This window comes from Marinobacter piscis (genome assembly GCF_007671655.1).
In the GTDB taxonomy this organism is placed as follows: Bacteria; Pseudomonadota; Gammaproteobacteria; order Pseudomonadales; family Oleiphilaceae; genus Marinobacter; species Marinobacter piscensis.
This window is the reverse complement of record NZ_VCGX01000003.1, coordinates 344,961-402,631: the sequence shown is the minus strand read 5'-3', so window position 1 is coordinate 402,631 and position 57,671 is coordinate 344,961. Positions and strand designations below refer to the sequence as shown.

Sequence of the window (57,671 nt, the reverse complement as noted above, 5' to 3'; positions counted from 1 at the left end):
GGTTACGGCCGTGGCGAACTGCATCCGCACTCTGATATTGACCTGCTGATTCTGACACGCAATGGTGTCGAACCGGGCTGGCAGGACGATCTCGGGGCCTTTATCACTCTACTCTGGGATCTGAAACTCGACATAGGCCACAGCGTTCGCAGCATTGAACAAAGCAAGGATGCCGCAAAACGTAATATCGCCACCCTCACCAATCTGCTGGAAACCCGGACAATTGCAGGCCCGGATGAGTTGCGCAGCGAGCTCAGCGAGCAGGCCTATTCGGATAATATCATTACCGACCGCGACTACTTTATTGCCAAGCGCGAAGAACAGAAGCGGCGCCACAAAAAGTTCAGTGATACTGAGTACAACCTGGAGCCCAATGTAAAAGGCTCTCCCGGAGCACTGCGGGATATACAAACCATCGGCTGGATCACCAAACGCCACTTCGGCCTTCAGAGCCTTGCTGACCTGACCCGCTTCAGCATTCTTACCGACGAAGAACACGACATTCTGGTTCAGGGGGAAACGCTTCTGTGGCGGCTGAGGTACGGGCTTCAGCTCATTGCCGATCGTAATGAAAACCGCCTGCTGTTCGACCACCAGCGGGCGCTGGCGCAAATGCTCGGCTACAAAGACGAAGGCAAACGCCTGGACGTTGAGCTGATGATGCAGGCCTACTATCGCGCCGTTCTGGCGCTGGCCGAACTCACGGATGTGATTCTGCAGTTTTATGATGAAGCGATACTCGGCGCAGGTACAGACGATAACATCCAGCCTATCAATAAGCGCTTCCAGATTCGCAACCACTATATAGAGGCCGTAAACAATCAGGTCTTTGCCTACTCGCCCTACGCAATCATGGAAATCTTTGCGCTGATGGCACAGCATCCGGAGATTAAAGGCATTCGAGCCACCACAATCCGGTCTTTGCGTGCTCACAGACACCTGATTGATGACGCCTTCCGGTCTGACCTTGCGGTTACCTCCCTGTTTATGGAGCTGCTGCGCACCCCCCATGCGCTGGATGACACTCTCTCGGCAATGAAAAAATACAGCATTCTGGGGCGCTATCTGCCGGAATTCGGCCAGATTATAGGCCAGATGCAGCACGACCTTTTCCATATTTATACGGTTGATGCCCACACCATGCGGGTAATCCACAACATGGTACGCCTGAACAAGCCGGATGCCCGCCAGGATTTTCCACTGGCCGCCAGGCTGATTCACGGGCTCCCCAAACGGGAAGTGCTCTACATTGCCGGCCTGTACCATGACATTGCCAAAGGCCGGGGCGGTGATCACTCAGAGCTTGGCGCCAGCGATGCGGAAGCCTTCTGTCGGCGCCATCATCTGAGTGACCGTGATACCAAACTGGCCTCCTGGCTTGTGCAGAACCATCTGCTGATGTCCATGACAGCCCAGCGCAAGGATATCTCCGACCCGGATATTATCCGCTCGTTTGCCCGTGCCGTTCCCAGCCAGGCACACCTCGACTACCTGTACATCCTCACGGTGTGTGACATCAGCGCAACCAATCCCAAACTCTGGAACACCTGGCGCGCTTCTCTGCTCCGGCAACTGTATACAGAAGCCAAGCGGGCTCTGATTCGTGGCACAGAGATCCCTGTAGACAGGCAGGAGTGGGTACAGGCAACCCAGTCAGAAGCCCGGGAAATGCTTCATGCCCAGCACATCAGTGATGAACAGATAGATGCAGTCTGGGATACGGTTGATGAAGACTACTTTCTGCAGGATTCCACGGTAGATATTGCCTGGCAGACCGCCGCCATCATTAACCATGGCGACACTCCGGGGCCACTGGTACTGATCCGCGACACCCATGGCGGCCCGACGGACGGCTACTCCCAGATTATTATCTATATGAATGACCGGGCCACCCTGTTTGCGGCCACCACGGCTGTTCTGGAGCAGCTGAATCTCAACATTGTTGATGCCCGGATCAGCTCAAGTGAAGGCCCTTATACTCTCAGTTCTTATGTGGTTCTGGATGAAAAAGGCCAGCCGCTGGGCACAGATCCAGCCCGGAAGGAGAGAGTACGCAGGCGCCTGATTGAAGAACTGAACGATCCCGAGGATTACCCCAACATTATCCTCCGCCGCACACCCAGGCAAATCCGGCATTTTGCCTTCCCTACGGAAGTCTTATTCTCCAACGACACGGTTAACGACCGCACCGTTATCGAACTGTTTACCCCGGACCGCCCGGGGCTTCTGGCCAGAATCGGGCAAATCTTTCTTGATCACCGTATCCGCCTGAGTAATGCCAAAATCGTCACCCTGGGCGAGCGGGTTGAAGATGTGTTCTTTGTTACCGATGAGCACGGCGACCCCATCAGCGATCCGGCCACTTGTCTGGCGCTGAAACAGGACTTGTGCCAGACTCTGGACGAGATTCAGTAATGCGGTGGCGGCGTCTCTTCCTCTGCCCGTTTGATATTGCTTTGCGATACATCCTTGAGCTGGCTGTGAAGTAACCGCTTGGCATCCCAGAGTTCGCGAATGTCCATCTCCTGTTTTGCCAACTGCTCACTGAGGGTGTTAATCAGGTCGTCCTGAAAGGCAAGCCGGGTTTCAAGCTCATCAAGCCTGGCTTGCAGATTGTTCTGGCTCATCTCTGGCCCTCTCCTCGAATAAAATTTTTCGCATCCCACAATCCGGCTGCTTGGTAAGCAATCTGCATAATCTGTTATGATGCCGCCTTTGCCCGTCCGTGCTTCCGCTTTCCGGAAAATCAGGCGGTTTTCACCAGCCGGATGCGTAATTTTACCCGATATCCGGTGTTTTATCGTCAGCGTTAATAAAAAATGGAGATTTTTCAGTCAATGCGTAATCCATCCAAAGCGATCCTTGTAGCTCTCCTGATCGCTATTCCAGCACCGTTGGCTCTTGCCCTTCTGCTGTCATTTACCCCGGAACCTCTTTTGCTGATCGCCAGAGGGGAATTTATCGAAGCCCTGGGTAGCAACCGTGGCATTACCGCCTACATCGTCACCTTTATTGTTTTCGGTATTGCCGGCTTTGCGGCCATTGCTATTAGTGCTATGCAGCAGACGACACAGAGCAGTCCGGGGCGCGAGAGCGCTCCTGCTGCACGAAACCAGGGGTCTGCTCAAAGCCATGACGACCATGATGACAATGGTCCCGAGGGCGATGAAGAAGGCACAGTGAAATGGTTTAACGTTAAAAAAGGCTTCGGCTTCATTGTCCGTGACAAAGGAGACGAGGTGTTTGTTCACTTCCGTGCCATTCGTGGAAGCGGCCGCCGGGTTCTTCGCCAGGGTCAGCTGGTACGCTTCAGCGTGGTTGAGGCAGAGAAAGGCCTGCAGGCAGATAACGTGTCTATCCTGAGCGACTGAATCACCTGCTGCTTCATAAAAGGCAGCCCACTGTTATCAGGGGCTGCCTTTTTTAATTCCAGACCACCAACTGCTCGCCTCTGCTGTCCAGTCGCCACCACTTTTCATCAGCAATCGGCTCGCCCTCCTTCCACGCACCGGGGCTGCAGCGGATCTCGGTTTCCAGTGCCTTCCAGGCGCTACGTGCACACGCCAGATCTGAGTCCCAAGGTAATTGCCCACCTTCCAGAATCAGGCATGTGAACCGCTTGCCAAAAGCCCGGGGGTAGAGCGTGATGTTCAGGTGCTCGTTATTGAAACTGGCCGTGCCTTTAATAACGGAGGCCACATCACTGTCGTCAAGTTGCAGCTGCTCAACGTTACTTTCAAGCCAACGGCTTACCGTGCCTGCTTCCAGATCACGAATGTAGATTTCCAGATCCTGCACTCGCAGATTCTCCATGCTGTTAATTATAATGCTGCACATAGTGAACCGGCCCCGGCCGCGCTGCAAGCCAGCGTTCCAGCTCCTGCTGAAGATCCTCCACCGTAAGCACGTGCAGCGTACCGTCGGCCTGACGCTCGTACCAGTTTATCTCAGTGGCGGCACGCGACAGCTGTATCTCTGCAAGTGACTGCTCAATAGCGACGACAGACTCCTGCCGTGCCATGGCAACCAGACTCTGACGCAACAGTGTATCTTCCTGCCCGGAAAGGGCGGCAGAGCCTATCGGCCCGCACCGGGCAAAGCGCTCCAGCCTGGCCGCAGCACGTTTTACCCATTGCAGCATGCCGCCCGGGGTACACACACTCCGGCTGCGCCGGGAAACCGCGAACTGTATGGCAGTCCGGGACAACTGAAGGTTCCAGCGGCGTTCAATCGCTGCCTGATGTGCCACCAGAACAGCCTTGCGCTGAACCTCACTTGCTAGCGGCATCTCATACACCTCAAGCCCACGGCCCAGCCTCTGCTCAAGCAAGCCCGGAGAATCACGGCAATGCTCCGGGACGTCCGGCCCGATAAGCAGCACAGGGCCAGGCCACTCCCGGACCGATTGATACGCCGGGCCTGACGGTTTTTCTATCAGCAGCAAATCAGCGGGGGTTATGTTATCCAGCACCAGCACAGACCCGGGGGCGCCGGGCACCAATTCAGACTCACGGCGAAGGTCAGCTTCAACCCAGGGCTGGGTGAGAGTATCCAGTAGCGAACGCAGCCAGGCAGTCTTACCGGCTCCCCGCTCTCCCCTTACCCACACCAGGGCGTCCGGCGTGGCCACAAGTGTTATGGCAACGTCGTCTGCCAATTCCGCCCATGCGGGATCGGTAATCACAACCGGCGCAGGATCCGGATCAGAACCACACGGTTCACCCGGAACTTCTTCGCTGCCGGATTCCGGCCAGCGGGAGACCTGCTCCATAACCGCCACATAAGCCTTTTCCTGCAACCGCTCCGAATGCTTCGCGAGCACCTCCAGAAGCTGTGGCCAGTCAAGCCACGCGGGTGTGCCAGACATTTCCCGTGCCGTCGCCAGCCAGTACACCAGTTGTGACGAAAGCAGGCTTTCGCCACCCACCTCCGTCACAATCGGCTGCTCACACTGAATGGTGCGTACCAGCTCATCCATATCGACGCCGGAGCCACGCAAAAAGTGACTTACTGAGGGGCTGGAGTCCAGCAGCGCCAACAGAAAATCTTCAACGGTGATCGCCGCACCGCCACGAAGGTAAACATCATCGCGGGCTTGCAGCAGTGCTGTCTGACACTGGGGGGCCAGGCATCCTTGCCAGTCTTCCATTTAACGTCTCCCTGTTTTATCGCATCTTCCTGATGCCTTAACTTATTCCTGAGGCTTTATTACCAGGTGCCGGTGTTTTCCATGCTGGCCCAGGGCTCTTTGGGCGCCTGCGCCTCACCTTTTTGCAATAACTCTATCGAGATATTGTCGGGCGTCCGGATGAAGGCCATTCGGCCATCACGAGGTGGACGGTTAATGGTTACTCCGTTGGCCTGTAAGGATTCACACAGGGCATAAATATCATCCACCTCATACGCCAGGTGCCCGAAATTACGCCCGCCAGAGTACTCTTCGGGGTCCCAGTTGTAGGTGAGTTCAACCATCGGGGCCCGATCTTTACGTGCTCGCTCTTCATCCTCTGGCGCCGCCAGAAACACCAGGGTGAACCGGCCCTTATCACTATCTTTTCGATCAATTTCTATCATGCCAAGTAAGTCGCAGAAAAAGTGCAGAGTCTGTTCAAGATTGCTTACACGGATCATTGTATGCAGGTATCTCATTCTTGCTCCCTCTTCGGTCGGTAATCTTAAGCGGAGAGTGTTCGCAATTCAGCGACCCCCCGCACCTTTATTAACGGACAGTTTACGGTATTCTTGGCGAATGACGGCAACCCATGGCTCTGAGCTGATTAATACGTACCAGACACCCGCGATACGACACCTCGCCTGGTTGTGTCAGGCACCACAACTCGTCCACTCGCCCATCACCTTTGAACCCACGCAATATCTGCCTCCGGACTACCCCGAGCAACTTAAAGCTTGGGACAAGAACATGGAAACGGCGCCCGCATTACTCAGCGAGCCGCCACAGCGCAGACTGGGGTTCTATTTTGAACAACTGTATCAGGTTTTGCTGGAGGACTTGCTTGGCTGGCCTGTACTACTGAAAAACCAGCAAATTCAGTCCCACGGACGCACCATCGGAGAGCTGGATTTTGTGGTGCATAATCGTATGGAAGATCGTGTTGAGCACCACGAAATTGCGATTAAATTTTACCTGGGCCTGCCCGGTCCTACAGGCACCACACGTTGGTACGGCCCTAACGCCCGCGACCGGCTGGACCTGAAAGTATCCAGCTTACTGGAACAGCAAAGCCGCCGGACACTGCTTCCCGAGACCGTTGCGCTGCTTGCGGAGGATAACATTACCGGGCCACTGACACCGCGCATATTCATGCCGGGTTACCTCTTCTACCCCGACAAAATGCAAGCGCTGACGCCTGACTATGTACCCGCCAGCCACCTCCATGGACGCTGGATGTACGTTCAGGATGCCAGGGCCGGGAACACATCCCACTGGGTTGTCCTCAACAAACCGCACTGGATTGGCCACTGGTTCCAGAGCGAGCCGCCGGAACCGGAGCAAGCGCAGGAAGCTCTTGCACGCGTGGAGAACGGAGCAACCCCACAGCTTTTTGCTGCGATGGAAAAACACTGCCAGACAGGGCGATGGTTCGAAGCAGACCGGGTATTTGTGGTGCCAGACTCCTGGCCGTAAAGACGGCATGACGCTCTGGTCAGGCTCAGACACTAATAGCTCAAATAGGCCAGGAACCCGCAGGGCGTTTCTGCCGGTAGGCTTCCATCGAGATCTTGCCTAATTGGGGCCTGAGTTTGCACTTGCGCTTGTTCCAGGGATACTCAGCTTGCCGCTTCAGCCACTCGGCCCCATCTCCCTGCTTCCAGGCGTCTAAATCCAGATCGCGCCAGAAGCGGGGGTTACGGCCGGTTTGCTTATCATGTTCGGCCGTTACCGGATCCAGGTGCCGGAAGGGTTCCAGCCTGGGTACATCGGGCAAGGGCTGGGACACATCCATGTAGCGCTGAAGCATGTCCCACAGCGCCATCACCTCTTCCTTCACCGGTTCCACCCGGCTTAGAGAAGTCTGGCTGAACTGCTTGCCGGTATAACGGTGCACGAACATGAGGCGGTAGAAGATACCCCCCGCTTCGATCACGCGCTCCACATAGGCATCAAACTCTTCAAAAGGAGCCGTCAGCTTCTTGCCTCCTGATACAGCGAAGCTCACTTCGCCTGTTTCCCGATTGAAGTAGCTTTCACCCGCCTCCAGGCCTCGGTCCAGAAGCTTGGCGAGGAGTTTGTCAAAGGGCCTAAGTAAAAGGGCAAAGGCACCCATGATCCAGGGCAGGGTTTTTATTAGGACATAAAAAGAGAGAGGCATCCAAACTATCAGCGAGATGAGAATCGCTATTACCCGAACAATATGTGGGACGTCTCCCGTTATGATAAGCAGATAGTAGATCCAACCAACCCCACCACCCCCAACCAAAACCGTGCCCCAAAGGTACGGAACGAGCAGTATCAAAGCCGAAAGACCAAGAAAGGCTTTACCGTTGAGAAAACGAATCTGCTGATGACTCCACCACCAGTCGTCAGAAGTGAATGCTTCGGGTTCGCTTTGCTCCTGATGCTGGACGTCACCAGTATCCACACAAACCCGATAATAGGGTTCGACCCCAGCGTAATCACCCAAGGGTTGAAGATCTTGGCCCAGTTGTTTTCTGCTTTTTTTGGGCTCCGGAAGAAAAGGGATCTGATCTGCCCAAAACCCTATCTTTTCACTGCCAGCTGCTTGGTTACTCTCAGTCACAACTCAACCTCTTTCACGAGCCAATATGGAGCAGGATCGTTTTTGAATGGATTGAATTGGTGGAACGCCTTATCTGGCAATACCTCATGATGCTTCTCATCAAATGGCTGGTAATCATCAAGTACGGGCATGGGAAATCTTAAGGCTCCAGTTTCACTTTCAATACAGGCCTGCAATACAACCCTCATGCTAATGGCTCGCTGTTCTTTGCGACCAAATATATGGGCTACCAACAACGCTCCGGTGAGCTTGCCGGCTAGAGAATCTGTCCATAAACAAATGCCTTTTTAAATTGGCCAAGAGCCATCAGGGCGCTTCTGGCGATACGCTTCCATGGAGATCTTGCCGAGTTGAGGCGTGAGCTTGCATTTGCGCTTTCCCCAAGGATACTCAGCTTGCCGCTTCAGCCACTCGGCCCCATCTCCCTGCTTCCAGGCGTCTATATCCAGGTCCCGCCAGAAGCGGGGGTTACGACCGGCTTTCTTGTCGTGCTCCGCTGTGATCGGGTCCAGGTGTCGGAAGGGTTCCAGTCTTGGTACATCGGGCAAAGGTTGGGACACATCCATGTAGGTCTGAAGCACATCCCAGAGAGCCATCACCTCAGACTTGCTGGATTCGATGGTGCTGAAAGCCGTGTTGTGGAACGATTTTTGAGTATAACGATGCACAAAAATGAGCCGATAAAACACACCACTTTGCTGGATCACACGATCCACGTAGGCATCGAACTCCACGAACGGGGCCTCGAAATGCCGCCCTCTTCCCAGAGCCAGGCGAACCTGGCCGGTGACTCGGTTAAACTCACTGCAGCCGTCTTCCAGGGTATCGTCCAGTTTTTTGTTGATGATATTTTCGAAGGGTTTCAGAACGAACCCCATGCCGGTACTCATGAGCCAGTTGGTGGTGACTGGAGTTACCGTGATTGCAAACGCAAACCAGGCTAAAACAAAAATAATAATAAAAATTCCCACTATCAAAGGGGGGAGTTCCGCTACTAAATCTATCTCGGCGGAGACCCAGATCATAAGGGCCGGCCCCCCAACCCAAAGGGTAAGCACCCAAGTCATTGGAATAAGCAGTATCAAAAATTTGAGGCCCAATTTTTCATTCAGAAATCGAATCCTCTGGTGATCCCACCACCAATCTTTCGATTTAAATTCCGGGTCAGTCTTTTCATGACCCTGAAGTACTTCAGCGTCTTGAAGTGTAGCCTGATAGGGGATAACGCCCGCAAAGCTGCCAGTTGGCTGAAGTTCCTCGCCGATACGCAAGCGTTTTTTTGGCGATTTCGGTAGAGGGCTAATCTCCATGGCCCGAAATGCCTTATCCGTGATGTCGGGCGTCGGTTTTAGATCACTCATACACTGACCTCAGTAAAGTACCAATATGGAGAATCTGGCTGGCCATAGGGGTTCACGAGTAGCCGTTCCTTGGGTGGAGGCTGGTTGTGCCGCGTCACATCAAATGTTTCATAGTCCTCAAACACAGGTGCAGGAAAAACCAGTGGCCCGAACTCTGTATTCAAAGTCACTTGCAGTCCTACTCTTACACGGGTTTTTACAGACTCCTGATAATAAGAACTTTGATATTCACTGTCTTGAATCTCGCGCCTGACCAAAAAACGCACCGCTGACTGGTGAGGCATCGACTGCCGGGCAGTCACTTTGGTGAGAGGGGTGGTTTTGAGCATTCGAGTACTCGTGGTTGATTCCATAAGCCCCTTGGTGGGAACACTGGTAGTCGAGGAAAGATAGGCAACCTCCTGCACAACCAATTTGAACGGGCTGGCAGGTGAGCCTTCCACACATTCCTGATGTAAGTTAATGCGGCTAACCAACGGCAGCTGTAAGGTGATGACGTAGTCGTCTGGCTTGGGTCGATAATCAGGGTGATTTAGCTCCGGGTCGGGCTCTACGTCTGCATATCGCTGAGCGGTCACCTGAATTGGCGAGAGGAGTGCAAGCAACTGGCTGTAGTAGGCTTTATCATCCCCGCCCGGCAACGAATCGTCGGGGTGAGTCCCCCAGGGGCCACGCTTAAGAAGTTGTTCAAACGTATCATCCGTGGCTGAGCCAGCGTAAAGACCGCCGCCAACGGCCATCGAAAGACCAAAGATGGCCCAGCCCCAACCTGGAATCATCAACAGGGTATGCATCAGGGGGGATGCCAGAACAACCAAACTGCCTGTCATTGCGATGCCATGGCCAGTAGCAGCGTCAAAGTCCTTGTTGGAGAGACTTATACGCATTTCCCAAAAGCTCAACCCCACGCCAGCCGCTCCAGCAATGAAAGTCGCCAAGCCCGCTACCTTCACCACAGTTGCAGCCCTCACGGCTTTTAATCGATTGCCAATCAGTAACCAGTTTTTCATGTCAAACAAAGGGCGGGTAGCTAACTGATGAAGTCTACCGTTAGCAGCGTTGCGCGCGAACGCAGGTTGACCCAACACTTCACTCAGTTTTAAGGATGCGGCAACCAAATCAGCAGTAGCCCCAGCCAGTTTACTCCTAGCGAGAAGCGGTGTGTCCTCTTCTTGTCGGGATGCGCGCATTAAGTTATTTAGTTCCAAGAACACGTTAAACGCAGCCAAAGCTACGAGTCCCCGGGAGATCACCGGCCCGTCAACCACCTTGCCAACACGCTTCGCCAGATCAACTCTAATCAAGCTCAACTTACGTACTTCTGGATGACTATCCGGAGCAACGAACACCATGGTCGTACCTGCGGCCTTTTGGATCGCTCCTTCCACAGCATCTGACATACGTGCGGGGCTGGTAGAGGCTATTACCCGATTGGAATCATCCAGCAGGTCTGCGTACAGATAATCCTTTGCTCGGCTAAGAACGCCCTTTGTGCGGTCAAAGTCGGTCAGGCCACGCTCGATCCCATTGCCATATACGCCGACGATGGAACCGGATGCCCTAGCCCCTGCCCTGTTCATTATGTCAATGCGCCTTAGTTCAGGATCTGCCAACGCAAAATTGGACAAGGCTGCTTGCATGATGCGGGGCAGCTCGGCCTGTAGGATAAGATCCTCTTCAACTAAACGTTTGCCTACTGCGAGGATTGCGGAGCTCCACTCATTAAGTGAGCTGATGATCATACCGCTTACTTTACCTGCATTGGCAACACCCTTAATACCGGACGCAGCGCCATCATTTTGCTCGCTTAACTGCTTTTCCAGATAAATCAGTGACTGAACACTGAGCCGTTTCAACAGCGCATCATCAATCTCAGTGTTGTCTTGAGCCAACTTTTCGAGACTCTTGAGAAAAGGCTCTGCACCACCTTCTGCCATTTCCGGTGCCCAGTTACTCAAAAACGAACTGTCAACAATCCAGCGACGAAGCTCTGGCAGAATCCGGTCACCACCGCTGACCCCTTGAGCCTGAAGTACACCGGGGATCTGCTGAAGCAAATTAAGGCTATCCGCCACCAACAAATAGGCTTCACAAATCGCATAATCACTGCATGTCCGGTAATCTTCAAAAACTGGATCAAGCCCCCCACTCTTGATCATGACTATCAGGTCTTCGGCGTGCTCCTCAATGACGCGGATAGCATGATTCTTTTCAGACGTGTGCAACACTTCATCCAACTTCTCCCGGTCTATGGCTTCTGCATACTTTGCCAATGATGGTTTTTTACCACCTGCTTGCGGGTCAAAAACCGCCTGCCGGATCAGCATTGCAGAATGAACCATTGGTTTTTTCTGGATAGAAACGTCAATCGCATCAAGATAATGCAAAGCCAAGTGCAACTGAGCAAGCGAATGCCGCAGTTTGAAAAGTGGGTCCGGGAGGGCAATACAAGCTAACCCTTTCTGCCCTCTCAAGTGGGCCAGCCGGTCTTTATCGGAATCACAGCTGATATCAAGCTCTACGGGTTGCTCACCTTCTTCCTGGGCCTCACGCAAACGGGTGGCCAGTTTTACACAGAGTTCGGAACCAGATGGAGTTTCGAAGGCTGGCGTAAAATCTCGCGGATTTTCCAGCATTAGCTCAATGCCGAGATCCCTTTCCCGCAGCTCCGGCAGATCCTCAATCCTGGAAGCCGGAAACCCGGTCTTGAAGCTGATGCCCGCTGCGGTAGTTACAGCCCATGCATGGCCAATGCCTGTTGTGCGGGCATTCCTGGCGTTATCGTCGGCCTCCAATTTCTGGATATAGCTCCAGTCCCATTGGATCTCACTGTAAGCCATTCGGAAGTCGTGCATGACTGCTTGCCCTTGCAGGAATACGGGTACGAGTACATCGTCGAACCATTCACCTTCCGCTGGGCGCTCAATCCGTAATTTACTCTCCGGGTTATCAATTTCATTCCGGGCTGCAGTGAGATCAACATCACTCACTTTTGAATCTGGCCCGATCTCCAGCTCACGCCACAGCCTGCCTCGGCGAAACACATACAAGTAGCCTGGCCGGAGCAACGCAACAGCTTTAGCTTGATAAATTGGGGCCCCATAACCTGTAGACACAGGAAGTGCGCTTTCGATTTCTGCAAGGGGTTTAATTCTTAACAGGGTGTTTTCCTGATGGTCTTCCCGTTCAATATTCGAACGGGCATTTTTCAGAAGCGGAATCGTAATCTGACCCCCTTCCCGCTTGTTGATTGTGAGCACCAGGTCATGGGGATGACTGTCGTCGTATTCCGCTTTGCGACGAACTGAACGTTCCCTGGATTCATCGGTAAAAGTTACAGAACCTGTCACGCTTTGCCCCCTTCTGAAGAACCCTTAACAATGCGAATAGCCTCCCCGTTTGTGCTCTCTCCAATCACATCAAGGATCAACTTTCGATCGGTACCAGGCAGTCTTTCGGTTTGAAGTGAATCCGTAGATGCATTTTGTCGCGTACCTACCTTCGCAAGGGAGGTTGCAGGCGGGGAAACCGGCTTATCGGCCTCAAGTTTTTCTGGCATGGTGGTACTTTGTGGGTTTGCGCCACTCCCACTCCCCGGCGCCCCACCAGAGTTAACCTCAATCCCCGGCCCACTCAGCGTTACCCCACTGGGATCCAGCTTGATAAAACTACCACCACCAGCGATGGTGATTTCCGCACCTGCATCCATTACCACTTTGGCACCGGCTTTATGGTGGGCTTCACTGCCCGCTTCGCACAGGGTGGCGCTGCCGGATTTCTGGTGCAGGGTGCCGCCGATGGTCTGGCTGCAGTCGGCTCCGATGCTCTGGCGCTTTTCGCCGTCCACGGTGAGGTGGTCATTGCTCTTTACGTGGCTGAAGCGGTCGTTCTCAACCGTCAGATGGCTGTCGTTTTTGATGACTTCGGTGCGGTTGTTTTCAGTGAGCAAGTCCAGGTCTTTCTGGGCGTGGAGGTAGATCTGTTCTTTATCAGCCTCGTCCTCAAACCGCAGTTCGTTACTGCCCTCGCCTTTGTGAGTCTGGGTTTTCAGGGTGGTGCGGGTTTTGTGTTCCGGCAACGCGTAGGGCGGTGTGTTGGTGGCGTGATAGGTTCTGCCAGTAATGATGGGCTGATCCGGGTCGCCGTCGAGGAAAGAGACAATCACTTCGTTGCCAATTCTGGGCAGGGCCATGAATCCGTATTGGCCGCCAGCCCAGCCCTGGCTTACTCGCAACCAGGCACTGCTGTGTTCATCACTTTTCGAGTATCTGTCCCACGGAAACCGGACCTTTACACGGCCGTGTTCATCGCAGTGAATTTCTTCACCTTCCGGACCGGTTACGATCGCAATTTGTGGGCCATCCATCCGAGGACGGTGGCTAACCTTTGGCCGCCAGGTTTTATCGGCGGGTACGGCAGTGAAGGTGTTATGGTAGCTCGTGGGTTCGGAGCCGCCCTCTTCTTCCAGCGCCTGAGGCTGCTTGCCGGTGTGAGTAACCGCCGTCAGCAGCCAGTCGCGGTTTAAACCGGGGTTGTCGTGCTCAGTGAGTTCCGTTTTGGCGCCGCAGGTGAAGTCCGCACGGTTACTTTCGCCGCTGGCCGTACTGGCGTCGTTTCTGAGGGCGTCCAGCCGGGCTTCAGTAAACGGTCGGCCGCTGGCGTCGGCTTTGAAGCGGCCCGGGTAGTCGAAGTGTTGATAGTCTGGCCGCTGACTAGTACTCGCTGCACTGTGTTCGTGCATCAGGGCGTAGGCGGGATTTTTGAAGGTGTAATCCTTGGTAGCGACAGATGCTACACGAACCCGCTCTTCGTAACGGAAACGGAAGACCGCAGGCTTTCTGGTGCTGCCACCGGCCCTGCCATTGTATTCAGCTGCGTTCAGTCTTGGCGCATTGCCGTGGTGATCGGCAAACATCAGGCCCGGCTGCTCGCTTCCGTCTGTGCTGCCGTGCTGATAACGGTAGTGCCAGCCTTCCTCGGCGGCCAGTCGCTCCACAAACTGCAGGTCACTTTCGCGGTGTTGTACGCAGTACTCCCGTTCTTCCGGCGAGCGTTTAAGATCGAATACCGAGCCCACAATACCCCGCTCTTCCAGCAAGGTTCGCACAATGGTTTCAGTGTTTTGAGTCTGAAACATGCGGCTGTTGTGCATCAGGCCCAGGCGCCACAGAGGCGGCTGGATTACAATTTCATAGCGGGTGCGGCGGTGGCCGGTATCACGACGAACCATCTCATTAACCACGCCGGTAAAGCGCCGAACGGGCTGTCCATCGCGCCAGATTACCAGGTCTACCGCCTGCTCCAGAACCTCGCCGGCACCAAGGTTCGGGTCGGTACTGGCCAGTTCAAGGTGGCCATAAAACAGTTCGGATAGCCGTTCAGTCAGCGTAAAGCCAACCACGGAAAATAGATCAGAGGGGAGTTCGCCAACACGGGCGGTAAACTGCAGTCCGCTTGCCTGGGGCATGTCTTCTGTCCCTGAAGATTAGTGTATTACACAGGCCCATCCTGAGCCGGGGGCTGATTATAACCTTCAGACTTTAGAATGTAACCCTGATACGCCCGGCGGAATAAAACTTGAGGAGTTGACCACAGCCTCATTCTGCGCCACGCTAATCTGGTTTCATAATGCAACCCAAGGAGCCAGCGTGCTCCGTTTACCTCAAGACAGGTAAGGAGAAATACCATGAGCGAATATAAAAACCGTGCCATTGTACTTAAGCAGCGCCCTGATGGAGAAATCCAGGAAGGCGATCTGGTTATGGAAGAGCGCCCCGTACGTGAACCCCAGGAAGGCGAGGTTGTTGCACAGGTGCTGTGGCTGTCGCTGGACCCGTACATGCGCCCACGTATGAACGATGCCAAAGGCTATATGGACCCCATCAAGATTGGTGACCCCATCGTTGGTGAGAGTGTCGCGCGCATTGTGGAGTCCCGTTCCGACAAGCTGAAGGTTGGCGATCTGGTTACCTGCTATTCCGGCTGGCAGGAGTATGTAACCTTCCCGGCAGACGCCCCGATGGTCTACAAGATCGAGCAGAAAGAAGGCGTACCACTACAAACCTACCTTGGCGTTGCAGGCATGCCCGGGCGTACCGGCTACTGCGGTTTAACCTACGTGGGCAAGCCACAAAAAGGTGAAACAGTAGTGGTGTCAGCGGCCTCGGGGCCTGTAGGCACTGTCGTCGGACAAACCGCTAAAACAGAAGGATGCCACGTAGTCGGCGTTGCCGGAGGCCCCGAAAAGTGCAGTTATGTGGTTGACGAGCTGGGCTTCGATGCCTGCGTTGATTACAAGGCCGGCAACCTGGAAGCCCACCTGAAAGCAGCCTGCCCGAATGGCATCGACATCTACTATGAAAACGTCGGTGGCGATGTAACCCGGGCGGTTGCTCCCTTGTTAAACCCGGGCGCACGCGTGCCTATTTGCGGTTATGTATCGGCCTACAACGCCAAGAGCACAGACAAGGTGGAAACACCGTTCGATATTCTCAAACGTCTGGATCCGGTGCCGGAACACCGCTTCTTCCTGGTCACCGAATGGCAGGACAGGCACCAGGAAATCACCAACATCCTCACCGACCGCATCGCCTCAGGTGAGATTAAATACCGCGAAACCGTGGCCGAAGGCCTCGAAAACGCCGTTGAGGCCTTCAAAGGAATGCTGAAGGGCAAGAACTTCGGTAAGCAACTGGTGCACATCGCCGACTGATGCACACCAGTGCCCACGCCCGGGAAGGTTACTCTGCTACTTTCAACAGCACCTTCCCGGTGTTTTTGTTAGCCGCCACATGTGCCATAGCCTCTTCGGCTTCCTGGATAGGCCAGGAGCTGTCGATCAGGGGCTCAATCTGCCCGGCCACCAGCAGCGGCCAGACATGACGATACAGCGCCTCCATAACTCGTCCCTTATCCGCAACTGAACGTGAGCGCAGGGTCGAACCAATCAGCCTTTGGCGCTTAACCAGCATCAGGCCCAGATCCACGTCGGCTGAGCGCCCACCCAACAGGCCTATCAGAATGATTCTGCCTTCGGCACTCAGCACCTTCTGATCATCCTTGATATAGCTGCCGCCCACAGGATCCAGCACCATATCCACACCGCCCCAGCTCTTCACGGCGTCCACAAACGAGCCGTCTCTGCGGTTCCAGGTGCCGGTTGCTCCCAGCTTTCGGCAAACTTCCAGTTTGTCTTCATCACCGGCGGTGGCAAACACCGGGTTACCAAAGGCGGTAGCCAGCTGGATAACCGTGGTCCCCAGACCACTGCCCGCTGCATGCAGAAGCACCCGCTCACCGGGCTGCAGATCAGCCTCCTGGTACAGGTTCAGCCAGGCCGTGGCAAACACCTCCGGAACGGCCGCGGCTTTTTTCAGCGAAAAGCCTTTGGGAATCGGCAACACCTGAGCGGCCGGGGCCACCACTCGCGTGGCATACCCACCACCGGTCAGCAGAGCGCACACCTCATCGCCCACCTCAAAACCCGTGACGGCCTCGCCAACAGCCGCAATGCGGCCACTTACCTCCAGCCCCAGAATATCCGAGGCCCCGGGAGGCGGTGGGTAAGCCCCTGCCCGTTGCATCAGGTCGGCGCGGTTAACGGCAGTCCAGACAACTTCGATTTCCACGTGATCAACAGGCAACTCGGTATAGCTTTCACAGTCTTCCCATGTAAGGGAGCCATCGGTTATCTTGATTGCTTTCATCATGATTTAAATCCCGGCACTCTGAATATTCTCTAAGGATACCCCAACTGCCCTCAGGGTTGTAATGAGCAGGTTTTCACGGGAGCGCAATGATTTTATGAACAATAACGGTTTTCGTATAGAACATCGCTACCAGGAACTCCCCGGGAACTTCTACACCCGTGTTCAGCCTACACCACTGAAAAACGCCCGCATGGTGTGTTTCAACCATACGCTGGCACAGGACATGGGCTTTCATGTTACCGATGAATCCGACTGGGCCAAAATCGGAGGTGGCACCGCACTTCTGGAGGGCATGGACCCGATCGCCATGAAATACACCGGCCACCAGTTTGGTATGTACAACCCGGAACTGGGCGACGGCCGCGGCCTGCTTTTATGGGAAACCATTGCCCCCGATGGCCGCCGCTGGGACTGGCACCTGAAAGGCGCCGGCATGACCCCCTACTCCCGCTTTGGTGACGGCAAAGCCGTGCTGCGCTCTACCATCCGCGAGTACCTGTGCAGCGAAGCCATGCACGGACTGGGCATTCCAACCTCCCGCGCGCTGTTCATGGTCAGCGCCCGGGACCCGGTTCGCCGCGAGTCCATTGAAACCGCTGCCGCCCTGATGCGTGTTGCCCAGAGCCATATCCGCTTTGGCCACTTTGAGTTTGCAGCCAACCACGAAGGTCCGGAAGCCACCAAAGCCCTGCTCGATCATGTTATAGAGCTGCATTTTTCACACCTGCAACCACTACCGGAAAGCGAACGCTATGCCCGATGGTTTACCGAAGTGGTCGAACGCACCGCACACCTGATTGCCGCATGGCAGGCTGTGGGCTTTTGCCATGGCGTTATGAACAGCGACAACATGTCCATCATCGGCGACACCTTCGATTACGGACCCTTTGCTTTTCTGGATGATTTTGATGCCGGGTACATCTGCAACCATACCGATCAGGGCGGGCGCTATGCCTTTAACCGCCAGCCCCGGGTTGGCTTTGAGAACTGCCAGTACCTTGCCAGTGCATTGCGACCGGTTATGGATGAAGAAAACCTTCGCAACGGCCTGCAAGCGTACGAAACCGCTTACAACGAACGTTTTTTATACAACATGCGAAATAAGCTCGGCCTGAGCCGGGAAGCCGAAGACGACCTCCAGCTGGTGATGGACACGCTCAACCTGTTGAACAAAAACCACACAGATTACAGTGCATTTTTCCGGGCACTATCCAACCTCTCCAGCGACGGCCCTGACCCTGTACGCGATCTGTTTGTGGATCGAGAGGCGGCGGGCAAGTGGCTGACACAGTACGAAGAACGCCTGCAAACTGAGACCCGAAGCCGGGATGAACAGGAGGCGCAGATGCGCCGGGTCAACCCCAAATACATTTTGCGGAACTATCTGGCACAGCAGGTAATACTGGAAGCTCAGAATGGCGATTACGAGCCGATGAAGGAATTACTGAAGGTACTGAAGCGGCCGTTTGACGAGCAACCGCAGTATGAGCAATACGCGGCTTTGCCGCCGGAATGGGGGAAACACATGAATATAAGCTGCTCAAGCTGAGGCGCTGGCAACCCGCCATCAAAAACCGGGGCCAGAGTCTGAACCCTGGCCCCGACGCAGTCACTTACACACTCTTAAACGGCCTTGGCGGCGATGATTTTCTCCTGCCACTCTACCGGGCCTGTCTGGTGCACAGACGTACCGCGTGAGTCCACAGCCACAGTAACCGGCATATCTTCTACTTCAAACTCGTAAATGGCTTCCATCCCCAGTTCGGGAAAGCCAACCACTTTCGCGTTCTTGATAGCCTTGGAGACCAGGTAGGCAGAGCCGCCCACCGCCATCAGATACACCGCACCAAACTCGCGGATCGCATCGATGGCAACCTGGCCACGCTCGGCTTTACCGATCATGCCGGTCAGGCCGGTTTTCTCCAGCATAAAGTGGGTAAACTTATCCATACGCGTGGCCGTAGTGGGGCCTGCAGGGCCAACCACCTCTTCACCAACCGGGTCCACCGGACCTACGTAATAAATGAAACGGCCTTTCAGATCCACCGGCAGTTCTTCGCCGTTGTTGATCATGTCTACCATCTTCTTGTGAGCAGCATCACGGCCGGTGAGCATTTTGCCTGAGAGCAGCACTGTCTCGCCCGGCTGCCAGTCTTTCACATCGTCTGGGGTAACCGTGTCCAGGTTGACGCGACGCACGTCGTCACCCACTTCCCAGGTGATCTCCGGCCAGTCATCCAGGCTTGGGGGTGTTTGCAGGGAAGGCCCGGAGCCGTCCAGCGTAAAGTGGGCGTGGCGGGTGGCCGCGCAGTTGGGGATAATCGCCACCGGCTTGTTGGCCGCGTGGGTGGGATAATCCTTCACTTTTACATCCAGCACGGTGGTCAGGCCGCCCAGCCCCTGGGCACCAATACCCAGGTCATTCACTTTCTCAAACAGCTCAAGACGCAGCTTTTCCGAACGATCCGACGCACCACGCGCTTTCAGATCGTGAATATCAATGGGGTCCAGCAGCGACTCTTTCGCCAGCTCCATTGCCTTTTCTGCCGTGCCGCCAATACCAATGCCCAGCATGCCGGGCGGGCACCAGCCAGCACCCATCTGGGGAACCATCTCCAGCACCCACTCGGCTACAGAATCCGACGGGTTCAGCATGGCAAACTTGGACTTGGCCTCAGAACCGCCGCCCTTGGCGGCTACGTGTACTTCAACCGTATCGCCCGGAACAATCTTGTAATGAATGATCGCCGGGGTGTTGTCTTTGGTGTTCTCACGCTTGCCGTCCGGGTCTGCCAGAACGGAGGCCCGCAACACGTTATCCGGGTGCGTATACGCCTGGCGCACACCTTCGTTAATCACATCTTCCAGGGGCATATCGCAATCCCACTGAACGTTCATACCCACATAAACAAACACCGTAACAATGCCTGTATCCTGACAGATTGGCCGGTGGCCCTGGGCGCACATGCGCGAGTTGATCAGGATTTGTGCCATGGCATCCTTGGCCGCCTGGGATTCTTCCTTCTGGTAGGCTTCGTACACACCCTGAATAAAATCTTTCGGGTGGTAATACGAAATGAACTGCAGCGCGTCTGCAACGCTTTCAATCAGGTCATCCTGGCGGATTACGGTGGTCATAGGTGCCTCATCAGGTTGGACTGGTTAGGTTTGTCTGGTAAAAACCGGTGGCACAGTTTACCAGAAATTACCGGGTAAGGGATTCTACACAAGGCGAAGCTTTTCTTAACAAACGCGTTAAAAGCGGTATGATCAGCACCATAACGACAAAACAAAATCAGGAGACACTGTGACCGACCTAATTCAGACCACCCTCAAAGACCAGGTACTGGTTGTACGCATAAACCGCCCAGACCGTAAAAACGCCCTTACCCACTCCATGTACACCGCACTGGGCGATGCCATGGAACAGGCAGAGGCAGACGCCAACGTTCGCTGCGTACTGTTTACCGGCAATGAAGAATGCTTTACCGCCGGCAATGACCTGGGTGATTTTGCCAGCGGCGGCCTGAGCGGCGCCTTCACAGAAACCCCGGTGGGCCGTTTCCTGTTCCTGCTGGCCAACGCCACCAAACCGGTTGTGGCCGCCGTTAATGGACCGGCCGTGGGTATTGGCACCACCATGCTGCTGCACTGCGACATGGTGTTCGCCGGCAGCAATACCGGTTTTCAGATGCCGTTTGCCAGCCTGGGACTGTGCCCCGAAGGCGGCTCCAGCCTGCTCCTGCCCTCCTGGCTGGGCCGGGTACGGGCCGCTGAATTACTGATGCTGGGCGACACCTTCAGCGCAGAAGATGCGTACCGTCTGGGGCTGATCAACCGCGTATGCGACCCCGCCGGCACCGAAGCGACTGCCCTGGAAACCTGTCAGCGCCTCGCCAGCCAGCCGCCAGCCGCTATAAGAGCTACGAAAAAGCTCCTGAGCGGCCCGACTTACAAGGAACTGAGCGACACCATGCTGGCGGAAGGCGAACTGTTTGCAGAACGCCTGCAATCCCCCGAAGCCGCTGAAGCCTTCAGTGCCTTTATGCAGAAAAGAAAGCCGGATTTCTCCCGCTTCAAATAAGCCTGAAACCCGCCAGACCAGCGCTGGCGGGCTGCCATCGCTCCAACGCCCCAACCTCCTGGCAGAGCTGACTGAGCCAGCGCGTACAAAGCACCCTAAACACAAGAATCACACTTTTGGCTGATCAACACTGGCCCCTGGGGCGCTATAGTCATAAATACAGAAATTGATTTGAAGCGCTGGCTACAATTTCAGACAACCGTTTATGCAGAACAGGCCGCTGACCCTGGGTTTACCGCATCAGACCGGCCCCGTTAGTTGCCGAACATAACGATACAACAACAGGAAAAGGTTCCACCCATGTTCAAGAAAACACTAATAAGTCTTGCCGTGGCGTCTTCCCTTGGGCTAACAGGCTGCCTCAGCGGCGGTGATGAGGGGGCGAATGCTAATCCGGATTATAAGATTTCCAACCCGGATTTTGACGGGAAAACCTGGCCGGTTTTTAACCCGGTAACTGGCGATTTGCCTATTCCCAACGATTTGATTTTTGATTCTGAAACAGGTGACGGAACCTTTGATGTTGATGATACTTCACCACCTGTCACTACGGCACTGAATGAACTGAGTGGTGCCTCCACTGTCGCACCGGCTGTTATTCAGTTTAACGGACAAATTGCCGAGGACAGCGTCAGGTACGGTGAAACGGTTTTCCTAATCGAACTTGAGTATGCCAGCGGTGACCCAGTACAAGGCCTAAGCAGTCAGGAACCACCAACTGTAGCCGGCCTTGCCACAGCCCGTGCGGATGTCGAAACTCTCGATGGTATGTCCGCAATTCGCATACTGCCTCTTGAACCACTGAACCCGCAGAAGCGCTATATTGCAGTAGTCACTAAAGGCGTTAGCGATATAAATGGCGATGCGATTATCGCGTCTCCTACTTATGGCAGCCTTACGGATGAAGACCAGCCGCTCGGAACGGCAACCCTTGCTCCAGTCAGGGCGCTAATTAACGGCCTTTGGGAAAAAACTGCAGTATCATCGCTCCCGATCACTGCTGATGATATTGCGATCAGTTACAGCTTCACCACATCTAATGATGAAAAGGTTCTGCAGTACATCGCCGAACCGGGTGCCTGGTTTGAGGATCAGTTGACCACATTCGTAAAAGTATCAGCTGCAAAAGCTGCGGTGGCGGGTGGCGCAAAAGATTACGCGTCAGTAAAAGCTGTTGTCGACCCAGCTCTGACTAACTTCCCCAGTGCAGCCATTAAAACGGCGCTGAGCCCTACCTTTGATGTTGCACCACCACAAGGCTGTGGCGGCACCACTGGTTTGGCCGCCATTCAATGTGTTTCCGTGGGCCTTACTGCAAAAATCGCTGCAGCATTGCCAACCCCCACTCCTGATAACCGCAGTGCAGCAGACTTTACCCTTGGCGACCCAACCCCTGTTGGCCTGGTTTCAGCCGTTGCCGGTTCTGTATATGATTCCTTCAACACCAAGCTAGGCGGCAGTGCACCAAAGGTTCTTGCTGTTCAAGGAACAGTTTCACTTCCGTACTATTTGGGAACTCCGGAAAGTAAGGACGGCGCTGCGGCAATACTCGCCAACTCCTGGACAGCAGATAACGGCATTGCCGCCGGGTTGAATGCCCAATTTGAGGCTATTAATCTCGAAATCCCCCACGGAGCTGAAAATGACAGCGGTGGATTTAAGTCCAACACCGTAAACTACGTATTCCCCTTCCCAAAAAAGCAGGCGGATGTTGACGTTCCAGCATTAATTATCTATCCCGAGGCCGAAGAAGGGTCCGATACTAAGGGTGTAGTGATGTTCCAGCATGGCATCACTACGGACCGGAGTACAGCGCTGACCTTCGGTACTGCCTTGGCGGCACTCGGTTATACCGTTGTTTCCATCGACCAGCCGGTTCACGGGGTTGCGGCGTTTACCGCAGAAGAGCAAGAGGCACTGGTACAGAAGCTGTTATTAGGCGCCAACCCTGACTTTACAGAACCGCAACTCGCAGCATTAACAGAGTTGATTCTTGCCGAAAATACCGATGTGCTTGCAGCACAACTCGGCGATGGCAATGCAACACCCGAATCTACCGGCCAAGCGATGTCCCTGATTAACACCGCAAAAAATGCAGGTAGTACTGTTCCTGGTTTGGCCCCTATGGAAGTTGAGCGCCACTTCGGCATATACTCGCCGACTCCTGGTGATCTGAAGCCTATTGACTACACGACCGGTGAGGGCGACTCAGGCAGCATGTTCATTAACCTGCTGAACTTCACCAATACCCGCGACAACATTCGCCAGAGTGCGGTTGATCAGATGAACCTGCGGGTGAGCTTGAACGATCTTGACCTTACGCCTAAAGGAGGGGCCGACCTAAGCGGTGCAAATGTGTTCTTTGCTGGGCATTCTCTGGGCACCATCACCGGTGCGCCATTTATCGCCAGTGTGAACGCAAACCAGTTGGGAGCTATCGCGACATCAAAGGGCCCGGTTTCATCAACGTATAACGACATCGAGGCTGCCAGCATGCTGACTCCAGGCGGCGGCATTGTTCGCATGCTGGAAAACTCCCCATCCTTTGCGCCGCGCATCCTGCTGGGCCTGCAGCAATCGGCTGGCTTGGATCAAGGTGATGCAGATCTCGAAAGCTTCCTGAACGTATTCCAGGCAACTATTGATTCTGCAGATCCAATCAACTTTGCAGATAACCTGAAAGCTTCCAAACCAGCCGCCTACCTGCAATCTGTGGTCCAAGGAGACGCGGTCATTCCAAATGCTGCCGACGAAGCGCTTTGGGGCATTGCTCCCTTAGATGCAACAATTCCCGCCGCGAATACAGGCCTACCGGCTGCCGTCACTGTGGATAGCTTCGATGCGCCACTGGCAGGCTCTTTCCCGCTGAGCCTGATGTACGAAGATGGTCGAGATAGTGCCCTGTTTACCCTGTACGAACAGGCTATTTATGGAGGCACCACTGATAGTGAAGGTAATCCGATACCACTGGATCATGGTACACCAGTATCAGGATCGCCAGCTGACGCATTCGGGCAAATGGTTCTTGAAACTGACGGAGTTTTCGTACCTCCCGCACCTTAGGTTTTCAAATAAACGATAGACAATCGATGTAAGCTAATAACTCCCCTCTGGCAAAAGCCGAGGGGAGTTTTTTTATTGTGTCGCAATACACTTTTAATCAGACTATGAACTTTTCGCCCTCTAGTTAAAGGGCCGCAAGGAAAACCGTTCGGGTAAATAGAAATATTTACATTAGGCATTTAGAGTTCTTTATCCACGTCCGTACCATTGCTGACTATTAGGTACCATAACGTCTTGGGATTCAGTTCGTGTTCGATAAAATATACCAATGCAACCAAGACTTACCAGCATTAACGCCCTAACTTTATCCCTTCCACCTCTCTACTTACCCCCGGCTCATGAGTATGCTCCCAGCGAAAAGCATCATCAATTTGCTTGCAATGCGTACCGCATTGCCATCCCACACACAAAAAAGCCCCGGCAACTATAAAGGTAGCCGGGGCTTTTATTTCACTACTAGCGGTTACATCTCCGCTTTTACAACCTGCTCACCATTAGAGTGCAGCTGTATGTCCTCTTCGGTAAACCACAACTGTCGATAGTCCTTGTCACTATAATCTTTACTTTGTTCCAGAAAATAATCCGACTGGGAGTCAGCCGACTGACCATAGCTAACAAGACCATAAGCTTCCGGCCCGTTATCGGTAAACTCCAAACCAAAGTGCCAGCTGGTGCCACGGGCAATCAACCACCCCTCAGTTCCAGGCACTGTGCCGTCTGAAAGGCCACCGGTTTTAGGCACCACATCGGGAGCAATACGTGGGAAGCGGGTGTCTACCGCATATTTGTCAGTTACCACACCAATCGCGTTGAAGGCGCCATCTACATTGCCATCACCGCCGTGCCAGGGAATTGGAGGTGTCTGGAACAAGGGTGTGCCATTGGGTGGGACGTCACCTGAGGGGCGAATATACTGCACGTCGCCAAGGGCTTCGCTCAACCCAATCGACTGCGCATTCAACGCCTTTACGCCCCTCGCCAAGGCAACCAACATGGCATCCGTTTCTGTGCCTTTACCTTCTGACGAGGGCCCTGAGGGCGTGTTCACTATATCGTCACGAGTGAATGGCACGGTCAGATCCGTATCGAAACTGTCGGCATAGTTTGCAATAAATACGCGGAAAACGTGCGCACCCACACTATTCCGATTATATACGCCATCCCAATTTGTCAGTACGCCACAGGCCTCGCTCAGATCTTCACCTTCAACCGGATCAGACCCAACCATATCGCAACGCTCAACAAGCTCTGGCAAAAGCTGTTCCGCATACCAAGCCCGATTATTCCAGATTACGCCAATAAGATCCTTTGCGTTGAACTTTTCACTTTGCGCCCCAGCCGGCGGTGTGACGCCAGGCATTCCCGAGTCGGTAGGATTTTGCAGCATTTTTATGCCCAAACGGGTACGGGGGTTGACCTGTCGATCTTCGTCACCGTAAATCGGCGAATACCCTGTCAGAAACTCTGCCGGGTTAGTAGCCCAGTAGCTGCTGTTGGAGTTTTGTACCCAGTCGGTACGCACCAATTTGGGCTTCTGGTCGTAGGTGGTCAAACCACCACACTTGCCCTCTACCCAGTCATCATAGCTATGGGAGCCATCCAGTAGAGTAATGCCATTATCGAAAAGCTGTGCGTACTCAGGGCTAACGGATCGCTTGAAGTTAATCAAAGCAATGGTCTTCTCGGAGAGATTGGGCGCCGAGCTGCTATCAATGTAAAAGGCATTACCTTCGGCATCAGCATAGGTGGAATTGACCCAGAGTGTGGTACCGCAATTACGGAACACATCCTGGAATTCCTCTAGGTTACTGGCGCGACTCATTCCCAGCCAGGTATCCAGCAGGTTGCCGGTATTGGCATTGGCATCACGATAGGTATAAGCAGTCCCGCTCTCGCCCCATTTAGGCAACCCACCTCGAGTAACCGCGTTTGCTGACAACATGGGCCCATACTCAGAGAAGTAGAATGTACGCTCAACGAGCATTGGGCTGGGCCCTCCCGTGGCAACCTCAATCTGGTAGGTCTCCTGGGTGATCGGCTTTTCCTCACCATCCTTGATATAGGTTAGATCATCCCCGCTCTTGAGCTGAAGCTCATAAACCGTGAAACGGCGACTGGTGGACACAGTGTGTGACCAGGCAAGATTTTCATTAAAGCTGATCAGTGGTAGTGCGGTGCCCAACAACCCGGCACCATTCACGTTCAGGTACCCGGGAACGGTAATCTGGGCCTGATACAAGCGGCGATGTCCGGTATACGGAAAGTGTGGGTTAGCGAGTAAAGCACCGCGCCCTTGTTCCGTCATTTCCTTACCAAGCCCCCAGGCGTTGCTGCCAAGGCCTGTCTCTTGAAGGTTTGTATTGGCAGCTGCCAACGCCCTGGCATTACTGGAAACCTTCTCAAGTTCCAGCGCATTGGTGTCGGCTATCACCGGATCCGGCTCCGCTGCAACGGGATCTTCGCCAGGGATAGCAAGGAATACAGCCCCGGTGGCGAGCTCGCCACCACTGGCATACTGACCAACAATGCGATAGTGAGCCAGAAGATCCGTTGGGGCTATTTCCTTAACCCAAGGTTGATTACTGCATCTTTGCGGGTAGTCTCCCGCGTCGGTCTCTGTAACGTAACGGTTGTATCCGGCAGTAAACCCGTCGATGAGTGCTTTACTCTCATCAGTTAAAGCACCGTATTCACGCTCGGCACCGCTTAGGATTTTTTGGGCCTTATAGCTGAAGTCATTAATAATATTAATGCTATCAGGCCCTGGCCCAAAATACTTAGCCCGCTCACTCCGAGCCTTAACAACCGCCTCAGCCAACAAACACACATTATCCTGCGCTTGGGCGTAACCATGCCCGAAAGCCGCCGATTTCAGGTTGTCGGCTTTAATATGGGGCACTCCCCCCTCTGTTCTCCGTATATTGGCTTCCAGTTTGCCATCGGCTGGAAACAGGTTGGTATTAAGCTCAGGCTCTGATGAGCCGGATGATGAGCTACTGCCATCAAAACAGCCCGTGAGGACAGTGCCAGATAAAAGCACCAAAGCCAGGCCACGCGAGGTTCGCACGGCCTGTTTCTTCCAGGTTTGCATAGTGTCATCCTTATAATTGTTCACTACGGGTACGCCATCATGGGCGACACTCTTAAACCTAGCAGAACACACGCGATACTGAACTTGCATTCAGGCCATTTAGCAAAAAATCATACTTTCAGATGACAGGCTCTGTTACCGTCCAATTCACCAGGCTAAGGAAGATATCTACGCAAACCTGATAGGCACCCCCAACTGCCTCTGCTCCACACCATCCCCACGGTCTTTCTCCACCACCATTCCCCTGGCCTGCAGCTGCGGGTGTTCGGCCGCTTCTTCAATCGTCAGCACCGGTTCCACACAAGCATCCACCTCGGCAAAAATCTCCTGCCACTGTGCAAAAGTTTTGGCAGCGATTTTTTCTTTAATCGCGGTCTTGAGTACTCGCTGATCTTCCGGCTTCTGGCTCAGGGTCAGGCTTTTCATATCGCTCAGGTCGAGCGTGTCGCACAAGCGTGCGGAGAACTGCGGCTCCAGACTGCCTACCGACAGCCAGCGGCCGTCGCTGGTCTGGTAGTAGTCGTAGAAGGTTCCGCCGTTGAGCATGCCGCTTTCCGGGTTCTGGGGCTGGCCGCCTGCCAGGGCTGCCGCGCCGGCCATGCCATTAAGCGCGAAGGCGGCGTCGGTCATGCTGACATCCACGAACTGCCCTTCCCCGGTCTGTTGGCGGTGCACCACAGCCGCCAGTATGCCCATGACGGCATGGTGTGAGCCGCCTGCCACGTCGGCAATCTGGATGCCCATGGGCGGCGGTCCGCTATCGGCTCGGCCGCTGTGACTGGCCACGCCAGCAATGGCAAGGTAGTTGATGTCGTGCCCGGCCCGGTCTTTGTAGGGGCCTGTCTGGCCGTAGCCGGTGATGGCGCAGTAAATCAGCCTGGGGTTAATGGATTTGAGGGTTTCATAGCCTATACCCAGGCGTTCCATAACGCCGGGGCGAAACTGCTCGATGACTATGTCGTACTCCTTTACCAGTTCTTTAACCTTCTCTACGCTGCCTTCCTGTTTCAGGTTAAGGGGCAGGGTCTGTTTTCCCCGGCCGAGATATGACGAGGCGGTACTGAACTTACCATCAAAGGGTGGCATGACTTTCACCAGGTCTGGCCTGTCTGGCGCTTCTATCCGCAGTATTTCAGCGCCCATATCCGCCAGCAGCATGGTGGCGTATGGCCCGGGTAACAGGGTGCTGAAATCCAGTACTTTCATTGAGGCCAAAGGACCCGCCATAGTGTTCTCCTTATTGGTATCATGGTGTTCGGTTTTTTATTCACTTTGCTCCATGCTGCCCGGTTTTGTTAGCGGCGCCAACTGTCTGTTGCGCCAATACAATTAGCCAATTCTTCCAGTCGCTCTGGTTGTATTGTGGCCCCGGGGTTTTATGATGGGTCTGGTTTTATGATATGGCGGGTTAGATGTCTGATCTGACAGTTTCACGGCACTTTGTGCAGGCAGCTTTAGCGGGCGCGACACGTTTGGGGCTCGATACAGACGCCATGCTGCGTGAAGCCGGCATATCTCCGGATCTGCTGCGTATTGAAAAGGCACGGGTTAACAGCGATCAGTTCAGCCGGTTGCTGCAAATTGCCTGGACCCGCATGGACGATGAGTTTCTGGGCATGGGGCCACGCCGGGCACGGGCGGGCACGTTTGCCACTATGTGTGCGCTGGTGATTGACTGCCCCACTCTGGAGACGGTGTATCGCCGGGCCTGGCAGTTTTCCCGGCTGTTCGAGCCTATGGTGTCCATGGAGTTGATCACCGGGCCGCAAAACACACAACTGGTTACCCGCATTGAAGGCGACATTTACGACCCCCATTACTTTCTGCGTGAGAGCATCCTGGTTATCTGGCATCGCCTGGGCAGCTGGCTGGTGGGGCAACCTGTTGAGCTGAAGAAGGCAGAATTCGATTACCCCCGGCCCGCCCATGGGGATGAGTACCGGCATATTTTTCACTGCCCGCTGGCGTTTGAGTCTGAGCACACGGCCCTGACTTTCGATAACCGCTTTTTGTCGGCGCCGGTGATCCGGGCCAGGCCGGAGATTCACCAGTTTCTGAAAACGTCGCCGGCTGATCTGCTGTCACGTCCCGACGAAAGCAATACGTTTACTGGCCAGATCCGGGGCCTGATCGGGCGGAACTTTTCCCGGCCGCTGCCGGATTTTGACTGGATTGCCAGTGAGCTGCACACTAGTCCGCAAACGCTGCGCCGCCGGTTGAAGCAGGAAAACACGTCGTTTCAGGAGATCAAGGATCTGCTCCGCCGGGATACGGCAATTTATTACCTGGGGAGACCCGAGTTGTCGATTAACGACATTGCCGAAAAGGTGGGCTTTACCGAGCCTTCAACGTTTCACCGGGCTTTCAAAAAGTGGACAGGCGTTACCCCGGGCGCCTATCGCGAAGGCGAGCGGGGCAGTCTCAGTACTCAGGGCTAGGAGCCCGAAGGTGCCTGCAGATTGCGGATCAGCTTACCCAGAGTCTGGGCTACTTCCTCTGTCTGCTTGCGGTCCGGTGAAAGCTGGAACAGGCGTGACCCGTCGCGCGGGTCGTAGATCCAGCAGGCACCTACGGCCTGCTCACATCCCCACTCTACCTGGGGGTTGATACCAAACACCCTCACCTGGCTGGTTCTGCGTGTAATGCCATCCGGGGTCTTGCGATTAATTTCCTGAATGGATAGTGCATCGCCTTCAATGCTTAGCCGGTATTCAATATCGGCGGGTTTGTCCAGGCGTACAATCGAGGGGTCGTGACGCCACCCGGCCACACCCAGCAGGCTGTTCAGGTGCATAACCAGCGCCTTGCGGTCCGAGTCTGTTAAATACAGTTCGCGCAGAGCCTCAAGCCGCTTGTCACCCGCCGGCTCAATCACCGCCACTCGGGAGTCTTTACCGGTTTTGGTGGTTTGCGCTTGCTTTTTGCGCGCCCGCTCAATCTCGGTAATCAGCTTCAGGGATTTCTGGTAGTGGCTGCCTTCTGCACCGGCTTTGGTTACATAGGTGTCAAGCGCCGCCTGGGCTTCATTGAAATGGGAAGTCTGCAGCATCACCCGGCCACGGTAGTAGTGATAGTCTGCGGGTTTTTCGGCATCGAGAAGCTGAAGCCGGTTCAGGTACTCACTGGCCTCGCCCCAGCTTTCGCTGGTCACCGCGTCTTCTATTGCCAGCATCAGCCGGCGGGTTTCATGCTCGGGAGCCAGCGCAGCTGCCTGCCCTGCCACCAGGGCCGAGGCGAGAATAACAGCCCGGGCCAGTAAACGGTATGTGTTGGTTTTCACTGCCATGGCACACTTTCTCCCTGTTCATGGTCGGCACTCCCGATATCTGCGGTGCTTGCCGTCTCTGAGTCCACTTCTGCCTGTTCGGTTATGGCCTTCGGCAGCTCTTTTTTTACTCTAACGCCCAGTTCTACAAACCGGTTTGCCTGGGAAACAAGGTTTCCCCGGCCTCGGGTCAGCGTATTCATGGCCGAATCAAATGTTCCCTGTGCGGTATCAAGCTGGCCACCAAGGCGCTCCATGGCTTCCACAAACACCCTGAGTTTGTCGTACACAGCTCCCGCCCGCTCTGCAATCTGGCGCGCGTTCTGGCTTTGCCGCTCATAGCGCCAGACATTTTCGATGGTGCGCAACGTTGCCAGTAGTGTAGTCGGTGTTACCACGATAATCTTGCGTTCAAAGGCTTCAGAGAACAGGCTCTCATCTTGCTGAAAAGCTGCCACAAACGCGGGTTCTATGGGCATAAACAGCAGAACAAAATCCGGCGAGTGCAGCCCGCCAAGCTGGCTGTAATCTTTCTCGCTGAGGGTGCGTATGTGGGTTCGCACTGCATCCACGTGTTGCTTAAGCGCTGCTTCGCGGGCGCTCTCGTCTTCCTCTGTCACCCACTTCTGGTAAGCGACCAGCGATACTTTGGAGTCAATCACCAGGTTACGGTTATCCGGCAGGTGGACCACCACGTCGGGCCGCAGCAGCTGATTGTCTGCATCCCTGTAGCTGCTCTGGGTTTCGTATTCCGTGCCTTTGCGTAGCCCGGACTTTTCCAGTACTCGCTCAAGAACCAGTTCGCCCCAGTTACCCTGTATCTGCTTGTCGCCTTTCAGGGCCTTGGCCAGGTTGGCGGCTTCCTCGGTTATCTGTTGATTGAGGCTCTGTAACGACTTTATTTCGCTACGCAAAGCCTGACGATCACGGGTTTCTGTGGTGTATACATCTTCCACCCGCTTACGGAAGTCCTGCAACTGATCACGAAAAGGGTTAAGCAGCGTGTCCAGGCTGGTGCGGGTTTGCTGGCTGACGCGCTCATTTTTCTGCTCAAATATCCGGTTGGCGAGATTTTCGAACTCCTGCTTCAGGCTGTCGCGGTTACGCTCCAGCAATTCCAGTTTTTCTGCTGCTGAGCGCCGTTCTTCGTTAAGGCTTGCCTGTTGTTCCCGCAGGGCTGCTCTGGCTTCACCCAGCTCAGCTGTGAGCGCGTCGGCTTTTTCGTTCTGGGCTTCACGTTCGGTTAACAACTCTTCAACACGCCGGCTGTAGGTCGCCACTTCAGATTGCAGCGCCGCTGCACGCTTTTCAGGCCGTGCTTTTGCCAGAAGCCCTGCTATAAGGGCGGTCACCACCCACAACAGACTCACCAGTGCTACCATCAGCCCCGGCCTGGTTACAATAAATTCGCTGACGGCCTCAGGCACAAACAAACTCCTTGGGTGTATACATGGGAGGGTTAACGCAACCTTTCGAAGATATTACATTCTATAACATTCACGCGCCGTTTTCTCTCACCGGCTTCTCCATGAGACCTGCACACGGCAAGGGTTTCGACTGTTCAGCATTTTGGTAATGCACTCTGACCTTTCTCTGGACGCGGCGACGAATATCCATTAAAAGGGTAACTGTCGTCCGCGAATTTTGGCATTACGCTTTATTAACGACTTCCGGGCCGGTACAGAACCAGATGGATAACCATGCTTAAACAACTTTGGCGAAAACTGGGCGCAGAATTCCCGCAAACGGGTCTGGTTGGCCGTGAAGGTAAACCGGGTGCATCCGATACTTTTAAGGCGGACAGTTTTCGCGTACTGCCTCATGTGACCCATACTGGCGAGTTTCATCTGGAGCGCCTCACCGGCCTGTTGAACAGCCGCTACGGCAAGCGCTATGAAATCACTGAAACCAGCAGCGATGAGGAGCTGCTTGATCTTATTGTGTACGCAGCCCGGGTTCAGGATCAGGATGTTCAGCGGGAGCTGCTGCTTTTCTATCTCAATTGTTCTCCGGTTATCCAGGATTATCTACGTTCAGAGGAAGCGCTCCTTAACCAACTGTAAAGCAAAAACACACGTCGATTGCTGTATACTTCCGCTCCGGATATTCTCTGCCATCAAATTCCAGGCCGTCACATTTTATCGGGTGTGACCGGCAACCGGCTCAGGGGTCTTTCATGTCTTTAAAACGATTGCGGGCTGGTTTGTCTACGTTCTCCGTTATTGCGCTTGCAGGAACAGTTCTGCTAACGGGGTGCTCCGCAGACCAGTACTTCATGGTTCCCAAATCAAATCTGAGCGAGCTTAATAACTCGGTCCAGAGTCAGCGCGAAACACTCGTGACCATGGAGGACAACGCAAAGATAAGGCACGAAGAAGTCCTGAAGCACAATCAAAACGCCACTGAAAAAGTGCTGGAAGCCATTTCAACCCAGGTTGCCAAACCCTCGTGCCCACCCATACCGGCCCAGAGAGCCTGCCCTGCCATTGACGACTCAAAAGGCCGGGCTGACCGGCTCAAGGGCAAAGTGGTTGTGGGTGAAGTGGAAAACTTTTATCTGGCGGATTCCCGGTTCGTCTACAAGGCACGTATAGACAGTGGCGCAGAAACCTCGTCTATCGACGCCCGCAACATCACCCGCTTTGAGCGGGACGGCAATAACTGGGTACGTTTTGATGTGCCAGTGCCCGGCACAGAAGAGTTCACCACGCTGGAAAAAGAGATTTCCCGGCGCGTTAAGGTCATTCAGGCCAGCACCGAGGAGGCTGAGCGCCGGGTGGTGGTAGAGTTGCAGTTCTCTATTGGTGATCATCAGCAGGTTGCCGAGTTCACCCTGACCAATCGCAGCAACCTTACCTACCAGGCCCTGATCGGTCGCAACATTTTGCGGGATGTCATGCTGATTGATGTAGGCAAGGAGTATGCAACAGAGCTGCCCAAGTCCATCCTTGAGCGCTCCAAAAATGGAGAAGAACAGTGAACCAGGGCCCTTCACGCTTACCGTTTTATATCGCTGTTTTTCTGCTCATAGCTGCGGGGATTTCGCTTGCTGTATGGCGCCATGTAGAACTGGGCATCCCCTGGCTCACAGGCGAGCAACGCCCGGTCTGGATGGTGGAGGCCCGCGTTGATTTCGATGGTTCCAACGAACCCGTCGTGGCGAGCCTTAATGTTCCTGAACAACCGCCAGGCTTCCTGATTCTGACCGAGCAGGCAGCGTCTCCGGGGTATGGTTTTTCAATTATTGATAAGTCTGACAGTCGTCGCGCCGAGTGGACCAAGCGTGATGTAACCGGCCCACAAACCCTGTACTTCAAAGCGCAGTTCATTCCAGATGCCTCTGCAGAGCCTGTGCCGCCTGAGCAGCCGCCGGAAACCCGGCGCCTGTTCTGGGAAGAGCCCGAAGCCACAGCCGTGCGGGAAATCCTGGCGCAGGCTGAAGCCCGGTCCAGCACCCCAGAAAGCATGACACGGGAGTTGATCCGCCTGATGCAGCCAGATACCCGGATTCAGAACACAACGTTGCTGGTCTCTGAAGAAAATTACCTGCCGCTGCTGGTTAACATGCTTAATCATTCGGGTATTCCGGCACGAACTGCCGACGGCCTGAAACTGGAAGATGCTCGCCGGCGACAACACCTGACGCCGTTTCTGCAGATATATAACGGTGAGCGCTGGCTTACGCTGAACCCCAAAACCGCCGAACAGGGAGTTCCAGATGACCTGTTGCTCTGGCGACAGGGCTCGGGCTCGCTGCTCGACGTTGTCGGGGGAGACAGCTCCGAAGTCAGCTTTTCCATGATCCGGCAGACCATTCCTGCGCTCCAGTTAGCGGCCATGCAATCCGAGGGCAACGGGCTTGGTTTCCTGAGCTTTTATGAGCTTCCGATTGAAGAACAAAGCATGTTCCGCATGCTTTTGTTGCTGCCCCTGGGCGCCTTTGTGGTTGCGTTTATGCGTATGGTGATCGGCATTCGCACCTCTGGCACCTTTATGCCGGTATTGATTGCCGTTGCTTTTGTTCAGACAACCCTGATTCCCGGCCTTATCGCTTTCTTGTCGATCGTGTCCATTGGCCTGCTGATGCGGGGCTACCTGTCGAGCCTCAACCTGTTGCTGGTATCGCGGATTTCTGCCCTGATCATTCTGGTGATCTTCATTACCGCAGGGCTGAGTGTGTTCGGTTATCAGATGGGCTTTAATACCGGCATGACTGTCACCTTCTTCCCGATGGTTATTATCGCGTGGACCATTGAGCGGATGTCCATTCTCTGGGAAGAGGAAGGGGGTCAGGAAGTATTGGTGCAGGGCTCGGGAAGCCTGTTCGTGGCTATCTGTGCCTACCTGCTGATGAGTGCTCCCCTGGCGGGCCACCTGACGTTCAACTTCCCGGAGCTGCACTTTGCAATTCTGGGCCTGATTCTCCTGATGGGCCAGTACACCGGCTACAAGCTCAGCGAGCTTCGGCGTTTCGCGCCCATGAAGGCGTACGACTGATATGAACTGGATATCTCCCCGCACCCTGAAGCGCCTGGGCATGCTGAATATGAACAAGCGCAACGTGGATTACATCGCCCGCTATAATGAGCGCTCGTCGTATCCGCTGGTGGATAACAAGCTTAAAACCAAACTGGCCGTGGCTGAGTACGGAGTAAAAACCCCGAAGCTTTTACAGACTGTGAGGCATCAGCACCAGATTTCCGGCTTCCGGGACATGGCCAGAGACCTTGCCGGCTTTGCCATCAAACCGGCAAAAGGCTCCGGCGGCAAGGGCATTACAGTGATTACCGGCCGTGACGGTGACAGTTTTGTTAAAGCCTCTGGCACCCGGGAGGGGGTACCGGTTCTGGAGCGGCACCTGACCAACATTCTGGCGGGGCTGTACTCTCTGGCGGGCGCCCCGGATGTGGCCATTGTGGAAAGCCTGGTGGAATCTGACCCTTCCCTGGCCCGCTACTCGCACCAGGGGGTTCCTGATATACGCATCGTTGTGTTTCAGGGCTATCCGGTAATGGCGATGCTACGCCTTGCCACCACCGCCTCGGACGGCAAAGCCAACCTGCACCAGGGTGCTGTGGGCGTGGGTCTGGATATAGGCACAGGTAAAAGCCTGAATGCGGTTCAGTTTAACCGCCCTATTACACTTCACCCTGATACAGGTCTGGCGCTGGGAAACATCAATATTGATGCCTGGGGCGAGATGCTGGAAATGGCGTCCCGCTGCTATGAGGCCACCGGCCTGGGGTATATGGGTGTGGACCTTGTGGTGGATGCCAACGAAGGCCCTTTGCTGCTTGAGCTTAATGCCCGGCCGGGCCTGGCCATACAAATGGCCAATGGACGCGGACTGTTACCGAGGCTTCGCGCCGTGGAGGGCCTGAAGCGCCTGCATTTCACGCCCAGAGAACGGGCTGATTACGCCATGGAAACGCTCTCCCAGCTCTGATATATAAAACCCAGACACAAAAAACCGGAGTCAGCAGAAACTGAACTCCGGTTTTTTATAGGCTTGACGCTGATCAGGTCATCTCGCCCCTGGCGATCAGTATTTTACGCTCCCGACTGAGGCCTTTCAGCAGACCCCACGTCATGATCAGCAGGATCAGAGTAAACGGCAGGCCAGAACTTACAGACGATGCCTGGATAGCACTCAGCGCATCATCACCACCGCCGAATATCAGGGCAGCTGCAATGGCACCCTCCATCACTACCCAGAATACCCGCTGCGCAGTAGGTGAGTCGGTTTTACCACCGGCGGTAATGCTGTCGATAACCAGCGAGCCGGAATCCGACGAGGTGATAAAGAACACCAGCACCAGCACAATGCCGACGAATGAAATAATGGCAGTCAGCGGCAGGTTGGCAAACATCTGGAACATGGCCAGAGACACTTCTGTGATGCCATCTTGCGCAAGTGCGCCGATACCCTGATCAATCTGCTCAAGCGCAGCACCACCAAACGAGCTCATCCAGACCACGGTAACCAGTGTCGGAATGACCAGCACGGCCAATACGAATTCCCGGACAGTACGACCTCTGGAAACCCGCGCGATAAACATACCAACGAACGGTGACCAAGAGATCCACCATGCCCAGTAAGGCACAGTCCAACCGCCCATCCAGTCGGCGTCTTCACGGCCGAAAGGATTACTGAGAACACCAATGTTGCTTGCATAACTGGAAGCCGTTACCCACAGATTCTCCAGAATACCCAGAGTAGGACCTGCGAAAATAACAAAGAACAGAAGCAGTCCGGCCAGCCCCATGTTCAGGTTACTCAGCACCTTAACGCCGCCATCAACACCACGCAGAACGGACAGCAGTGCAACAGCCGTAACACCTGTGATAACCGCTATCTGAACATTCAGCCCGGAGCCTGTTTCAAAAAGGAAATCAAGGCCGGATGCGGCCTGCTGTGCGCCGTAACCCAGCGACGTTGCGAGGCCAAAGAAGGTGGCTACTACCGCCAGGGTGTCAATAACATGACCCGGCCAGCCCCATACTTTGTCTTTCAGCAACGGGAAAAACGCGGAGCGCATGGTCAGGGGCATGTTCTTGTTGTAGGCAAAGAATGCCAGGGAAAGCGCAACAACCGAGTAAACTGCCCACGGGTGCAGCCCCCAGTGATACATGGTACTGCCCATGGCGAGGTTGCGCGCCTCTGGTGTGTTTGCTTCAACACCAAGCGGTGTGCCGCCCCAGCCAGTATAGTTGCCCACAGGCTCTGCCACAGCCCAGAACATGAGGCCAATGCCCATGCCCGCAGCAAACAGCATCGAGAACCAGGACAGGGTGGAAAAATCAGGCTTAGCGTCCATACCACCCAAGCGGATTTTGCCAACCGGCATGAAAATCAAGGCAATACATACAATAACAAACAGGTTGGCACTCAGCAGGAAGAACCAGTCGAAGTTTTCAATGAAACTGTCCTTCGTGCCTACCAGAAGTTCGTTAGCAGCCTGTGGGGCCATGAGGGTGCCCACAACAAAGATAATGACCAAGATGGCTGCGATGGGAAATACCGGCGCGTGCAGGTCCAGCCCGAAAGGTCTGATATTATCCTGGCCGGCTACGTAATCGGTTTGATACTCGTCTTTAACTACGTCGCCCACGTGATGGCGCCTCCTGATTTTGAATTGTGTATGGAAAATCCTTCATAATCCGGATTAATAATTTTTTACAAGAAAGCCATCCTAATGTTTTGGGGTCGAAACATCAAAACACGATAGGTCTCCAAGGAGCCAATGAGATAATTATGGACAAAACAACCAGCTTTCCCATGCGCTATTCGGCATACGTCATAAGCATTGTGGGTTTTCTTGTATCACTGGTCCTGAGTCTGCATTACTCCGCAGGCTACTTTTTCCCGGTCATCTTCGGGGCCCTGGCACTGCTGGGTACCCACGATGTGCTGCAAAAGCGGCACACAATCAGCCGGAACTATCCCATCATGGTTCACTTCCGGTATCTTTTTGAATCCATCGGGCCCGAGATCCGCCAATACTTTATCCAGTCAGATAATGACGAGCAGCCGTTCTCAAGAGATCAGCGCGCGCTTATTTATCAGCGCGCCAAGGACGTACTCGACAAGCGCCCCTTTGGTTCACAGCTGAAAATGTATGAAGAAGGTTTTGAGTGGATCAATCATTCTCTGCAGCCTTCTAAAATCCCCAATAGCAATTTTCGTGTGCAGATCGGCTCCCGCTGCGCGAAACCCTACAGCGCCAGTGTATTCAACATTTCTGCCATGAGTTTTGGCTCTCTGTCCGCCAACGCCATTCTTAGCCTGAACACAGGTGCAAAGCAGGGTGGCTTCTACCATGATACCGGCGAAGGCTCTATTTCCCGCTACCACAGGCAGCCTGGAGGCGACCTGGTATGGGAAATCGGCTCGGGATACTTCGGCTGCCGCAACAAGGACGGATCCTTCAGCCCTGAAATGTTCGAGAGAAACGCGACCCTTGAACAGGTAAAAATGATAGAGATCAAACTGTCTCAAGGCGCGAAACCCGGGCATGGCGGCATTCTGCCCGGAGCCAAGGTAACACCGGAAATCGCAGAAGCCCGGGGCGTATCCGTAGGTGAAGACTGCATTTCCCCGGCACAGCACTCCGCTTTTTCAACCCCCATAGAATTGCTTGAGTTTATCGACCAGCTCCGCGAACTGTCCGGTGGCAAGCCGGTTGGCTTCAAGATGGCCATCGGGCACCCGTGGGAGTGGTTTGCCATTGTTAAGGCCATGCTCGACACCGGGCGCAAGCCGGACTTCATTGTGATTGATGGTGGTGAAGGCGGTACCGGCGCTGCCCCGCTGGAGTTTATTAACCGCATCGGCACTCCGATGACACAGGCGCTCCTTCTGGTACACAACACCCTGGTAGGAACCAACCTGAGAGAGCACATTGCCATTGGCGCTGCTGGCAAAATTACGTCGGCGTTTAATATTGCACGCACACTTGCCCTGGGGGCCGACTGGTGTAATGCGGCTCGCGGTTACATGTTCTCTCTGGGCTGCATACAGGCGCTTAACTGCCATACCGGTCGGTGCCCCAGCGGAGTTGCCACACAGGACCCCAGAAGAAGCCACAAGCTGGATGTAAAGGATAAAAGCCAGCGCGTGTACAACTACCACAAAAACACCCTGGACGCCCTGCAAAACCTGCTTGAAGCCTCCGGACTGAACCACCCGGGTGAACTGGGCCCCGAACATATCGTGCGCCGGGTGTCGAAAACAGAAGTACACTCCTACATCGACCTGTTTCCGTTTCTGGCGCCCGGCGCCCTGCTTGAAGGCAAGACCGGCCTGGCTGTGTTTGATAAATACTGGTCTGACTCCCGGCCGGATACTTTTGCGCCTCCGGAGTTCATCCGGGAGCTCCGGGAAACCAAGCTAAGGTAAGGAATTCAGCGCTATTTCTGCAAAGCCTGTTTATTTTTAGTTTTGGCTAGTGTAGACTTCGCTCCCGCTAAGCCACTGAGATTACTCTTACATCTCAATGGCACTGCCATCGATACAGTTTTCAGATGGCAAGATATAGCGAATCGGGGCGTAGCGCAGTTTGGTAGCGCACTTGCATGGGGTGCAAGGGGTCGTAGGTTCAAATCCTACCGTCCCGACCAATTACATAAAAAGGCACATCTTCGGATGTGCCTTTTTTATTACCTGCTATAGTCTGTTACTCCTTCAAACGGAGCGAATCGGCTATCGAGGTCTCCCCCGACACCACTTCAAACACCTGGTTCACAGTAGTATCAGCATCCAGCGTTGCCAGTAGTACACGGGCAACATCCTGCCGGGGTATCTTGCCAACCTTGTCGTGCTTTGCGCTGACGGAAACCTTGCCGGTGCCTTCATCATTGGTCAGTTGGCCCGGGCGAATGATGGTGTAGTTTAACCCGCTGCTTTTCAGGTGCTCATCGGCGTTATGCTTGGCCTGCAGGTAATGGCGCAGTTTTTCCGGCCCGCTGTCCGGGTCTCCGGCCCCCATGCTGCTGACCATGATAAAGCGCTTTATCCCCATGGCACTGGCGCTGTCAATCAAGCGGATAGCACCATCCTGATCCACATCTACGGTTTTATCGGGCCCGGTATGAGGGCCGGAACCGGCAACAAAAATGACGGCATCACAACCCCGCATAGCTTCGCTGCAGTCTTTCTCCAGGTCACCGATGACAGTTTCTGTGGCGCCCAGCTTTTGTAATTCCGGTCCCTGATCTGCATGCCGGACAAGCGCCCGGGCTTCGTGATCACTGTCTGCCAGTTCCTGCAGCAAGTGCTGCCCTATCTGTCCGTTGGCTCCTGCAATGAATACATGCATAGCGAATCTCCTGATCATTTAATGGCAATCGTTCTGTATAGATCTATGCGCAATCCGCCTTATTCAACCCACACCCACGTTATTACCAAATCGAATCAATACATTATTTAATATTCTTTCCTGATTTAAATCCAGTTTGATAACTTACGGGCACTCAAAATTTATAGCAGGGGATTTTTATGTCAATTAAACTCAAAGGGCTGGTCACAGGCCTTGCGCTGGGCGCTTCACTGTTTGCTCAGCCTGCTGTGTCCGCCGACCAGAAGTTGCTTAATACATCTTACGACATTGCCCGTGAGCTGTTTGCAGCCTACAACGAGCAATTCAGCGAGTACTGGCAGGAAAAAACCGGTGAAACCTTAGAGATAAGCCAGTCTCACGCAGGCTCTTCCAAGCAGGCACAGGCTATTATCCAGGGCCTGAAAGCCGACGTGGCAACGTTTAACCAGGTTACCGATATTAATATTCTGCACACCCGCGGCAACCTGATCCCCGAGAACTGGGCCGAGCGTCTGCCCAATAACAGTTCCCCCTACTACTCCACCATGGCCTTTCTGGTGCGCAAGGGTAACCCGAAGAATATTGAGAACTGGGATGATCTGGTCAAAGAAGATGTTGACCTGGTGATGCCCAACCCGAAAACGTCGGGCAACGGACGCTATACGTACCTGGCCGCTCTTGGCTACGCCCAGGATCGTTTTGGCGACGATCAGCAGAAGATTGACAACTTTCTTCAGGATTTTCTCGGCCATGTAAAAGTGTTTGACAGTGGCGGACGTGGTGCCACCACAACGTTTATTGAGCGTGGCATTGGCGATGCACTGCTGACCTTCGAATCCGAAGTACTGAACCTGGCCGACCGTTACGATAACGGTGAATATGAAGTTGTAACGCCCAAAGTGAGCTTTCTGGCAGAGTTTCCGGTCACCTGGATTGATGAGTACGTCGAGCAGAACAACAGCGAAGAACTAGCCAAAGCGTATCTGGAGCACCTGTACAGTGAAGACGCCCAACGCCTGCTGGCAAGCTTTAACAACCGGGTTCACAACGAAACTGTAAAACAGGAAAACTCCGACCGCTTTCCTGAGGTTAAGCTGATGCCCATTGACGAGATTGCCGGCAGCTGGGAAAACGCCACCAAAAAACACTTTGCCAGTGGCGGCAAACTCGACCAGCTGCAGCGCCGGAAGTAACCCATGTCCACGGCCAGTCAAACCGGCGCTGCGACTCCGCAGCGCCGGCTACGTCAGAATCGCAGCAAGCGGGTATTACCGGGGTTTGGCCTCAGCCTCGGTATTTCGCTTCTTTTTATCAGCCTGATATTACTGCTGCCACTGACCGGGCTGGTGATGGAAGTATCCGCCATGAGCTTTAACGAGTTCTGGTTTGTCGTCACCGATCCCAGAGTTGTCGCCTCTTATAAAGTGACCGTGCTGGCAGCTCTGGCAGCCTCCGCCTTTAACGGAGCCTTCGGGTTGCTTCTGGCCTGGGTACTGGTGCGCTATGAGTTCCCCGGTAAGCGCCTGATCGACGCCATGGTCGATTTGCCGTTTGCCCTGCCCACTGCAGTTGCCGGTATCACCCTGGCCACCCTGTTTGCTGCCAACGGCTGGTATGGGCAGTGGCTGAGCAAAGTGGGCATTGAGATTGCCTTCACTCCTGTAGGAATCGTTGTGGCCATGGCCTTCACCAGTCTGCCGTTTGTGGTGCGCACGGTGCAGCCGGTGCTGGAAGAACTGGCCCCGGAAGACGAAGAAGCCGCTGTCAGTCTGGGCGCAAGCGATGGCCATGTATTTCGGCGGGTCATTTTCCCGGCACTGTGGCCGGCCCTGCTGACAGGTGTTGCTTTGTCGTTCACCCGCAGCCTTGGCGAGTTTGGTGCGGTTATTTTTATTGCAGGCAACATGCCCTACGTCAGTGAAGTGACCAGTCTGATGATCTTCATCCGCCTGCAGGAATTTGATTATGCCGCCGCCAGTGCCATTGCGTCTGTGGTTCTTCTGGTATCACTGGTGATGCTTTTTGCCATTACTCTCTGGCAGGCCCGGCATCTGAAACGCATAGAAGGACGCTAGCCCGATGCATAGCAACCCCTCACCCCAACACCGCCGGGTCGGTGACAGCCCGGTCATAAAATGGCTGCTCATTGGTATTGCTATCGCCATTACCGTTGGCCTGTTGATCATCCCGTTGCTGGTGATCTTTCTTGAAGCCCTGGGCGCTGGCTGGGGCACTCTGGCCGATAATCTGCTGGATCAGTACACCCTGCATGCAATCGGCTTAACCCTGTTTGTGGCGGCGCTTACCGTACCCCTGAACCTGGCCTTTGGTACGGCTCTGGCCTGGCTGGTCACCCGTTTTCGCTTTCCAGGCCGCAAGCTGCTGATTACGCTGATTGATATACCGTTTGCCGTTTCTCCGGTGGTCGCTGGCCTACTCTACCTTCTGCTCTACGGCCGTAACGGCTGGGTTGGCAGCTGGCTTGCCGACCAAGACATGCAGCTGATGTTCTCCTGGCCCGGCATTGTGATGGTTACTGTATTTGTAACCTGCCCCTTTGTCGCCCGTGAGCTGATTCCATTGATGCAGCAGCAAGGCAGTGAAGAAGAGGAAGCGGGTGTTGTGCTTGGAGCTTCCGGCTTGAGGGTATTCCGTACAATCACGCTGCCTAACATCAAGTGGGCGCTGGTTTATGGTGTGGTGCTCACAAATGCCCGGGCCGTCGGTGAATTTGGTGCAGTATCCGTAGTCTCGGGAAATATTCGCGGCCAGACCAACACCCTTCCCCTGCACGTGGAACTGTTGTACCAGGATTATAATATTGTTGGCGCGTTTGCCAGTGCCTCGCTATTGGCTGGCATTGCCGTATTGACGCTGGTAGCCAAAGGTTTGGTGGAATGGCGGCAGGCGCGTGCTCTGAATCGTTTGCAAACAGAGGAAACAGCGTAATGACGATCACCGTTAATGGTATAAACAAGCGTTTTGGTAAATACCAGGCGCTGAACAACGTTTCGCTGGATATCCCTGAAGGCAAGCTGACCGCCTTGCTGGGGCCCTCCGGCTCAGGCAAAACAACCCTGCTGCGCATTATAGCGGGGCTGGAATCGGCCGATAGCGGGCGCATCAACTTTGCCGGCCAGGATGTAACCGGCCTGCATGTGCGCGACCGCAACATAGGCTTTGTTTTCCAGCATTACGCCCTGTTCCGCCATATGAGCGTTGCCCAGAACATCGCCTTTGGCCTGGAGTCTCTGCCCCGTAAACAACGCCCATCCCGCGCTGAAATCCATAAGCGTGTGACGGAACTGCTGGAAATGATCCAGTTGCCGCATCTGGCAAAACGTTACCCGGCGCAGTTGTCCGGCGGCCAGAAGCAACGGGTGGCGCTGGCCCGGGCGATTGCGACCCGCCCACAGATCCTGCTTCTGGATGAGCCGTTCGGAGCCCTGGATGCCAAAGTCCGCAAAGACCTTCGGCGCTGGTTGCGCAACCTTCATGACGAATTCCACTTCACCAGTATCTTTGTCACCCACGATCAGGAGGAAGCTCTGGAGCTTTCTGATCAGGTTGTGGTGATGAGCCAGGGCAACGTGGAACAGGTAAACGAGCCCACAGAACTCTATGCCCGCCCGGACAGTCGTTTTGTGTTCGATTTCCTGGGACAGGTCAATGTGCTTCCCGGTGAAGTCCAGCGAGGCCGGCTTAGCCAGGGTAAGGCCTGGGTAACCGTTCCGGGCTCCCGGCATCAGGGCAGTGCACAGCTCTACCTGCGCCCCCACGAAGTGCGGCTGGCTAACGAGCCCGGACAGTATGCACACCTGCCTCTGCGTATTGAGTCAGTAAGCCTGATTGGCTCGGAAGTACGTATTGAGCTGAGCCCGGTCGGGTGGCAAAGCAACAGTCCGGATAATATCTGGGAAGTCGGTATCAGCCACGCTGAGTTTAATCAGCAGCGCCCTGCCCGGGGCGACCTGCGCTACGCCGTGCCAGAGGTGGGGCACCTGTTTAATGACAATGACAGCCAGCCCACCACAATTAACTGGGCTGAAGCTGCCTCTGCACCGTTGGTTCGTCTTATAAACTAAAGGATAAGACAGCGGCCCAACGGAAATACAATCTGTTACCATGGTTTTAAACCCCAACAAAGAGGTAAACCGTGATGGATGCAAGTAAGTTTTATATTAATGGGAAATGGGTCACACCTGAGGGAACCCAGCGTCTGGAAGTGATTAACCCGTCTGATGAAAAAGGGTTCTCAACAATCACTCTGGGCTCCCAGGCTGACACGGATAACGCTGTCAGTGCCGCCAGAAAAGCCTTTCCAGCGTGGGCTGCCACCTCCCGTGAGCGCCGTCTAGAGTTGTTAGAAAGCTTGTTCGAAACTTACAAAGCACGTGCCGATGAAATGGCACAAACCATCAGTCAGGAAATGGGTGCTCCGATTGATCTGGCGAAAACTGCGCAGGTAGGGGCAGGCGCTGCCAACCTGAAAAACACCATTCGTGCCCTGAAGTCCTACAATTTTGAGCACCCACTGGGTGAGCATGCGCCAGACAACATCATTCTGCATGAGCCAGTCGGTGTATCTGCCTTGATCACTCCCTGGAACTGGCCAATGAACCAGATAATGCTGAAGGTGCCTGCGGCCCTGGCTGCCGGCTGTACAGTGGTTCTCAAGCCTTCAGAGATTTCTCCCCTGTCGGCCATGCTGCTTGCAGAAATGATTGACAGCACTGGCTTCCCGGAAGGCGTCTTCAACCTTGTTAATGGCGATGGTGCAGGCGTTGGCTCACAACTTTCCGAACACCCGGATATCGACCTGGTGAGCTTTACTGGCTCAACCCGCGCCGGCAAGGCGATTACAATTGCCGCAGCCGATACCGTCAAAAGAGTGGGCCTGGAACTGGGCGGCAAAGGCGCCAACATTATCTTTGCAGACGCCGATGAGAAGGCCGTAACCCGCGGCGTTCGCCATTGCTTCGCCAACTCGGGGCAGTCCTGTAACGCACCTACCCGTATGCTGGTCGAAAAATCCGTTTACAAGCAGGCCGTTGAAGCTGCCTCCATGATCGCCAGCAAAACCGATGTAGATCTTGCAGACAAGGAAGGCCGGCACATTGGCCCTGTGGTTTCTGAACAGCAGTTTCTGAAAGTGCAGTCGCTGATCAAGAAAGGCATCGAAGAAGGCGCCACGCTCGTTGCTGGTGGCGAAGGCAAGCCGGAGGGCTTGGATAACGGTTACTTTGTAAAGCCCACTGTCTTCTCGGATGTTACGCCTGAGATGACCATCTGGCGTGAAGAGATTTTTGGCCCGGTTCTGTCCATTACGCCGTTTGAAACTGAAGAAGAAGCCATAGAGCTGGCAAACGATACGGTTTACGGACTGACCAACTTCATTCAGACAGAGGACAAAGAGCGCGCCCGCAGGGTCGCCCGACAGCTCCGCTCTGGCATGGTGGAAGTGAATGGCAAATCCGGCTCAGCAGGCTTCCCGTTCGGCGGTATGAAGCAATCCGGTAATGGCAGCCGTGAAGGTGGCGTCTGGGGGCTGGAAGAGTTCCTGGAAGTTAAATCTGTTTCTGACTGGTAATGGCATTACGCTAAATGTCTGATCACACGCCCTGGTACTCCCTGACGGAGTCCGGGGCGTGTGTTTTAAAGACCTGTTAACTCAATTCTGCCACGTGCCAGCTTTACTCGTCCCTTGCGCTCCAGCTCTTTCAGTAACCGGCTGACAACTTCACGGGCGGTACCAAGCTCAACTGCCAGCTCCTGATGTGTAATAAGTACCGGGCTGGTACGAGCCTGCAACCACTCATCAAGTCTTTCGTCCATTCGCCGGAAGGCTACCTCTTCTACCAACAACATCAGATCATCCAACCGTCGCCCGTACGATTCCATCACACCCAGACGAAACTCCGCAGACTGGTCCATCAAGCGATCAAACAGGCCCCGGGGAATCATGACGGCTTCTGAAGCCTCCTCAACAAGCGCCTCCGCGCGATAGCCGTAACCGGTCATCAAACAACCAATGGATAATGTACAGATATCATCTTTTCCCATGCGGTATAAGACGATGCTGTTGCCCGCTGCGCCCGTCATCTGAACTTTTACTGTGCCCCTGAGTACCAGAGGCAAACCCTGGCAAGGCTCGCCCGCCCGGAACAGGATTTTGCCCTGGGGCAAAGACATGGCTTTTACAGTCTCCAGCACGTCTTCCTGGAGGGCGTCGGGGAGTTTATCCAGAATGCTGTGGCGTATCATCGGTTTCCCTGAATGTTTATAACGTGTCGGTCCAGTGTGACTTTATCACTGAAGCGGTTTGCAATGGATACTAAAGTAAGAACCGTAGCCTCATGCCAACACAGGAGACTGGATTATGAGCGTTAATATGGGTTCTGCAGATCGTATTATTCGTGCCCTTGTGGGCATTGTACTTCTGGCGCTGGTCTTTGTAGGACCGCAAACACCCTGGGGCTGGATTGGCATTATTCCCCTGGCCACGGCTCTGATGGGTAATTGCCCGGCCTACTCGCTGCTGGGAATCAAAACCTGTAAAAAGAAATAAGCTCACAAAAAAGCCGAAGTGACGGGGAATCACTTCGGCTTTTTATGCATACCGGGCGGATTATTTCGCCGGAGCATTCAGTACGTCCAGAACGTCTTCCAGCTCAACAATCATCTGTCGGATAAGCTGCTTGTACTGGGTGGTATCATCTTTTATTTCATGGCTGCTGAGCTTCTGCTTGGCACCACCAATCGTATACCCCTGCTCGTACAACAAGCTGCGTATCTGACGAATGGTAATTACGTCAGCGCGCTGGTAATAGCGGCGGTTCCCCCGGCGCTTGACCGGAGACAGCTGCGGGAATTCCTGCTCCCAGTAACGCAGAACGTGAGCCTTTACGGCGCACAGCTCCGCCACCTCACCAATGGTGAAGTAGCGCTTCCCGGGGATAGCGGGAAGTTCGTTATTATGACTGGGTTCCAACATAGGCTTCTACTTTTTGCTTCAGTTTCTGTCCGGGACGGAATGTAACAACACGCCTTGCGCTTATGGGTATTTCTTCACCCGTTTTCGGGTTTCGCCCGGGGCGCTGCTTTTTGTCCCTCAGGTCAAAGTTACCGAAGCCCGACAGCTTAACCTGTTCGTTATGGCTGAGTGCGCCCCTGATCTCATCGAAGAAAGCTTCCACCATTTCTTTGGCTTCACGCTTGTTAAGACCCAGCTCTTCGTACAAGCGCTCTGCCATTTCCGCTTTCGTCAAAGCCGCCATGTTTTAACTCCTTAGTGTTGCCCCCAGCTCTTCTTTCAGTGCTTCAATAACACCATTGAAGAGCGTATGCACCTCATCCTCGTTCAGCGTACGCTCAGGATGCTGCCAGAAAAGGCTGAGTGCAAGGCTCCGGTTGCCCTCGCCAAGGCTCTCCCCTTCATACACATCAAACGCACGCAACGCCGTCAGTCGTTCGCCAGCATGCTTTCGGGCTACGCGCTTTACATCGGCAAATGCGACATCACTGCCAATAATAATAGCCAAATCCCGCCGGACTTCCGGGAATTTTGAAATTTCTTTGAAATTAGGCACATATCCCGTAACGATCGAATTCAAGGATAGCTCAAACATCAGAATCGTGCCATTAAGTTCAAGATTTTTCTGCACTTGCGGGTGCAATGTGCCCAGCCACCCCACAGATTCTCCATCGCGGGTGAGCTCTGCGGTCTGTCCCGGGTGCAAAGCCGGGTGCCTGCTGGCGTGGAATTCAATCTCAATTCCCAGCAGGCTGAACAGGCCTTCCAGCTCGCCTTTTACATCAAAGAAATCCGCAGCCCTGCGACCATTTGCCCAGTTCTCAGGGTAATGAGGCCCTACAACCACGCCTGCCAGCATAGGCTGTTGATCAATCTGCTCGCCTTCCTGCACAAACCGCAAGCCTGTCTCAAAAAGACGTATCCGGGACTGCTGACGGTTCTGGTTATGGGCAACCGTTTTCAGAAGCCCGCTCCAGAGGCTTGTGCGCATAACGGACAAGTCTGAAGAAATGGGGTTAGCCAAAGCAATGCCTTCACGCTCAGGGTCCACCAGCGTCTGTACTTTCGGATCCACAAAGCTGTAAGTAATGGCTTCCTGGTAGCCGTGAGATACAAAGTAACTGTTGATGGCAGAGACCGGCCGCGTTGCTTCGGCATTCTCCCGCAACCCCAGGGCACCCGTAGGTTCGGTGACCGGAAGATTGTTGTACCCATAGATCCGGCCAACCTCTTCAATCAAGTCTTCCTCGATTGAAATATCGGGCCGGTAGCTGGGAACAACAATTCGCCAACCTTCTTTCAGTAATTTATCAATACGCAGGCCCAGCCGGGCCAGGATTGTTTCTACCGTTGTCCGGTCGATTTCAAGCCCAAGAACGTCTGCAAGACGCCGGGAGCGCAGATCAATTACCCGCTCTTCCGGCAGATGCTCAGCACTGCTTACCTCTACAACTTCCCCGGGTTCCCCGCCTACGATATCCATGAGCAGCTGCGTGGCGCGCTCCATGGCATCACGGGCAAGCTCATAGTCAACGCCTCGCTCAAAGCGATGGGACGCGTCTGTATGCAGGCCATAATAACGGGCCTTGCCTGCCAGTGTGATCGGATCGAAGTAGGCAGACTCAAGCACCAGGTCGCGGGTATCCGCGCTTACACCTGAATGCTCGCCCCCCATAATGCCGGCAATAGCGATCGGCTTTTCATGGTCGGCGATTACCAGCGTCTTGTCTGTCAGCTCAACTTCCTGTCCGTCCAGAAGAACGAGCTTTTCACCGGCACCGGCCATACGGACCACAATGCCGGCACTGATCTCATTCCGATCAAAGGCGTGCATTGGCTGGCCCAGTTCCAACATGACGTAGTTGGTCACATCAACCGCAGGATCAATGGAACGTACACCGGAGCGGCGCAGTTTTTCCTGCATCCATAACGGCGTCTCCGCCTGCAGATTCACATTCCGCAGAATGCGCCCAAGGTAGCGCGGGCAGCCGTCGGGTGCATCCACTCGGATATCCGGCACTTCTGAATGCACAGCTTCAACAGGGTCAATCGCGGGTTGTTGCGGGACCAGACTGTTCAGCACTGCAACTTCACGGGCTATACCCTTTACAGAAAGGCAGTCACTCCGGTTTGGGGTCAGGTCGACATCAATCGCTATATCGTCAAGCTGAAGGTATTCGCTCATTCCGGTGCCCACAGGGGCATCTGCCGGCAGCTCCATCAGCCCGTCGTGGCTCTCTGACAGACCCAGCTCGGATTCGGAGCACAGCATGCCCTCGGAGGGCTGACCACGAAGTTTGGCTTTGCGTATTTTGAAATCACCGGGCAATACCGCCCCCACAACGGCAAATGGCACCTTCATGCCTGCACGCACGTTGGGCGCGCCACACACCACCTGAACGGTCTGGCTGCCGTCATTCACCTGACACACACGCAGTTTGTCGGCGTCCGGGTGTGGCTCTACCGACTGAACCTCGCCGATCACGACACCTTCAAACTTGCCGGCTACGGGTTCGTAGCCATCCACTTCCAGCCCGGCCATGGTGATCTGGTCCATCAGCTCCTGAGAACTGATCTCCGGGTTTACCCACTCGCGCAGCCACTGCTCACTGAATTTCATGGTTATTGCCTTGTCCTGATGCGGTTTAGACTGTTAATTCGGATACTGTTAAACGCGGTGCCTTAACGGAACTGGCGTAGAAAGCGCAGGTCGTTTTCAAAAAACATACGCAAATCGTTTACACCATAACGGAGCATCGCAAGGCGCTCAGCGCCCATACCGAAGGCAAAGCCCCGGTACTCTTCAGCATCAATACCGCAGTGCTCGAATACTTTCGGGTGTACCATGCCGCAACCCATAATCTCCAGCCATTTGATACTGCCATCTTCTTCCCGGCCCCACTCGATATCGACCTCGGCAGAGGGCTCAGTGAACGGAAAGTAGGAGGGCCGGAAACGCACTTGCAGGTCGCGCTCAAAAAACACCCGGAGAAATTCTTCTACTGTGCTTTTCAGATCGGCAAAACTGACATTTTTCTCAACCAGCAACCCCTCAATCTGATGGAACATAGGGGTATGGGTCATGTCAGAGTCGCACCGGTAAACGCGCCCCGGACAAATCATCCGGAACGGTGGCTTTGTCGCCTCCATGGTGCGGATCTGTACCGGCGAGGTGTGGGTACGCAACAGTGTTCCCGGATTGAAATAAAACGTGTCATGCATAGCCCGGGCGGGGTGGTGGCCGGGAATATTAAGCGCCTCGAAGTTATGGTAATCGTCTTCGATTTCGGGGCCCTGCTCTACGGTATAACCCGCCTGGGAAAAGAATTCTTCAATCCGCTGCAAGGTGCGGGTTACCGGGTGCAGTCCTCCGAGATCCTGGCCACGACCGGGCAGACTGACGTCTATGGACTCACTGGCAAGCTTTTGTTCAATGGCAATGCGCTCCAGGTTGCTGCGCTTCGCATTAATCGCCTGCTCAACCTGCCCTTTTGCCTCATTAATCTTCTGGCCGGCGGCGGGGCGCTCGTCCGCCGAAAGTTTGCCCAGGGTCTTTGCCTGCTGGGTAATAACGCCTTTTTTACCAAGATACTGCACACGAACCTGATCAAGCGCCTGCAAGCCGTCGGCTTGCTCCACCGCCTTCAGACCGTCGTGAACCAGTTGTTCCAGGTTTTCCATTGACCCTGCTCCAAACCAGAAATGAGGAATTCAAAACATGAACTCTTGAAACAAAAATAGGGGAAGAGCGTGCCCTTCCCCTATTAAACGATGTCTGCTTTGCCAATCTGACACTACCCGACACCGGCTCGATTCGTAATCGATGAAAGAGCTAAGCGATCAAAGAGACGCTTTGGCCTTCTCAACAACAGCAGAAAACGCCTGCTGTTCGTTCATGGCCAGATCGGCCAGAACTTTACGATCGATTTCTACGTTTGCCTTTTTAAGGCCTGAGATCAGGCGGCTATAAGACAATCCGTTAGCACGCGCACCGGCGTTGATCCGGGAAATCCACAGTGCACGGAAGGCGCGCTTGCGATTCCGGCGGTCGCGGTATGCATACTGTCCGGCTTTGATAACCGCCTGCTTGGCTACCCGGAATACACGACTACGGGCACCGTAATAACCTTTAGCCTGGTTTAAAACCTTTTTATGACGACGACGTGCAACCACGCCACGCTTAACTCGAGCCATTCTATAATCCTTCTACCATTAAACCGTTTTATATTCTGCCTGCGCGGATTAACCGAGCATGCGTTCTACGGATGCCACATCGGATTTAGCAACCATGGAGGTACCGCGAAGCTGACGCTTACGCTTGGGACTCTTCTTGGTCAGGATATGGCTGGTGAAGGCCGACTTACGCTTGAAGCCGTTAGCAGTTTTTTTGAACCGCTTGGCCGCTCCACTTTTCGTTTTCATCTTAGACATTTTTAAAACTCCGCATTCTCTTTTAAGCACATAAATGTGAACCTGAACGACGAATCCCCCGCCTTTTGGCAGGGGATGCGCTCGTTGATCAGGCTCACTTCTTTTTGCGGGGAGCCACAACCATGGTCATCTGGCGGCCTTCCATTTTAGGCCGCATTTCGACCTGGGCCAGCGATTCAATATCTTCTTCAATGCGTGCCATGAGCTTCATACCAATTTCCTGGTGTGCCATCTCACGGCCGCGGAAGCGGATAGTGATTTTGCCGCGGTCCCCGCCTTCAAGGAAACGTATCAGGTTGCGTAGTTTTACCTGATAATCCCCTTCTTCAGTTCCGGGACGGAACTTGACTTCTTTTACCTGCGTCTGCTTTTGCTTTTTCTTGGCAGCAGCCTTCGCTTTTTTCTCGTCGAAGACTTTCTTTCCATAGTCCATGACTTTGCAGACGATCGGATCGGAATCTGTAACCTGAACCAGATCCAGGGACGCCTCCTCTGCCTTCTGGAGTGCCTCTTCGATCGGAACTATACCCACCTGGTTGCCATCGGCATCAATCAGGCGGACTTCAGTTGCATCAATATTCTGATTGATTGGCGCCTTTGGAGTACGCCCACCCCGATTCGTTCGCTGTTTAATAGTCAATTCTCCGTCTTGATTCTGCCCTTGCGTTCAACATCGTCTTTCAGAATCTGCTCGAACGCTTCGAGCGATAGTGTTCCCAGATCTTCCCCTTTGCGGGTTCTCACCGCAACGGTGTTGTTTTCGACCTCTTTGTCGCCAACAACGGCAAGAAAGGGAACTTTGTTAATAGTATGCTCACGGATTTTAAAGCCGATCTTCTCATTTCTCAAGTCGGCTTTCACCCGGAAACCCGAAGAATCCAGTTTTTCTGCCAGATTCTCACAGTATTCACGCTGATTATCGGTAATATTAAGCACCGCAACCTGTGTCGGGGCCAGCCATGTGGGGAACGCGCCCTCGTATTCTTCAATCAGAATACCTATAAAGCGTTCAAATGAACCCAGTACAGCACGATGCAACATGACCGGTGTTTTGCGCTCGGAGTTATCTGCAACGTATTGCGCTCCCAAGCGTCCGGGCATACTGAAGTCTACCTGAATAGTGCCACATTGCCATACCCGGCCAATGCAATCTTTCAGTGAAAATTCAATTTTAGGGCCGTAAAACGCACCTTCACCCGGTAACAACTCCCAATCCACGCCTTCACGGTTCAGGGCTTCTTCCAGTGCGGCTTCCGATTTGTCCCAGACCTCGTCGGAACCTACACGCTGCTCCGGACGCGTAGACAGCTTGTAAAGGATCTCGGTAAACCCGAAGTCTTTATAAACCTCGTGCAACAGATCAATAAACCGGGAAACTTCTTCCTGGATTGCATCTTCTTCGCAGAAAATGTGCGCATCATCCTGCGTAAACCCACGCACGCGCATCAGACCGTGCAATGCACCGGAGGCTTCATTCCGGTGACACGACCCAAACTCTGCCAGACGAAGCGGCAGATCCTTATAACTCTTCAGGCCCTGGTTAAACACCTGGATGTGACAGGGGCAGTTCATGGGCTTAACCGCAAAGTCGTATTTTTCCGACTCGGTCGTAAACATGCCCTCTTTGAACTTTTCCCAGTGACCGGACTTTTCCCACAGTTCCCGGGCGACTATCTGCGGCGTGTTAATTTCCTGATAACCGTGTCGACGCAGGATTGTGCGCATGTACTGCTCAATTTCCTGGTAAACCGTCCAGCCATCCGGGTGCCAGAACACCATACCAGGCGCCTCGTCCTGCATATGGAAAAGCCCCAGCTTTTTCCCGACCTTACGGTGATCCCGCTTCTCTGCTTCCTCTATCCGGCGCAAATGGGCCTTAAGATCTTTTTTATTGGCCCAGGCTGTACCATACACCCGCTGCAGCTGTTCGTTGCTGGTGTCACCACGCCAATAAGCGCCGGCCACCTTGGTCAGTTTGAAGGCCTTCATTTTGCCAGTGCTCGGCACATGAGGCCCCCGGCACAAGTCAATAAAGTCACCCTGCTGGTAAAAAGACAGGTCTTCATCGCCGGGAATATCTTCAATTATGCGTACTTTATAGTCTTCGCCCATCTCTGCGAACAGCTTGACAGCGTCGCTGCGGGACATAATTGAACGGGAAACCGGCAAATCCTGTTTGGCCAGCTCCGCCATGCGTTTTTCAATACGCGCCAGATCTTCATTAGTAAACGGCCGGTCGTATTTAAAATCGTAGTAAAAGCCGTCATCAATCACCGGACCAATGGTAACCTGAGCTTCCGGGAACAACTCTTTTACCGCCATGGCCATCAGGTGGGCGGTAGAATGGCGAATAACTTCCAACCCTTCTTCATCACGGTCGGTGACTATGGCCAGCTCGGTATCGTTCTCTATCAGATAACTGGTATCAACCAGACTGCCGTCGACTTTTCCGGCAAGTGCCGCTTTGGCCAGGCCGGCGCCGATATCGGCTGCGACATCGTGGACTGTGACGGGTTGAGCAAAACTGCGGTGACTGCCATCAGGCAAAGTTACTACGGGCATGAATACTCCTGTTTGGTGCTCAGAGGTGATCTATACCAAAGATCACTTGCATGACATGGCCGCCACGACACAAACCGTGGCGCCTTACTGAACTGAGGATTTTAACAGAAACGAACCCGGCAGGCTAAGGCCGGGTTATGCGTACAGGGAAGGTTTAAGGCCTCAGCGTGCAGGTACGAAAGGCGGTCGCTCGCCCTCACCGGCCCTGCGCCGAAGCTGTAAAAAGGCCAGCAAAGCAAGTAATAACAGCGCTGGAATAAACATCAGTTCCTTTGGAGGCCGTTGGGTTGGAATCTGCACCTCGTCAATGGTCCAGCCAAAGCTGAGCCCGGCTTTTTCTGCATCACTGCCGAAGTTCACAAAGTCTACACTCATCCCGTCACCCGCAGGTGATACTTCCAGGCCCGCCGAGGCCAGTCGCTGCTCGGGCGTATCGCCTGCCGGCAGCGGCAGTTTCATATACTTGGAAACATCGTCTCCCGATAATGACATGCCGGTAGCCTGAAGAATCACCGGCTGACCTGCCGGCACGTCTTCTACATGCTGAAGCAGCTCGGAACCGGGACGTTCCTGGGTTGGCGGATACACCTCATCCCACCAGAATCCGGGGCGAAACAGGGTGAAGGCTATCAACAACAGCCCTACCGTTTCCCACCAGCGGGTTTTAGTAAACCAGAAGCCCTGGGTGGCCGCAGAGAACACCAGCATGGCCGTTACCGCACTGAATACAGTTATCAGCAAGTCAAACCAGCCGGTGAGCCCGATCAGCAGCAACTGGGTATTGAATATGAACATGAACGGCAAGATCGCCGTTCGGATGTCATAGGTGAAACCCTGCACCCCGGTCCGTATCGGGTCGGCACCCGAAATCGCTGCGGCGGCATAAGCCGCCAGCCCCACAGGCGGCGTATCGTCGGCCAGAATCCCGAAATAGAACACGAACAGGTGCACTGCGATTAACGGAACCAGCAAACCATTTTGCGCGCCCAGGCTGACAATAACCGGCGCCATCAATGTCGACACCACGATGTAGTTGGCGGTCGTCGGCAGGCCCATGCCCAGTATCAGACTGATCAGCGCAGTAAAGGCCAGCATCAGGAGCAGGTTCCCTCCCGAGATGAACTCGACAAACTGAGTCATCACCAAACCGATGCCTGTCAGTGTCACCGTACCCACCACAATGCCTGCGGTAGCCGTAGCCACACCGATCCCCACCATATTACGGGCGCCGGTAACCAGTGAATAGGTCAGGTCCACCCCGCCTTCCCTGAAGCCTGACAGGTAATTTCCGCGGTTCTTGAAAAAAGCTTTCAGCGGACGCTGGGTAACAATGATAAATACCATAAACATCGTCGCCCAGAAGGCAGAAAGCTGGGGAGAGAAACGCTCAACGGTCAAGCACCACACCAGAACTACCACCGGTAACAGAAAATAAAGCCCGGTTTTGACCGTTGCGCCGACCGGCGGCAACTCGTCCATAATACTGTCCGCGCTCTCCTCTTCCAGGTCCGGAAAGCGGGAGGCGTAACCCACAAGTCCAACGTAGATAGCGATCAGCAGTGGTCCCAGCACCCACATGGCGGCATCGCCGAACAGGTTTTTTGTCCAGCCTACGCCGTAATACACTGCCAGGGTCAGTATGCTCAGCCCCAGTATAACCATGACCCAGACGAGCATGCGCTGGGCAATTGTCGGCTTTTCCAGCCGCTCAATGCCCTTCATGTTCATTTTGCAGGCTTCCAGATGCACGATATAGATCAGTGCCACATAGGAAATCATGGCGGGCAAGATAGCGTGCTTAATAACGTCCAGGTATGGAATACCTACGTATTCCACCATCAGAAATGCCGCCGCCCCCATAATGGGCGGTGTTAGCTGTCCATTGGTTGAAGCCGCCACTTCTACCGCGCCCGCTTTTGTGGCGGGAAAGCCCACGCGCTTCATCAGCGGAATCGTAAAAGTACCTGTAGTAACCACGTTAGCAATGGACGAGCCGGATATAACCCCGCTCAAGCCACTGGCTACGACCGCAGCTTTTGCCGGGCCACCGCGCATGTGGCCCAACATGGCATAGGCCACCTTGATAAAGTAATTTCCGGCACCCGCCCGTTCGAGTAAGGCACCAAACAGCACAAACAGGAATACAAAGCTGGTTGATACCCCCAGCGCCACACCAAAAACACCTTCCGTACCCAGCCACTGGTGCGACGCCAGCTTATTGAGGCTTGCCCCTTTGTGGGAAATTACATCAGGCATGTAAGGGCCTGCGAGCGAGTAAATAATAAATACACCCGCAACAATGGTAAGTGGCAGTCCCAGTGCGCGCCGGGTTGCTTCCAGCAACAGCACCAGCCCTGACAGAGCAACAATCAGATCCTGAGTATTCGGTGAGCCCGGCCGGGTCGCCAGCTGATCATAAAAAACGTAGAGATAAGACGCTGTAAACGCGGCAGCCAGGGCCAGAAGCCAGTCGTAAACCGGTACTTTGTTTATGTTCCTGCCACGAATCATGGGGAATGCTGCAAACGCCAGAAATGAGGCGAACGCCAGGTGTATTGAGCGTGACTCTGATGAGTTAAATACACCAAATTCAAAAATGTACGGTAATGGTGATGCTATCCAGAGCTGGAAAAGTGACCAGAGCAAAGGGACAACAAAAAGGATGATCGCAGCCGTTCCGGTTGCAGCTCTTCCACCGGATTCGGTCTGAAGAAACTCCTCAACTTTCTGCTTGTCGATTTTTTCCCCGGCTCCCGGGTCGCTATGGGTCATAGCAGAATCCTGTCAGAGGCGAAAAACGACGGGCAGAACCTGCCCGTCGTTCGTTTCAGAGCCAGAACCGAGTTAATCGATCAGGCCTGCTTCTTTGTAGTATTTCGCGGCACCCGGGTGCAGTGGAGCACTCAGGGCGTCGGACACCATTTCATCTTTCTTCAGGTTTTCAAAGGCCGGATGCAGGCGCTTGAAGCTGTCGAAGTTTTCGAACACGGCCTTAACCACCTGATACACGACCTCGTCGGGCACTTCGGTGGAAGACACAAACGTTGCCGCCACACCAAAGGTGGTTACGTCATTATCCGACCCGCGGTACATACCACCGGGAATCACAGCCTTCCGGTAATACGGATTGTCATTGATAAGCTTTTCTGTGGACTCGTTTTCTACGTTAACCAGAACACTGTCGCAAGAGGTCGTTGCCTCTTTGATAGAGCCGGAAGGGTGGCCCACCGTATAGAAGAACGCGTCAAGGTTGCCGTCACACAGCGCCTGGGACTGCTCTGCAGCCTTGAGTTCGGCGGCCAGCGAGAATTTGTCCATGGTCCAGCCCATTTCATCCATCAGCACTTCTGCTGTGGCGCGTTGCCCGGACCCGGGGTTGCCTACGGAGACGCGCTTGCCCTCGAGATCTTCAAAGTTCTTGATCCCGGAACTTTTACTGGCCACAACCGTGAACGGCTCGGGGTGCAGTGAGAAAACAGCCCGAAGTTCCTTGT

General features: G+C 54.3%; 47 protein-coding genes and 1 tRNA gene (2 of these 48 cut by a window edge). 20 read left to right on the top strand and 28 right to left on the bottom strand.

Going from position 1 to position 57,671, the window contains the following annotated elements:
- Positions 1 to 2,415, top strand: the 3' portion of a protein-coding gene (locus FFI95_RS12720) for a [protein-PII] uridylyltransferase (protein WP_144823094.1). 231 nt of this gene lie to the left of the window's left edge; the window shows 2,415 of its 2,646 coding nt (coding positions 232–2,646); the start codon falls outside the window, past its left edge; it ends in the stop codon at positions 2,413 to 2,415.
- On the opposite strand, the gene FFI95_RS12715 is transcribed toward FFI95_RS12720, so the two are convergent.
- Complete coding sequence (locus FFI95_RS12715) at positions 2,409 to 2,627, bottom strand: SlyX family protein (RefSeq protein ID WP_144823092.1); 219 nt, start codon at positions 2,625 to 2,627, stop codon at positions 2,409 to 2,411. The two genes, FFI95_RS12720 and FFI95_RS12715, sit on opposite strands and share 7 nt — an antisense overlap.
- A gap of 210 nt (positions 2,628 to 2,837) precedes the next feature.
- Between FFI95_RS12715 and FFI95_RS15545 the strand changes: the two genes are divergently transcribed.
- A complete protein-coding gene (locus FFI95_RS15545; protein WP_144823091.1) occupies positions 2,838 to 3,371 on the top strand; it encodes a cold-shock protein in 534 nt (177 codons plus the stop codon).
- Between the two features lie 52 nt (positions 3,372 to 3,423).
- On the opposite strand, the gene FFI95_RS12705 is transcribed toward FFI95_RS15545, so the two are convergent.
- From FFI95_RS12705 to FFI95_RS12695, 3 genes are read right to left on the bottom strand one after another with little or no spacing between them, the layout of a single operon-like run.
- Positions 3,424 to 3,798, bottom strand: coding sequence for a hypothetical protein (locus FFI95_RS12705; RefSeq protein ID WP_144823268.1), 375 nt, complete (start codon positions 3,796 to 3,798; stop codon positions 3,424 to 3,426).
- Positions 3,799 to 3,817: 19 nt separating this feature from the next.
- A complete protein-coding gene (locus tag FFI95_RS12700; RefSeq protein WP_144823089.1) occupies positions 3,818 to 5,149 on the bottom strand; it encodes a hypothetical protein in 1,332 nt (443 codons plus the stop codon).
- A gap of 59 nt (positions 5,150 to 5,208) precedes the next feature.
- Entirely contained in the window at positions 5,209 to 5,649 is a 441-nt protein-coding gene (locus tag FFI95_RS12695; RefSeq protein ID WP_144823087.1) for a VOC family protein, read from the bottom strand.
- A gap of 100 nt (positions 5,650 to 5,749) precedes the next feature.
- Between FFI95_RS12695 and FFI95_RS12690 the strand changes: the two genes are divergently transcribed.
- On the top strand, positions 5,750 to 6,646 hold the full coding sequence (locus tag FFI95_RS12690; RefSeq protein ID WP_144823085.1) for a DUF1853 family protein: 897 nt from the start codon (positions 5,750 to 5,752) through the stop codon (positions 6,644 to 6,646).
- 40 nt (positions 6,647 to 6,686) lie between these two features.
- Here FFI95_RS12690 and FFI95_RS12685 read toward each other — a convergent pair whose 3' ends face one another.
- The 5 genes from FFI95_RS12685 to FFI95_RS12665 are packed head-to-tail and all read right to left on the bottom strand — an operon-like array spanning position 6,687 to position 14,588.
- Complete coding sequence (locus tag FFI95_RS12685; RefSeq protein WP_144823083.1) at positions 6,687 to 7,760, bottom strand: hypothetical protein; 1,074 nt, start codon at positions 7,758 to 7,760, stop codon at positions 6,687 to 6,689.
- Positions 7,757 to 7,993 (bottom strand): hypothetical protein, encoded by a 237-nt coding sequence (locus tag FFI95_RS12680; RefSeq protein ID WP_144823081.1) that lies wholly within the window; start codon positions 7,991 to 7,993, stop codon positions 7,757 to 7,759. Before FFI95_RS12680 ends, FFI95_RS12685 begins: the two co-directional genes overlap by 4 nt.
- Before the next feature lie 54 nt (positions 7,994 to 8,047).
- Complete coding sequence (locus FFI95_RS12675; protein ID WP_144823079.1) at positions 8,048 to 9,121, bottom strand: hypothetical protein; 1,074 nt, start codon at positions 9,119 to 9,121, stop codon at positions 8,048 to 8,050.
- Complete coding sequence (locus FFI95_RS12670) at positions 9,118 to 12,471, bottom strand: toxin VasX (protein WP_144823077.1); 3,354 nt, start codon at positions 12,469 to 12,471, stop codon at positions 9,118 to 9,120. Before FFI95_RS12670 ends, FFI95_RS12675 begins: the two co-directional genes overlap by 4 nt.
- Complete coding sequence (locus tag FFI95_RS12665; protein WP_144823075.1) at positions 12,468 to 14,588, bottom strand: type VI secretion system Vgr family protein; 2,121 nt, start codon at positions 14,586 to 14,588, stop codon at positions 12,468 to 12,470. Before FFI95_RS12665 ends, FFI95_RS12670 begins: the two co-directional genes overlap by 4 nt.
- A gap of 219 nt (positions 14,589 to 14,807) precedes the next feature.
- Here FFI95_RS12665 and FFI95_RS12660 point away from each other — a divergent pair, with 219 nt between their 5' ends.
- A complete protein-coding gene (locus FFI95_RS12660; RefSeq protein WP_144823073.1) occupies positions 14,808 to 15,833 on the top strand; it encodes an NADP-dependent oxidoreductase in 1,026 nt (341 codons plus the stop codon).
- Positions 15,834 to 15,861: 28 nt separating this feature from the next.
- Here the strand turns inward: FFI95_RS12660 and FFI95_RS12655 are convergent, their stop codons facing one another.
- Entirely contained in the window at positions 15,862 to 16,830 is a 969-nt protein-coding gene (locus tag FFI95_RS12655; protein WP_144823071.1) for an NAD(P)H-quinone oxidoreductase, read from the bottom strand.
- Positions 16,831 to 16,924: 94 nt separating this feature from the next.
- On the opposite strand from FFI95_RS12655, the gene FFI95_RS12650 reads away from it, so the two are divergent.
- Positions 16,925 to 18,379 (top strand): protein adenylyltransferase SelO, encoded by a 1,455-nt coding sequence (locus FFI95_RS12650; protein WP_144823266.1) that lies wholly within the window; start codon positions 16,925 to 16,927, stop codon positions 18,377 to 18,379.
- Positions 18,380 to 18,453: 74 nt separating this feature from the next.
- On the opposite strand, the gene FFI95_RS12645 is transcribed toward FFI95_RS12650, so the two are convergent.
- The gene (locus FFI95_RS12645; protein ID WP_144823069.1) at positions 18,454 to 19,968 is read right to left on the bottom strand and encodes a fumarate hydratase; all 1,515 of its coding nucleotides are present in this window, start codon (positions 19,966 to 19,968) and stop codon (positions 18,454 to 18,456) included.
- Between the two features lie 169 nt (positions 19,969 to 20,137).
- On the opposite strand from FFI95_RS12645, the gene FFI95_RS12640 reads away from it, so the two are divergent.
- Positions 20,138 to 20,914 carry an enoyl-CoA hydratase gene (locus FFI95_RS12640; protein WP_144823067.1) on the top strand — a complete coding sequence of 259 codons (777 nt, stop codon included), beginning with the start codon at positions 20,138 to 20,140 and terminating at the stop codon, positions 20,912 to 20,914.
- A gap of 300 nt (positions 20,915 to 21,214) precedes the next feature.
- A complete protein-coding gene (locus FFI95_RS12635; protein ID WP_144823065.1) occupies positions 21,215 to 23,977 on the top strand; it encodes a hypothetical protein in 2,763 nt (920 codons plus the stop codon).
- Between the two features lie 463 nt (positions 23,978 to 24,440).
- On the opposite strand, the gene FFI95_RS12630 is transcribed toward FFI95_RS12635, so the two are convergent.
- Together FFI95_RS12630 and FFI95_RS12625 are read right to left on the bottom strand one after the other, a co-directional pair.
- Positions 24,441 to 27,068, bottom strand: a complete 2,628-nt coding sequence (locus FFI95_RS12630) for a penicillin acylase family protein (RefSeq protein ID WP_144823063.1) — start codon at positions 27,066 to 27,068, stop codon at positions 24,441 to 24,443.
- A gap of 168 nt (positions 27,069 to 27,236) precedes the next feature.
- On the bottom strand, positions 27,237 to 28,295 hold the full coding sequence (locus FFI95_RS12625; RefSeq protein ID WP_144823062.1) for a CaiB/BaiF CoA transferase family protein: 1,059 nt from the start codon (positions 28,293 to 28,295) through the stop codon (positions 27,237 to 27,239).
- A gap of 185 nt (positions 28,296 to 28,480) precedes the next feature.
- On the opposite strand from FFI95_RS12625, the gene FFI95_RS12620 reads away from it, so the two are divergent.
- Complete coding sequence (locus FFI95_RS12620) at positions 28,481 to 29,506, top strand: AraC family transcriptional regulator (protein WP_144823060.1); 1,026 nt, start codon at positions 28,481 to 28,483, stop codon at positions 29,504 to 29,506.
- Here the strand turns inward: FFI95_RS12620 and FFI95_RS12615 are convergent.
- The gene (locus tag FFI95_RS12615) at positions 29,503 to 30,354 is read right to left on the bottom strand and encodes a hypothetical protein (RefSeq protein WP_144823058.1); all 852 of its coding nucleotides are present in this window, start codon (positions 30,352 to 30,354) and stop codon (positions 29,503 to 29,505) included. The two genes, FFI95_RS12620 and FFI95_RS12615, sit on opposite strands and share 4 nt — an antisense overlap.
- Positions 30,345 to 31,760 carry a DNA recombination protein RmuC gene (locus FFI95_RS12610; RefSeq protein ID WP_246069510.1) on the bottom strand — a complete coding sequence of 472 codons (1,416 nt, stop codon included), beginning with the start codon at positions 31,758 to 31,760 and terminating at the stop codon, positions 30,345 to 30,347. Before FFI95_RS12610 ends, FFI95_RS12615 begins: the two co-directional genes overlap by 10 nt.
- A 273-nt stretch (positions 31,761 to 32,033) precedes the next feature.
- Here FFI95_RS12610 and FFI95_RS12605 point away from each other — a divergent pair, with 273 nt between their 5' ends.
- From FFI95_RS12605 to FFI95_RS12590, 4 genes are all read left to right on the top strand, one after another.
- The gene (locus FFI95_RS12605) at positions 32,034 to 32,396 is read left to right on the top strand and encodes a hypothetical protein (RefSeq protein ID WP_144823057.1); all 363 of its coding nucleotides are present in this window, start codon (positions 32,034 to 32,036) and stop codon (positions 32,394 to 32,396) included.
- Positions 32,397 to 32,509: 113 nt separating this feature from the next.
- A complete protein-coding gene (locus FFI95_RS12600) occupies positions 32,510 to 33,313 on the top strand; it encodes an ATP-dependent zinc protease family protein (protein ID WP_246069509.1) in 804 nt (267 codons plus the stop codon).
- Positions 33,310 to 34,830, top strand: a complete 1,521-nt coding sequence (locus FFI95_RS12595; protein ID WP_144823055.1) for an inactive transglutaminase family protein — start codon at positions 33,310 to 33,312, stop codon at positions 34,828 to 34,830. The genes FFI95_RS12600 and FFI95_RS12595 overlap by 4 nt, the downstream gene beginning before the upstream one ends.
- Before the next feature lies 1 nt (position 34,831).
- A complete protein-coding gene (locus FFI95_RS12590; RefSeq protein WP_144823054.1) occupies positions 34,832 to 35,779 on the top strand; it encodes an alpha-L-glutamate ligase-like protein in 948 nt (315 codons plus the stop codon).
- 73 nt (positions 35,780 to 35,852) lie between these two features.
- Here the strand turns inward: FFI95_RS12590 and FFI95_RS12585 are convergent, their stop codons facing one another.
- Positions 35,853 to 37,445: a BCCT family transporter gene (locus FFI95_RS12585; RefSeq protein WP_144823052.1), complete on the bottom strand. Its 1,593-nt coding sequence runs from the start codon at positions 37,443 to 37,445 to the stop codon at positions 35,853 to 35,855.
- Positions 37,446 to 37,588: 143 nt separating this feature from the next.
- On the opposite strand from FFI95_RS12585, the gene FFI95_RS12580 reads away from it, so the two are divergent.
- The gene (locus FFI95_RS12580) at positions 37,589 to 39,232 is read left to right on the top strand and encodes an FMN-binding glutamate synthase family protein (RefSeq protein ID WP_144823050.1); all 1,644 of its coding nucleotides are present in this window, start codon (positions 37,589 to 37,591) and stop codon (positions 39,230 to 39,232) included.
- A gap of 144 nt (positions 39,233 to 39,376) precedes the next feature.
- Positions 39,377 to 39,453, top strand: a tRNA-Pro gene (locus FFI95_RS12575).
- 56 nt (positions 39,454 to 39,509) lie between these two features.
- On the opposite strand, the gene FFI95_RS12570 is transcribed toward FFI95_RS12575, so the two are convergent.
- On the bottom strand, positions 39,510 to 40,151 hold the full coding sequence (locus FFI95_RS12570; RefSeq protein ID WP_144823049.1) for an SDR family oxidoreductase: 642 nt from the start codon (positions 40,149 to 40,151) through the stop codon (positions 39,510 to 39,512).
- A 179-nt stretch (positions 40,152 to 40,330) separates the two neighbouring features.
- On the opposite strand from FFI95_RS12570, the gene cysP reads away from it, so the two are divergent.
- The 5 genes from cysP to FFI95_RS12545 all read left to right on the top strand — a co-directional run bounded on the left by cysP (position 40,331) and on the right by FFI95_RS12545 (position 45,741).
- Positions 40,331 to 41,344, top strand: coding sequence for a thiosulfate ABC transporter substrate-binding protein CysP (cysP, locus tag FFI95_RS12565; RefSeq protein WP_144823047.1), 1,014 nt, complete (start codon positions 40,331 to 40,333; stop codon positions 41,342 to 41,344).
- A gap of 3 nt (positions 41,345 to 41,347) precedes the next feature.
- On the top strand, positions 41,348 to 42,226 hold the full coding sequence (cysT, locus tag FFI95_RS12560) for a sulfate/thiosulfate ABC transporter permease CysT (protein ID WP_144823045.1): 879 nt from the start codon (positions 41,348 to 41,350) through the stop codon (positions 42,224 to 42,226).
- A 4-nt stretch (positions 42,227 to 42,230) separates the two neighbouring features.
- Positions 42,231 to 43,100, top strand: a complete 870-nt coding sequence (gene cysW, locus FFI95_RS12555) for a sulfate ABC transporter permease subunit CysW (protein WP_144823044.1) — start codon at positions 42,231 to 42,233, stop codon at positions 43,098 to 43,100.
- Positions 43,100 to 44,236: a sulfate/molybdate ABC transporter ATP-binding protein gene (locus FFI95_RS12550; protein ID WP_144823042.1), complete on the top strand. Its 1,137-nt coding sequence runs from the start codon at positions 43,100 to 43,102 to the stop codon at positions 44,234 to 44,236. The genes cysW and FFI95_RS12550 overlap by 1 nt, the downstream gene beginning before the upstream one ends.
- A 71-nt stretch (positions 44,237 to 44,307) precedes the next feature.
- Positions 44,308 to 45,741 (top strand): aldehyde dehydrogenase family protein, encoded by a 1,434-nt coding sequence (locus FFI95_RS12545; protein WP_144823040.1) that lies wholly within the window; start codon positions 44,308 to 44,310, stop codon positions 45,739 to 45,741.
- A gap of 65 nt (positions 45,742 to 45,806) precedes the next feature.
- Here the strand turns inward: FFI95_RS12545 and FFI95_RS12540 are convergent, their stop codons facing one another.
- Positions 45,807 to 46,415, bottom strand: coding sequence for a Crp/Fnr family transcriptional regulator (locus FFI95_RS12540; RefSeq protein WP_144823038.1), 609 nt, complete (start codon positions 46,413 to 46,415; stop codon positions 45,807 to 45,809).
- A 115-nt stretch (positions 46,416 to 46,530) separates the two neighbouring features.
- Here FFI95_RS12540 and FFI95_RS12535 point away from each other — a divergent pair, with 115 nt between their 5' ends.
- Positions 46,531 to 46,719, top strand: coding sequence for a YgaP family membrane protein (locus tag FFI95_RS12535; protein WP_144823037.1), 189 nt, complete (start codon positions 46,531 to 46,533; stop codon positions 46,717 to 46,719).
- A 60-nt stretch (positions 46,720 to 46,779) separates the two neighbouring features.
- Here the strand turns inward: FFI95_RS12535 and FFI95_RS12530 are convergent, their stop codons facing one another.
- The 10 genes from FFI95_RS12530 to FFI95_RS12485 form a co-directional block, all read right to left on the bottom strand.
- Positions 46,780 to 47,145 carry a MerR family transcriptional regulator gene (locus tag FFI95_RS12530; RefSeq protein WP_144823035.1) on the bottom strand — a complete coding sequence of 122 codons (366 nt, stop codon included), beginning with the start codon at positions 47,143 to 47,145 and terminating at the stop codon, positions 46,780 to 46,782.
- Positions 47,126 to 47,428 (bottom strand): integration host factor subunit alpha, encoded by a 303-nt coding sequence (gene ihfA / locus FFI95_RS12525; RefSeq protein ID WP_071264800.1) that lies wholly within the window; start codon positions 47,426 to 47,428, stop codon positions 47,126 to 47,128. Before ihfA ends, FFI95_RS12530 begins: the two co-directional genes overlap by 20 nt.
- Positions 47,429 to 47,431: 3 nt before the next feature.
- Complete coding sequence (gene pheT / locus FFI95_RS12520; RefSeq protein ID WP_144823034.1) at positions 47,432 to 49,804, bottom strand: phenylalanine--tRNA ligase subunit beta; 2,373 nt, start codon at positions 49,802 to 49,804, stop codon at positions 47,432 to 47,434.
- A 62-nt stretch (positions 49,805 to 49,866) separates the two neighbouring features.
- Positions 49,867 to 50,865 (bottom strand): phenylalanine--tRNA ligase subunit alpha, encoded by a 999-nt coding sequence (gene pheS / locus FFI95_RS12515; protein ID WP_144823032.1) that lies wholly within the window; start codon positions 50,863 to 50,865, stop codon positions 49,867 to 49,869.
- A gap of 159 nt (positions 50,866 to 51,024) precedes the next feature.
- Entirely contained in the window at positions 51,025 to 51,378 is a 354-nt protein-coding gene (gene rplT / locus FFI95_RS12510) for a 50S ribosomal protein L20 (RefSeq protein ID WP_144823030.1), read from the bottom strand.
- A gap of 48 nt (positions 51,379 to 51,426) precedes the next feature.
- Positions 51,427 to 51,615, bottom strand: a complete 189-nt coding sequence (rpmI, locus tag FFI95_RS12505) for a 50S ribosomal protein L35 (protein ID WP_144823028.1) — start codon at positions 51,613 to 51,615, stop codon at positions 51,427 to 51,429.
- 94 nt (positions 51,616 to 51,709) lie between these two features.
- The gene (gene infC, locus FFI95_RS12500) at positions 51,710 to 52,255 is read right to left on the bottom strand and encodes a translation initiation factor IF-3 (protein ID WP_178976047.1); all 546 of its coding nucleotides are present in this window, start codon (positions 52,253 to 52,255) and stop codon (positions 51,710 to 51,712) included.
- Positions 52,252 to 54,177, bottom strand: a complete 1,926-nt coding sequence (thrS, locus tag FFI95_RS12495) for a threonine--tRNA ligase (RefSeq protein WP_144823027.1) — start codon at positions 54,175 to 54,177, stop codon at positions 52,252 to 52,254. The genes infC and thrS overlap by 4 nt, the downstream gene beginning before the upstream one ends.
- A 162-nt stretch (positions 54,178 to 54,339) precedes the next feature.
- Positions 54,340 to 56,949: a TRAP transporter permease gene (locus FFI95_RS12490; protein ID WP_144823025.1), complete on the bottom strand. Its 2,610-nt coding sequence runs from the start codon at positions 56,947 to 56,949 to the stop codon at positions 54,340 to 54,342.
- A 72-nt stretch (positions 56,950 to 57,021) separates the two neighbouring features.
- Positions 57,022 to 57,671, bottom strand: the 3' portion of a protein-coding gene (locus tag FFI95_RS12485) for a TAXI family TRAP transporter solute-binding subunit (protein WP_144823023.1). The gene runs 334 nt beyond the window's last position; only the last 650 of its 984 coding nucleotides appear in the window; its start codon lies beyond the right edge, outside the window — the gene reads right to left on this strand; its stop codon occupies positions 57,022 to 57,024.

Excerpts from the sequence above, each read along its gene's own strand:
- FFI95_RS12715 (WP_144823092.1), bottom strand. The coding sequence starts at position 2,627 with ATGAGCCAGAACAATCTGCAAGCCAGGCTTGATGAGCTTGAAACCCGG.
- FFI95_RS15545 (WP_144823091.1), top strand. The coding sequence starts at position 2,838 with ATGCGTAATCCATCCAAAGCGATCCTTGTAGCTCTCCTGATCGCTATT.
- FFI95_RS12700 (WP_144823089.1), bottom strand. The coding sequence starts at position 5,149 with ATGGAAGACTGGCAAGGATGCCTGGCCCCCCAGTGTCAGACAGCACTG.
- FFI95_RS12695 (WP_144823087.1), bottom strand. The coding sequence starts at position 5,649 with ATGAGATACCTGCATACAATGATCCGTGTAAGCAATCTTGAACAGACT.
- FFI95_RS12690 (WP_144823085.1), top strand. The coding sequence starts at position 5,750 with ATGACGGCAACCCATGGCTCTGAGCTGATTAATACGTACCAGACACCC.
- FFI95_RS12675 (WP_144823079.1), bottom strand. The coding sequence starts at position 9,121 with ATGAGTGATCTAAAACCGACGCCCGACATCACGGATAAGGCATTTCGG.
- FFI95_RS12665 (WP_144823075.1), bottom strand. The coding sequence starts at position 14,588 with ATGCCCCAGGCAAGCGGACTGCAGTTTACCGCCCGTGTTGGCGAACTC.
- FFI95_RS12660 (WP_144823073.1), top strand. The coding sequence starts at position 14,808 with ATGAGCGAATATAAAAACCGTGCCATTGTACTTAAGCAGCGCCCTGAT.
- FFI95_RS12655 (WP_144823071.1), bottom strand. The coding sequence starts at position 16,830 with ATGATGAAAGCAATCAAGATAACCGATGGCTCCCTTACATGGGAAGAC.
- FFI95_RS12650 (WP_144823266.1), top strand. The coding sequence starts at position 16,925 with ATGAACAATAACGGTTTTCGTATAGAACATCGCTACCAGGAACTCCCC.
- FFI95_RS12645 (WP_144823069.1), bottom strand. The coding sequence starts at position 19,968 with ATGACCACCGTAATCCGCCAGGATGACCTGATTGAAAGCGTTGCAGAC.
- FFI95_RS12635 (WP_144823065.1), top strand. The coding sequence starts at position 21,215 with ATGTTCAAGAAAACACTAATAAGTCTTGCCGTGGCGTCTTCCCTTGGG.
- FFI95_RS12630 (WP_144823063.1), bottom strand. The coding sequence starts at position 27,068 with ATGCAAACCTGGAAGAAACAGGCCGTGCGAACCTCGCGTGGCCTGGCT.
- FFI95_RS12625 (WP_144823062.1), bottom strand. The coding sequence starts at position 28,295 with ATGGCGGGTCCTTTGGCCTCAATGAAAGTACTGGATTTCAGCACCCTG.
- FFI95_RS12620 (WP_144823060.1), top strand. The coding sequence starts at position 28,481 with ATGTCTGATCTGACAGTTTCACGGCACTTTGTGCAGGCAGCTTTAGCG.
- FFI95_RS12615 (WP_144823058.1), bottom strand. The coding sequence starts at position 30,354 with ATGGCAGTGAAAACCAACACATACCGTTTACTGGCCCGGGCTGTTATT.
- FFI95_RS12605 (WP_144823057.1), top strand. The coding sequence starts at position 32,034 with ATGCTTAAACAACTTTGGCGAAAACTGGGCGCAGAATTCCCGCAAACG.
- FFI95_RS12600 (WP_246069509.1), top strand. The coding sequence starts at position 32,510 with ATGTCTTTAAAACGATTGCGGGCTGGTTTGTCTACGTTCTCCGTTATT.
- FFI95_RS12590 (WP_144823054.1), top strand. The coding sequence starts at position 34,832 with ATGAACTGGATATCTCCCCGCACCCTGAAGCGCCTGGGCATGCTGAAT.
- FFI95_RS12580 (WP_144823050.1), top strand. The coding sequence starts at position 37,589 with ATGGACAAAACAACCAGCTTTCCCATGCGCTATTCGGCATACGTCATA.
- FFI95_RS12570 (WP_144823049.1), bottom strand. The coding sequence starts at position 40,151 with ATGCATGTATTCATTGCAGGAGCCAACGGACAGATAGGGCAGCACTTG.
- cysP (WP_144823047.1), top strand. The coding sequence starts at position 40,331 with ATGTCAATTAAACTCAAAGGGCTGGTCACAGGCCTTGCGCTGGGCGCT.
- cysT (WP_144823045.1), top strand. The coding sequence starts at position 41,348 with ATGTCCACGGCCAGTCAAACCGGCGCTGCGACTCCGCAGCGCCGGCTA.
- cysW (WP_144823044.1), top strand. The coding sequence starts at position 42,231 with ATGCATAGCAACCCCTCACCCCAACACCGCCGGGTCGGTGACAGCCCG.
- FFI95_RS12550 (WP_144823042.1), top strand. The coding sequence starts at position 43,100 with ATGACGATCACCGTTAATGGTATAAACAAGCGTTTTGGTAAATACCAG.
- FFI95_RS12540 (WP_144823038.1), bottom strand. The coding sequence starts at position 46,415 with ATGATACGCCACAGCATTCTGGATAAACTCCCCGACGCCCTCCAGGAA.
- FFI95_RS12535 (WP_144823037.1), top strand. The coding sequence starts at position 46,531 with ATGAGCGTTAATATGGGTTCTGCAGATCGTATTATTCGTGCCCTTGTG.
- FFI95_RS12530 (WP_144823035.1), bottom strand. The coding sequence starts at position 47,145 with ATGTTGGAACCCAGTCATAATAACGAACTTCCCGCTATCCCCGGGAAG.
- ihfA (WP_071264800.1), bottom strand. The coding sequence starts at position 47,428 with ATGGCGGCTTTGACGAAAGCGGAAATGGCAGAGCGCTTGTACGAAGAG.
- pheT (WP_144823034.1), bottom strand. The coding sequence starts at position 49,804 with ATGAAATTCAGTGAGCAGTGGCTGCGCGAGTGGGTAAACCCGGAGATC.
- pheS (WP_144823032.1), bottom strand. The coding sequence starts at position 50,865 with ATGGAAAACCTGGAACAACTGGTTCACGACGGTCTGAAGGCGGTGGAG.
- rplT (WP_144823030.1), bottom strand. The coding sequence starts at position 51,378 with ATGGCTCGAGTTAAGCGTGGCGTGGTTGCACGTCGTCGTCATAAAAAG.
- rpmI (WP_144823028.1), bottom strand. The coding sequence starts at position 51,615 with ATGTCTAAGATGAAAACGAAAAGTGGAGCGGCCAAGCGGTTCAAAAAA.
- thrS (WP_144823027.1), bottom strand. The coding sequence starts at position 54,177 with ATGCCCGTAGTAACTTTGCCTGATGGCAGTCACCGCAGTTTTGCTCAA.
- FFI95_RS12490 (WP_144823025.1), bottom strand. The coding sequence starts at position 56,949 with ATGACCCATAGCGACCCGGGAGCCGGGGAAAAAATCGACAAGCAGAAA.